The sequence below is a fragment of the Bacillus sp. FSL K6-0073 genome (assembly GCF_038006085.1).
Lineage (GTDB): Bacteria > Bacillota > Bacilli > Bacillales > Bacillaceae_G > Bacillus_A > Bacillus_A cereus.
In genome coordinates this window covers 1,779,544-1,837,214 of sequence record NZ_JBBOUN010000001.1, presented here as the reverse complement: position 1 = coordinate 1,837,214, position 57,671 = coordinate 1,779,544, and the positions used below count along the sequence as shown (strand labels likewise).

Genomic DNA, 57,671 nt, shown 5'->3' with positions numbered 1-57,671 from the left:
TACTTACATAAAGTAACTATATAATTTTTAGGAGGTTTCTACTATTATGATGCCATCATTATTTTTAGCACATGGTTCGCCTATGCTCGCTATTCAAGATACAGACTATACACGATTTTTAAAAACACTTGGAGAAACCTATAAACCGAAAGCAATTGTTATTTTCACTGCTCACTGGGAAAGTGAAGTATTAACGATTTCCTCATCAGATAACGAGTATGAAACAATTTATGATTTTGGAGGTTTTCCCCCTGAGTTATACGAAATCAAATATCGTGCGAAAGGCTCTTCTAGCATTGCATCTATGTTAGAAACAAAATTTAAGAACAAAGGTATTTCAGTCCATCATAATATGACGAGAGGTTTAGATCATGGTTCATGGACACTCCTGCACCGCATGTATCCAGAAGCAAATATTCCTGTCGTGCAAATATCAGTAAATCCATTCCTTTCTGCAAAAGAACAATTTAAAATTGGAGAAGCACTTAAAGGACTCGGACAAGAAGATATTTTAGTAATCGGGAGTGGTGTTACCGTCCATAACTTACGAGCACTGAAATGGAATCAAACTACACCTGAAAAATGGGCAATTGAATTTGATGATTGGATTATTAAACATATGCAGAATAACGATAAAGATGCATTGTTTAATTGGGAAAAAAATGCTCCTCATGCACAATTAGCAGTACCAAGAGCAGAACATTTTGTTCCTTTATTTATCGCTATGGGAAGTGGTGAAAATAGCGGTGAAGTCATTCACCGTAGTTATGAGCTTGGCACATTAAGCTATCTATGTCTTAAATTTTAAAGAAAAGGATGAAGCAATGATTGCTTCATCCTTTTTTTATTCACTTAGTTAACTAACTTCCAAATGTCGTTTCTCTGATACCTCTTCGTTCTTATTATGAAAATAAACCCAGATACACGCAATAAATAATAGTGATGATGTAGAGAGGAAAACATATTGGAAACCTGCATGCGCTGCAATTTGTCCCCCGAGTACTGGACCAATCATATTTCCTAAAAACTGAAATGATTGATTATATCCAAATATTCTTCCCGTAACATGGGTTGGTGTATGTTGTTTTAGTAGAGTTTGTACGGAAGGTAATAATCCTGCTTGTGCGATACCTAATAAAAATCGAAGAATTAATAGTTGCCAAGCTGAGGTTACAAATGCTTGCGGGATAAAAATAATTCCTGCAGCAAATAACGGCTAATCCTGTCGCTGACATAACTGCTCCCGCAATTGTTTCAATATGTGCAGTATGAGGGCCTACTAAATTTTTCACGTACAATGTAACAATTGGTTGAACTGACATATTAGCAAGTTGAATAATAAATGTTGTAACAAACAAACTAATAATTAAATGCTTCGCTGGGACCATCGTCCATACTTTTTTCGGCTGTGTTTTTTTTGCTTGAGCAGAGTGATTTTCTTCATGCAAGAAGAAAAAAACGATGAGAAAGGAAAGGAATAAAAAAGCTCCTGTAACAAGAAAGACATGACGCATTCCAATTAATTCAGATAAATAACCTCCAAGTAACGGGCCAAGTAACGAACCGCTTACACCACCAGTTGAAATTGTGGAAATTGCCCAACCTGAATGTTCTTTCGGAGTTTCTGCTGCAATAAATGTCATTGCGGTTGAAAGGAAACCAGATACTGCTCCCATTAAAAATCTTAGTGCGACTAATTGATATACATCCGTTACAAACCCCATAAGCGTCATAATAATCGCCATACCGAGGCTAGCACGAATTAGCATCAATTTCCGTCCATGTATATCACCAAGCTTTCCCCATATTGGTGATACGATCGCACCCATTAAAAATGTTACACCAAATGCAAGTCCCGACCACTGTGCAATGCTTGAAGTGCCCGTTACTCCCAATTCCTCAATATAAAAAGATAAGAAAGGAATTACTAAACTCATACCGGCTGCAGTGGTAAAACAACCTAGCCAACAAATCATTAAATTTCGTTTCCAGCTGGCCATTTTCACACCTTCTTTCTTTAGATACCCATTCTACACCCTTTCTTGTAAAAAGTTTAGTAATTTGCTTTATATGCAAGATTTACTACAAAACCCGCTATTTTCTAGTAAAAACCACTACATCTCTACATCATTTTCATAATAAAACCAACTCCTTTAGATGAAGTTGGTTACTTATTATCTATCGATATTAAACGAGCATTACAATTTCTCTCGTAAAACTCAATGGGACCTGCTTGTCCAATAATCGCATATTCATATCCATCTTGCTTCATATTATATAAACAATGATGCAATAATTCTTTTCCTACACCTTTCACACGATTTTGTTTCGCTATGCCCATTGGACCAAACAATCCTTTCTTTCCTCTCACTACATCGTAACAGGCGAAACCAATTATCACTTCCTCCTGCTGTGCAATATAGATAGGTAACTTTTCATTATATGTCCGAAATCCATAATCAACCGACTGTAACCACCGTTCACCAAATTCATCCGCCACAAATCGTGATAACTTATCAAAATCAGAAGGACTAGCTCTTCTTACATGACAAAATAATGTATTATAAATAGATTTAAAACTATTTAAATCAACCGCTAAGTCTCTCGGTGCAGCTGTAATACGTAATATATCTTCTTGCATTTGTGTATGTATAAATTCACCAATATCTGTATCTACACGAAATAATGCATACATAATATGTCCTTCATTGATTACTACTTGCTGAAAGCGTTCCATACGTTTCTTCGCTATTTGTAAAATTTCTATCGCATTATAAGATAGTTTATATTGCTCTATTTTTTTATACTCTTGATTATGTAAATCGAATCGTTTTCGTAACGAAAGTTTTTCTAAAAAATCTGGACCGACTTTATGAAACAAATACATAAATAACTCAGCGCAAACTCCTGTACCTTCTTTACACATACCTATAAACAGATGGACCGGGTGAATTATGCTACACTCACTCTCTTCTGCTGCAATCTCCAATATTTTATGCACACGTTTTGTAAATTGAAATTCCTCCATATGTGTTTCCATCCTCTACTAATTTACTAACAAACCGTAACCATAAATAATTGAAACAATTACACCCACTACCAATATACCTGGAAGTAAATTTGCCACCTTGATTTTAATAATACTAAGCAAGTTCAATCCAATAGCAGATATCATAATGCCGCCCGCAGCCGTCATCTCCACTATAAATTGGTTCATTAATTCTTCCGGGACAAAACTATTAATTTGTGTTGCAAAAACTGCAATACCACCTTCATATAAAACAACTGGAATCGCCGAAAATACTACGCCAATTCCTAGAGTTGTCGTTAATATAATAGAAATAAATCCATCGATAATTGCCTTGGTAAATAAAATATTATGATTTCCGCGAATCCCACTGTCAAGTGCACCAAGTATCCCCATCGCACCAATTGCAAAAATTAAAGTAGCTGTTACAAAACCTTCTGATATGCTTCCTTTCCCCTTCGCTCCAACTTTATTTTCTAGCCAATCCCCTAAATGTTTTAACTTTTCTTCTAATTGTAACCATTCTCCAATTACCGTACCAATCACTAAACTCAGTATGACAACAAGAAAGTTTTCACTTTTTAATGCCATTTGAAGCCCAAGCACAGTAACCGCTAAACCGATTGCGTGCATTATCGTCCCTTTCATACTTTCTGGAATCCTACTAAATAATTTACCAAGTAAAGTACCAAATATAATACAAATCCCATTTACAACTGCTCCTAATATAACCATTTCTCATTCTTCATCCTTCGAATTCTTTATTTCTATATTTTGGTTTATACATTGATTTACAGGTTATCTATATGTTAACTTAATATTGAGAATATTAACAAATGTTTTCCACTACATAACCCGCTGTTTTTTTGTAACTTTAATTACCTTTAATAGATTCAGTGTTAATTTAATTGCGGGATAATATTAAAAGGGAAGGTATATATGAAAACTTTACTAAAACGATTTTTGTTAATAGCCTTTTTCATTACACCGATTGTTTTATTAATCAATTACTCTTTTATTTCAAAAGCAAAAGACAAACCCGATTTGCAAAACAAATCTAGTAAAACCGCTTCAAAAAGCGAAAAGAAAATAGAAGACCAAGAAATCACACTCACCTTCTCTGGTGATACAATGTTTGATTGGCAATTACGTCCTATAATCGAAAAGAATGGGGCTGATTACCCATTCCAACATGTAAAAGAAGAAATAAAAAAAGCTGATATTTCTTTTGTGAATTTAGAATCGGCATTTACAACGAAAGAAAAGAAAGCACCTGGGCAATTGTTTTGGATTAAAAGTGATCCATCTACACTACAAGCTATTAAAAACACTGGATATGACATCGTAAATATTGGGAATAACCACACACTTGATTATGGGCAAGATGGATTATTGGATACGATTTCTCACGTAGAAAAATTAAAGTTCCCTTACATTGGAGCCGGAAAAAATGCAAAAGATGCATATACTGCACGAGAAATGACCGTAAAAGGGAAAAAGTTTAAATTTCTTTCCTTCGTTCGATTTATGCCTGATTCTAATTGGGTAGCTGGTGAGAATAAACCTGGCGTTGCGAATGGCTATGATTTAAATCTTGTAACAAAAACAATTAAAGAACAAAAACAAGATGCAGACTATTTAATCGTCTATATGCATTGGGGCGTTGAAAAATCAAACCGTCCGGTAGAATACCAAAAGCAATATGTACCTAAAATGGTTGAAGCAGGAGCTAACGCGATTGTCGGAAGCCATCCACATTGGTTACAAGGGTTTGAGTATTATAATAAAGTTCCTATCGCTTACTCATTAGGTAACTTTTTATTCCCAAGTTATGTGAATGGAAAAAGCGCCGAAACTGGCGTATTAACTTTAACTTTTAAAGGAAAGGATGTCCAAATGTCATTCAATCCTTATATCATTCGCAACAACCAAGTTTCCCCTGTAAATGAGGAAGAAAAGAAAAAAGCTCTTCAATATTTACAAACAATTTCAACTGATGTAGAAATTGATGATACAGGGAAAATAAAAAATAAACGAAACTAGACAGCTCAAGATCTATTTCTCTGTAATCTACTTTACAGAATAGGTGATAAACATGCTGAAAAACTTATTAGAAAATGTAAGTTTGTTAGAAAATATTTATAAAATGTCTATAGCCGTTCTACTTTTATGTTCAGTTTTTTCTGTTAGATTTCTAAAAAAATAAAACGTGAACGAAAACTTACTACCTTTGAATTTACTATGTATGTAATTATTCGCATTGCGATATTTTTTTGGTTAACTAGCTTTATTCTTCTTGAATTTAATGATTATCTAGTTTAACTATAAAAAAGATAGAACAAGCACTATATTTCCTCGCTTGTATCTATCTTTTTTATTTAGATGCTTACTCTTCCCTTCTATTAAATAAGCAAATCAAACAAAACAGGGTTTTTATTAAGCTCCATAAATTGAATATTATTTTCTTTAAAGCGAGTAATTAATTGCTCATAATCTTCTTTATGTTTTAACTCTACTCCGACTAATGCTGGACCATTTTCCTTATTATGTTTCTTAATATACTCAAAACGAGTAATATCATCTTCTGGCCCCAATCCTTTATCAAGAAATTCTCTTAACGCGCCTGAACGCTGCGGGAATTCAATGATGAAATAATGCTTTAACCCTTCATAAATGAGAGATCGTTCTTTCATTTCTTGCATTCTATCAATGTCATTATTTCCACCACTTAGCGTACATACAACTGTTTTATCTTTAATTTCATCTCTGTATAAATCAAGTGCTGCAATAGAGAGTGCACCAGCCGGTTCAGCTACAATCGCATTTTTCTTATACAGTTCTAAAATCGTCGTACAAACTTTCCCCTCTGGTACTAAAACGATGTCATCAATTACATCTTTACAAGTTTCAAAAGTTAACTTTCCTACCTTTTTAACAGCTGCCCCATCAACAAAACTATCTATTTTCTCTAATGCGACATTATCATTTTGAAGAAAAGCCTCTTTCATAGATGCAGCTCCCATCGGTTCTACACCAATAACCTTTGTAGTAGGACTAACACCTTTTACATATGTACCAACACCTGATGCTAATCCACCACCGCCGATTGCCGCAAAGATATAATCAACCGGTTTCTCCATATCATGCATAATTTCAACTGCCACTGTCCCTTGACCAGCAACTACATACGGATCATCAAACGGATGAACAAATGTCATTCTATTTTCTTCACAATAACACTGTGCTTCTTGGAAAGAGCTATCGAATGTATCACCAACTAATACAATCTCTGCGAAATCACCACCGAAAAATTGTACTTGTGATACTTTTTGTTTCGGTGTTGTTGTGGGCATAAATATTTTCGACGGAATCTTCAATAAATTACATGTATAAGCAACTCCTTGCGCATGATTACCAGCACTTGCACAAACAACACCGTTTTGTAACTTTTCTTTCGGTAAACTTTGAATCAAATTGTATGCACCACGAATTTTGAAAGAGCGAATTAATTGTAAATCTTCTCGTTTTACATAAACGTCACAATCATATTTCTCAGATAAAACTGTATCACGTTGTAACGGTGTTTTAATAACGATATCTTTCATGCAATTATGAGCCATTAAGATATCTTCAATTTTCACTCTCTCCTTTACCTTTTGCACCATTATATATCATCCTTATCTCTTTTAAATTGGCTCAATCAAAATGTGGGATTTTCAGAACAGCCCCTGTATTCGCCGATGTTACCATTTGTGCATAACGTCCAAGCCAGCCAGTTTTCACTTTCGGTTCTGGTCGTTTCCATTCTTTTTTACGCTTATCTAATTCTTCATTACTCACTCTTACTTCTAGCAAGCGTTCTTCAACATCAATACATACAATATCCCCTTGTTCAAGAAGTGCGATTGTTCCACCAGCTGCTGCTTCTGGTGAAATATGTCCTACTGAAATTCCACGTGAAGCTCCAGAGAAACGTCCATCCGTTAATAATGCAACCTCAGCACCTAATCCCATTCCAGCAATTGCTGATGTTGGTGCTAACATTTCTGGCATACCAGGGCCACCTCTTGGTCCTTCATAACGAATGACAACTACATCTCCTTTTTTCACTTTCCCAAGCATAATGCCAGCAAGTGCCTCATCTTGTGAATTAAAAATAACGCAAGGTCCTTCAAAACGCTTTACCTCTGTTGCACCGCTTTTAATAACCGCTCCATCTTTCGCAAGGTTGCCTTTTAATATACGCAATCCTCCTTCCTCACTATGAGGGTTTTCAAGAGAGTGAATAACTTCCTTATCTTTAATCTCTGCCTCAGCAATATTTTCTCTTAATGTTTGCCCCGTAGCAGTTATTCGATCAAGATGAAGTACTCCTTCTTTCCGGCTCATCTCTTTCAAAATTGCACTAATCCCGCCCGCACGATCAATATCTTCCATATGCCAATTGGAAGCAGGGCTTACTTTACATAAATGTGGTACACGTCTTGAAACGGCATCAATACGGTTCATATCGTAATCTAATCCAGCCTCTTGCGCGAGCGCCAATGTATGCAACACTGTATTTGTTGAACCGCCCATCGCCATATCAAGCGCAAACGCATCATCAATTGCTTCTTCCGTTACAATGTCTCTTGGTTTAATATCTCTTTCAATTAAAATTTTCAATTTCTCTGCTGCTTGTTTAATTAACTCTTCACGTCTTGGATCAATTGCTAAAATACTCCCGTTACCAGGAAGAGCTAAACCTAACACTTCACATAAACAATTCATAGAGTTCGCGGTAAACATACCCGAACAAGAGCCACAAGATGGACAGCCATGATCTTCAATATCTTTTAATTCTTCTTCTGAAATTTTCCCAGATTGATAAGCTCCTACTCCTTCAAAAACGGAACTCAGATCAACAACTTCTCCTTTAGATGTTTTTCCTGCTGCCATCGGGCCGCCTGAAACAAACACAGTCGGAATATTAATACGTAGTGCAGCCATCATCATACCTGGTGTAATTTTGTCACAGTTTGGGATACAAATCATGCCGTCAAACCAGTGTGCATTTACAACCGTTTCTACTGAATCTGCAATTATTTCACGACTCGGAAGAGAATAACGCATACCGATATGTCCCATCGCAATACCATCGTCAACTCCAATTGTATTGAATTCGAATGGTACCATACCTGCCGCACGAACTGCCTCTTTTACAAGTTTCCCAAACTTGTTCAAGTGTTTATGCCCTGGAATAATTTCAATAAAAGAATTACAAATCGCTATGAAAGGTTTATCAAAATCTTCATCTTTCAAACCAGTTGCTTTTAATAAACTACGGTGCGGCGCTTTATCAAAACCTTTTTTAATCATGTCACTTCTCATCTTGTCAAATCCCCTCTTACATATTTTTCATTTATACTCTCTTACTCTATTTCTTTACTAATTCTTTCGGTGCATGAATCCAACTCATCATTTCACGAAGCTCTGCTCCCACTTTTTCTAATTGATGATTTTGTTCTGCTTTTTTCATTGCGTTATACGTCGGACGCCCTGCTTGATTTTCTAAAATCCATTTCTTCGCAAATTCACCTTGCTGAATTTCTGTCAGAACACGCTTCATTTCCTTCTTCGTTTCATCTGTAACAATTCTCGATCCTGTTACATAATCTCCAAATTCTGCCGTATCTGAAATAGAATGGCGCATATTCGTTAATCCACCTTCGTACATTAAGTCAACAATTAGCTTTAATTCATGCAAACATTCAAAGTATGCAATTTCAGGACGATATCCACCTTCCGTTAACGTTTCGAACCCGGCCTTCACAAGTGCAGTTACCCCGCCGCAAAGTACAGCTTGCTCACCGAATAAATCCGTTTCGGTTTCTTCTTGGAATGTCGTTTCAATTACACCCGCCCGTGTACAACCTACACCTTTTGCATACGCTAATGCTACATGTAGCGCTGTTCCCGTCGCATCTTGATGCACTGCGACTAATGCCGGAACACCATTTCCTTCTTGATATACACGGCGAACGAGATGACCTGGACTTTTTGGCGCAACCATTGCTACATCTACGTAACTTGGCGGATTAATTTGGCCGAAGTGAATGTTAAATCCATGTGAGAAAAGTAACATTTGCCCTTCACGGAGATCCTCTTCTACTTCTGTTTTATATACATGTGCTTGCTGTTCATCTGGCAATAACATTTGTACAACTTGTGCGGTTCGAACCGCTTCTGAAACAGACATTACTTCAAATCCATCTGCTTTTGCTACTTCATACGATTTACCAGGTCTAACACCAACTACAACTTCCACACCTGAATCACGTAAATTTTGTGCCTGCGCATGCCCTTGAGATCCATAACCAATTACCGCAACTGTTTTCCCTTGTAATAACTCTACATTTGCATCTTTCTCATAATACGTTTTCATACTCCATACACCCCTTATAATTTATTTACTTGCAGTACATCAATTAATTTTTTCAACTGACTAACAAGTAATGTCGCTTCATTTTCAGTACAAACTGCTGTGAGTTTCATTTCAGAAACGCCACTCGTATCTCTTTCGTTTAAATGTAAAGAAGAAATATAATAGCCACGCCGAGCAAAAATTCCACTTATACGTAATAAGACACTTGGCTCGTTATGAATAACGAGTGAAAAAGTATGACTCATTCTTCCCACCTCTTCATAATCATTTCGTTATTCCCTTTGTTTGGCGGAACCATCGGAAATACGTTTTCACCTTCTTCTACACAAAAATCAACTACGACAGGACCTTCGTGAGCAAATGCTTCTAACACCACTTGTTTCGCCTCTGTTGAATTTGTCGCCCTTAATCCCTTCACTCCATAAGCTTCTGCCACTTTCACAAAATCTGGTGAGCCAATTTTTGACTCTGATAAACGATTTTCATAAAACATTTCTTGCCATTGCCTTACCATCCCTAAAAATTTGTTATTTATAATAAATACTTTTACAGGGATATTATTTTCAGCAATTGTTTGTAGTTCTTGAATGTTCATTTGAAAAGAAGCATCACCTGCAATACAAATGACAAGTTCTTCTTCTTTTGCAAGCTGAGCACCAATTGCCGCTGGGAACCCAAACCCCATTGTTCCTAATCCTCCAGAGGTAAGGAACGTCCGAGGTTTTCTTGCTTTATAGAAGTGAGCAGCCCACATTTGATGCTGTCCTACTTCTGTTGTGACAATCGCTTCACCATTCGTTAATTCACTTACTAAGTTAATCACATGCTGTGGTTTTAACTCAGATTTTTTTTGCTTATAAGAAAGTGGATATTCTTCTTTCCATGCCTTTACTTTCTGAAGCCATTCATCTGTTTGTGTATAAATAGACATATGTAACAACATGTGTAACGCTTTTTTTACATCACCAACAATCGGATGCTCTACAGTTACATTTTTATGAAACTCAGAAGGATCAATATCAATATGTACTTTTTTCGAGTGCGGAGAAAAAAGTTCTAATTTTCCTGTTACACGATCATCGAAGCGAACACCTAATGCAAGTAGTAAATCACATTCTGTTACCGCCATATTAGCAGCGTATGTCCCATGCATACCAAGCATCCCTAGAAACAATGGATCTCCCGGTGGATATGCACCAAGTCCCATTAAAGTTGAAACGACTGGAATACGGTTCTCCCTTGCGAATTCGAAGAGTTCATCGGATCCACCTGAATGAATGACACCTCCTCCAATATAAAGAAGTGGACGCTTTGATTTTGAAATTGCTTTAGCCACCTCTCTAAGTTTCATGCTGTCTGGTACAAGTTCTGGTTTGTACCCCGGAATATCAACTTCTTCATTAAAAAAACTGGTGACTTTTGCATTTTGAACATCTTTTGGAATATCGATTAATACTGGTCCCGGTCTTCCGCTTTTGGCGATGTAAAAAGCTTCTTGCACAATTCGTGATACATGATTTACATCACGAACTTGGTAATTATGCTTCGTAACAGGTACTGTAATTCCGACAACATCCGCTTCTTGAAATCCATCTTTACCAATTAAAGGCGTTGCAACTTGGCCGGTAATGACAACTAAAGGAATCGAATCCATATAAGCGTCTGCTAAGCCCGTAACTAAATTTGTCGCCCCTGGGCCAGAGGTAGCAAAGACTACCCCGACCTTCCCAGAAGCTCTCGCATATCCTTCAGCCGCATGAATGGCAGCTTGTTCATGACGAGTTAAAACATGTTTCAAACCACTTTCGTATAACGCATCGTATACTGGTAAAATCGCTCCGCCTGGATAGCCGAAAACGGTCGTTACACCCAATTTCTTCAAACCTTGAATCACGTGCCCAGCGCCTGTCATTTCTTCACACTGTAACTTCTCATACGCTGTATACTGCTGCTTCATTTCAATTAACTCCTCTCCTTATTTATGCTAAGCTTTCCGTCAGCCCGGGAACACGTACTCCTCTTTCTCTCGTTAATTTTTTAAATTCTTCGGTCAATTGTTTCGTTACACTTCCTGGTTTCCCATCTCCAATTTCTCTCGAATCAACTTTTACAACTGGAATTAACTCCGCTGCTGTTCCTGTTAAAAATACTTCATCCGCTACATATACGTCATGGCGAGTGAATGGTCTTTCCTCACACGGAATACTCAGTCGTTCACATAGCTCGATAACACTATTTCTCGTAATACCTTCTAATGCCCCTAAATAGGATGGCGGGGTTAATACTTTTCCATCTTTCACAACGAAAACATTATCGCCAGAACCTTCACAAACATATCCTTGTTGATTTAACATAAGAGCCTCTAACACTCCTGCTTGTGCCGCCTCAATTTTTACAAGTACGTTATTTAAATAATTCATTGACTTAATACGTGGATCTAACGCGTCTGGCGTATTACGTCTTGATGCAACAGATACAACGCTTAGCCCATTATCATAAAATTCTTGTGGGAATAACTTTAATTGTTCTGCAATGATAATTACGCTCGGCTTCACACAACTTCTCGGATCAAGTCCTAAGTCACCTTTTCCTCTTGAGACAATTAAGCGAATATAAGCATCAGCGTATTCATTTTTTTGGAGTGTATGTAAAACTGCTTCTTCCATTTCTTCTACCGTCATTGGAATTGTTAGTAAAATAGATTTCGCTGATTCATACAATCGTTTCACATGTTCTTTTAAACAAAATACATTTCCTCCGTAACTACGAATCCCTTCAAATACACCGTCTCCGTATAAAAAACCGTGATCATACACTGAAACAACTGCCTTTTCTTTTTCTACAAATTCCCCATTCATGTAAATGTACTGGTTTCCCATCTCACATCGCTCCTCTTTTTTCTCTATTTTTGCAATCTATTTCTACATCGATTGCTGAGATGAGTATTTTTAACAGAATATTCAGTATATAACCCTTAAAAATATACTCGTCTCAACAATCGATTACTTACATACTTGTAGCAATCCATTGCTGAGACGAGGGAATCGTGGTACCACTCAGCTTCCTTATACTTCTCACGAAACATAAGCTCTGCAAGTCCAATTAGACTTTTGTTTTTCTATCGGGAACAACCCCGCTACTTTTTACTAGTTTTCAAAAGTAGTGCTCCAAGGTGATTTTCAATGATTGAATTGTTACCACCCTCACAGCCTCGGGGCAGCTCTCTGAAACAATCTTTATCATTTACTCTCCTCTTCTACGCATTCTCTTCTTCTATTTTTAAAAATAAAAACTCTCGCCTCAGCAATCAACTACTACAATTTAGTAGCTTTGATTGCTGAGGCGAGAGTTTCGCGTTACCACTCAGCTTCCTTATACTTCTCACGAAATATAAGCTTTGTAGGTCCAATCAGACCTCCGTCCTTTTACCGGAGACGATGCCGCCGCCCTCTACTCAGTTTCCCTTTCGCAAGCGATGCTCCGAGGTGATCTTCAATGATTCGATTGTTACTACCCTCACAGCCTTGGAGTAGCTCTCTGAAACGATCATAATCATCTACTTTCCTCTTCTTTGCATATACAACATATAAAGTTAGAAAATTCTTAATTAACTTTTATTTGTTACACGTATTATAGGACGTTGTTCTTTTCGTTGTCAACATGTTTTTTCAAAAAAAAATCAAAATTCATTCTATTTATTTTTTCTCAAATCAAAATTGGAATGCATTACTTACATACACTCATATATTACTTAAGTATGTTTGCATTACTACATAAAGAAAAACTTATAAAGTTTATGAGGAGATGAGGAAACTATGTTAAAAGGGAAAGTAGCGTTAGTTACAGGAGCAAGCCGAGGAATTGGACGAGCGATCGCTAAACGTTTAGCAAATGACGGTGCATTGGTTGCTGTTCATTACGGTAATCGAAAAGATGACGCTGAAGAAACTGTTCAGGAAATTCGATCAGATGGTGGCCAAGCTTTTTCTATCGGCGCAAATTTAGAATCCTTACACGGTGTAGAAAACCTTTATAAAGCTTTAGATACTGAATTACAAAAGCGCACTGGTGAAACACAATTTGATATTTTAATAAACAATGCTGGCATTGGTCCTGGTGCTTTTATTGAAGAAACGACTGAACAATTTTTTGATAGAATGTTTTCAGTAAATGCAAAAGCACCATTCTTTATCATTCAACAAGCACTGCCACGTTTACGTGACAATAGCCGAATTATTAATATTTCATCCGCTGCCACCCGCATTTCTTTACCTGATTTTGTTGCATATAGTATGACGAAAGGCGCTATTAATACAATGACTTTTACGCTAGCAAAACAGCTTGGAGCACGAGGAATAACGGTGAATGCAATACTTCCAGGATTTATTAAAACAGATATGAATGCAGAACTCCTGAGCGACCCGATGATGAAGCAGTACGCTACTACTATTTCCGCTTTCAATCGCTTAGGTGAAGTAGAAGACATTGCCGATACTGCTGCATTCCTTGCTTCTCCAGACAGCCGCTGGGTAACTGGACAATTAATTGATGTGAGCGGAGGATCTTGTTTATAAAAAACATATATTTTCAAATCTTTTTTATTGCGCAATAAAACAATTTATATAATACTATATAAAACATATACATTTAGGAGGATTACAGCAATGTCCGAAAAAACATACGAACTCGCAACCTTCGCAGGCGGTTGCTTTTGGTGCATGGTAAAACCATTTGATGAACTTCCTGGTATTCATAAAGTACTTTCTGGCTATGCAGGAGGTCATGTAGAAAACCCAACATATGAACAAGTAAAAGCTGGAACATCTGGACATTTAGAAGTTGTTCAAATTACATTCGATCCTTCTATTTTTCCTTATCAGAAATTACTAGACTTATATTGGCCACAAATCGATCCAACTGATGATGGCGGACAATTTTTTGACCGTGGTCCATCTTATCGTACCGCTATTTTTTATCATAACGAAACACAAAAAGAGCTTGCTGAAAAATCAAAACAAGCTCTTACAGAAAGCGGTATGTTTAAAGATCCAATCGTGACTGAAATTCGTCCTGCTGCACCTTTTTACGCAGCAGAGGAATACCACCAACATTTCTATAAAAAGAATCCAGAGAAATATGCTACTGAGCAAAAGGAATCTGGTCGTGAAGACTTTATTAAAAAAAATTGGCAAAAAAAATAATAAAAACGCATCGTGCTTTTTTTATACGATGCGTTTTTATTTTTGATAAAAGTACCATACAATGATGAGAACAACCGCTGTTAATGCCCAAAGCGCTACTTCATTTTTCACTCTACTCTTTTTCTTAGTCATTTCATCTCCTCCTAATAGCAATACAACGTATTCAAGATTTCCTCTGTTTCATTGTCCACCTTATATACATAAATACATCCTTACCAATCCTTATAACAAGACCACCAATGATTCCGATTGCAATTGAAATTACTAACATTTGTCCAAAGCTAAAAGAATTTGTGTACGTTATGTAAAGAACGATACATATAAGTAAAACATCCGGTAAAGAAAGCAAAAACTTTTTAAGCATTTCTTTATCTCCTCTATACTTTATTTATATCTTCTACTGTAATTTTGAAATATAGTTTGTTCAAAAATTCCATTTAGACCCTCATTTTATGAAAAATAATAAGAATCCCTTTTCAAAAGAGATTCTTATTCAGTAGATTTAAGTTTAATTATTTTCTACATATCCTATTCCATAATTACTCCTAAAATAGAATAATATTACTAATAATTGATTGTAAATTGACTATTTGCCAGGCAACCGAATGTCGCGCCAGCTACCTACATCGCATTGGCCAAATTCATTATTACCTACCGCGACCACCGTGCCGTCTGATTTTAGTCCGACTGTATGTGCACAACCAGCCGCTATCGCTACAATATCGCGCCAATCGCTTACGTTACATTGACCATACTCATTCCAGCCCACCGCCACCACGGTACCGTCTGATTTTAGTCCGATTGTATGATTGGTACCAGCCGCTATTGCTACAATATCTATCCAGCCACTTACACCACACTGGTTATGTTTATCATTCCCCACTGCTGTCACCGTACCGTCTCGTTTAAGACCAACAGTATGAAGATACCCAGCCTTGACCGCTACAATACCTCGCCAGCTACTTACATTGCATTGACCATATCGATTATTCCCCACAGTCGTCAATGTTCCGTCCAATTTGAGACCGACTGTATGCCAGTCACCCGCTGTGACTGCCACAATACCTTGCCAACTGCTTACATTGCATTCTCCTTCTTTATTTCGGCCCACCGCTACTACCGTGCTATCCGATTTAAGGCCAATAGTACGACGCCACCCTGCCGCAACCGCTACAATATTATGCCAATCGTTTACATCACATTGTTCATGCTTATTCCAACCCACTGCTACCGTAGTACTGTCACATGTAAGACCGATTGTATGAGCATTACCCGTGTTCGTTGCCATATGAACATTGCCCACTGCGACTGCTTCAATATCTCGCCAGCCACTTACATTACATTCCCCTTCTTTATTCCGGCCCACCGCTACTACCGTGCCATCCGATTTAAGGCCAACAGTATGACAACGCCCCGCCGCTATCATATCTTTGGGCCATCGCTTCACTTTTTCTTTCGATAAAAGGTAATCCATGTTTTACCTCCTTGCATATAAGCAACTGTATCATAATAGATATTTTTATCAAATTTCATTATAAATCTACATTTACAAAGAAAGCTTATTTTACTTCTTCAAAAAATAAAAACCTCCAGTTTAAATACTAGAGGTTTTCTCTTTATTTCTTCAAGCGGTCAATAAAATCGTTCAATTTATCTAGCGATTTCATATTCTGATTGCAAGCTACACCATCTTTGCAAATGTAGTTTCCCTTTTTAACGAAAGTTCCTGGTACATCGCCTTTAATTTCAACTAAAAACATTCCTACTTCTTCATGCCCATGACATAATGAACAAATGCTTTTTTTATTTAAACTTTGGAACGTTCCTTGCAGACCAACAAATTTATTTTTATCATTTTTCGCTATAATAAATTTCCTGCTTGATCCCTTATCAATCCAGCTTAAATAAGATATTTCTTTCATATCCATTTCTTCCATATCAGGAAGTTTTAACTTTTTCGCCTTAGGAAATAACTTTTTTAATGTTTGTGCTGTAACTTCTTGAAACGGAATTACATACGGATTTATTTTCATTAAAAATGATTCTGCATCTTCTCTATTTTGAACTGTTAATACCGTATCAATTAACTCTTTCTGTTCATCCGTTAAATTCTCAAATACATGTATTATCTTTTCAATCGCAAGCGATTTTAACGCTTGAATTACACCTCTATCATTTGCCGTTGCATGCCCGTTTGCTAAAATATAAGCTTGTGATTTTATAAAATTATATTGATCACTTCTAATAAACGCTTCCATCTTTATCACTCCATACAAATTGTTGATCTAGTTTTATTGTATACAATGATTACGTTTTTTGATATGTAAAAGATAACTTAGAAACAAACATTACATATATCACTTATTCTCTACCGCTGCATTTCCTGACAAAAGAAGCCATCATCTGTTTTCCATTCCGCATATAATACGTCTTCAAATTTAGTAATTCCTTTTTGCTTTATTTGTTTATAAAGCCACCCTTCATCAAATCCCGCTTCCCTCAAATTATCCTTAACTACTTTTCCATCACTAATTAATGAAATTGGTAAGTATACAGGCTTATGTTTTAAACTTAAATCATTTACAGTAGGAGATTCGTATTTACTTTTTTTCAAAACGCTTATGTTTCCGTTAGGTTCCAATATCATATATTCAACTTCTCGGATTGAAAATATATCTTTTTGTTGCCTAAGCATTTGTTGTAATTGGTTTATATCCAAATGATTTACGCTTAATTGTTCACGATCAATCTTTCCATTACGAATAATAATTGAAGGATATCCTTCAAAAAACCTTCTTGTCCCTCTTACTTTTTGTGTTATCACTTCAATAGTATAAATTAAAATTACCCAAACAAATACTGAATATAAAATAGACCATACTTTAATTTTAGGATCATATATTGAATTTCCAACGAGCTCACCTAGGACGATTGCAGAAATAAAATCAAAGGGCGTTAGCTGAGATATTTGTGTTTTCCCTAATATTTTTGTAGCAATTAATAGAACAAAAAAACCAATTAAAAGCTCTATCGTTATTTGTCCAATATGATTCATATATGTTCACCTTTCTACTCTTCAAATGTTCTGTATAGCATTTAATAAAAAACGGCACATTTTTTCTATTATCATGCCCGTTCACACTTCATATATCCAATACATATAAAACAAAAAGAGTCTGATTCAAAGTAATATATGAATCAGACTCTTTTCCTCTTATTTAGAATACACAATCTTTTTAATCGTTTCCCCAGAAAGAAAATATTCTTCTGCAAGTTGATGAATAGCAATCCCACTTTTAAACGCTTTTTTAATTGCTTTATTTCTTTCATCTAGTTGTTTTCTTCCGCCAGATCGTGTACCCCATTTATAATGTTTCGTTTCTTGTTTCGGAATATAAATTGTTTCACCTTGTATATACTTTTGAATTTCAGTAATTAAACTCTCTGGTAAAACAGCATTAGCTTTTACGTATTTCATTTCTGCTCGCCCCTTATTTTTTATGATTCATTTCAATAAGGTGCAAAGCCAAATATAAAAAATGATACGAGCTCATATAGGCGATTGTATATTACTTGTCTACCTCACGCAAAGTATCGCCATTTCCATACTTGGCTTTGCATGAGACGTTGCAGTGTCTGGCAATTGAATTATAATCGCCATATAAACACCTCCTAATATACCTTTTGCATTTTATTATATGATAAATTCCTTCTCCTTGCATCCACACCCTTCTTAAAGCACGAAATTACTTAGTTTGATATAATACTTTTTAATTGAATCAAAAATCATTGTGAGGTTACGTTATGAAGAAAAAAATTATCATTACGATCGTTACACTATTCTTTATTATCACGGCATTATTCGGAACATACAAATTGATGAACGCAAGAAGCTTTCAATTATTTGGAGATTTAACACAACGCGTAGAAACAAATGAAAAAGTGATCGCTTTAACTTTTGATGATGGCCCTACTAACAATGTAAAACAAATATTACCGCTATTAGATAAATACAACGCTAAAGCTACTTTCTTTTTAATTGGAAATGAATTAGAGAAAAATCTATCGTTAGGAGAAGCTATCGCGCAATCTGGGCACCAACTTGGAAACCATACATATTCTCATAATAGAATGGTTTTCAAAACACCTTCTTTTATTAAAGATGAAATAGAAAAAACGAATTCATTAATCCGCCAAACAGGATTTACAGACGCAATTGATTTTAGGCCCCCTAACGGAAAAAAATTAATTGGACTACCCTATTATTTAAATAAAAATAATATCGAAACGATTATATGGGATCTTGAGCCCGATACTTTTTATAAATCTGCGGCTGATAAAATTAAATATGTTAATAAAAATGTAAAACCAGGTTCTATCATTTTATTGCATTCTATGTATGATGAGTCTAATGAAAATTTACAAACGATTGAAGGCATTTTAGATTCTTTATCTAAGAAGGGATATCAGTTCGTAACGGTAAACGAACTGCAAAAAAGAGCAAAATAAAAAGGTAGCGTATCTTTGTATGATACGCTACCTTTCTATTTATATAATGCCAAGTACATTTAAGAATACGATAATAATCGCAATTGGTGCGATAAAGCGAAGTAAGAATAACCATAACACAAATAGTTTGTATCCTTTATTTTTACTTACACCTAGCTCTTTCATTAATACATCTTTCTTCATTTTTAAAGGAACAAAGATAGAAACTAATAATACACCAAGTGGCATTAATACGTTACTTACTGCATAGTCCGCTAAATCAAAGACTGTCTTCCCGAAAATCTTCAGATCACTTAATATACCGAATGATAATGCTGATGGTACCCCAACAACGAAGATTAATAACCCTACGATTAAGGCCATTTTTTCACGTTTCCCTTTACCTTTTGATGTTAACGATGCAACACTAATTTCTAACATCGAAATTGCTGATGTAATAGTAGCAAAGAAGAATAGTAATAAGAAAACGATGAAGAATAATTTTCCGAATGCCATTTTACTGAAAATAGCTGGCAGTACGATAAATAATAGCCCAGGTCCTTGAGATGGTTCCATTCCAAATGCGAACACTACTGGGAAAATTGCAAGTCCTGCAAGTAATGTAATAACAAGAGTTAAGGCTACGATAGAAAATGCTGAACGTGGTAAGCTTTCTTCTTTCGGTAAGTATGAGCTATACGTTACCATAACGGCTACTCCGACAGATAATGAGAAGAACGATTGCCCCATTGCGTATAATATAACTTCTGATGTTACATGTGAGAAGTCAGGTTGTAAGAAGAAACGAACTCCTTCTCCAGCACCATCTAACGTAAGTGCACGAACGATTAAAACAAAGAATAAAACGAATAATGCTGGCATGAAATATTTATTTACTTTTTCAACACCATTTTGTACACCTTTACTTACGATGAAAATAGTAATTAGGATGAATAATAGCTGTGACCCAACTGCTAAATATGGATTGGAAATGATTTCACCAAACGTAGCTTCGTATGCCCCATTTCCTTCCCATAGTCTACCTGTAATTGCATTCCATAAGTATAATAAAATCCAGCCTCCTACAACACTGTAGAAAGAAAGTAGTATGAAACAAGTTACAATTCCTAATTTACCTAACCAAGGCCATAACGTTTTAGGAGCAATCTCTCTATATGCATCAACAGCCTCTTTTTGTGTACTTCTTCCAATAACAAATTCAGCTAATAATAACGGTAAACCAATTAATAATGTGAAACCGATGAAAATTAGGAAGAACGCTCCGCCTCCTCCAATGCCGGCCATATATGGGAATTTCCAAATCGCCCCAAGACCAATTGCCGAACCTGCTGCAGCTAATACGAAACCTAATTTCGATGTCCATTGCTGTGAATTCATTTGTTAATCTCCTCTCTGTCTCTTTTTCTTTGTTACAATTCGGTATTTATATTGTTCTATCAATACTCTTTTCTAATACGTTCACTTCCTCCCTAATAATAAAAAAACGCCCCTACGTAAATACGTAGGGACGACAAAAATATCGCGGTACCACCCTAGTTGTGAAGAATACTAAGAAACCACCTAAATAAAAACGCCCCTACGCAAAAACGTAGGGACGATAAAATATCGCGGTACCACCCTAGTTATGAAGCCACACCAAAGTTAGGCCCTAAATAAAAAACGTCCCTACGTAAATACGTAGGGACGATAAATATCGCGGTACCACCCTAGTTGTGAAAAATCTTCACCACTTTATTTGATAACGGTATAAACTACCGTCTTTCATTTCCTCATAATGTGAGATTTATGAAAGATGCTCCAGGACGAACTTCACGAATAATCTATATACTGATTCACACCAACCATCAGCTCTCTGAAATAGGGAGATATTCACTACTATACCCTTTCATTGCCCAAATATTATTTTCCGAATTGATTACTATCATTTTTATCACACATTAAAAATAGTGTCAACTTATATTTTGAATTTTTATGTATTACAATCTATTTAAAAATTCAAAATGTAAGTTTTAGTTTAGAAAACAGGTGGATTAGTACATAACGAATTCTAATAGGCAATAGAAAAAGAATTACGTATTATTGATACTTATTCAATAATACAAATCATCTAGAAACATAACCTGTCTCTCTGTATTCATTTTTTAAGAGTTTGATGGATACCAAGAAAATTTCACATCACTATCCAGTGGTCTATTTTTCGTTTCTTCTTTAATTACACGAAACCATTCATTTAGAATTTGGGTTTTGGGCAATTGAGCAGCAAGGTTATCTTCCCAAATTATATGTGAGAACCAGGCTTTCGTTTCCCATTCAAACTGCAATTGTGCGAACGAAATTATAGGGTGATCAGCTTCACGAAATTGCTCATTTACTGCATTTGAAACTTCTGGAGCTTGCGGTAACAACTCGTTCTGAATTGTATTTCTTATCGTCTCATTTTCGAGCTGATCCCAGAAATACAATTGCCCATTTATTTGATAAAAAATATCAAATGAGGCCTCACCTTTCTTCAAGTTCAATAATACGAAGGCACGTTCCACATCATTGTCAGCCGCCTTTACAGCATTAACAATTATATTTTGTGCCATTGATACCCAGTAACTAGTCGCTTCCTCTACCGGTGATTCAACATACAATTCTTCACTTAATTCATGAAGAGTAGCTTCTTGCTCATTTACTTTTTCAACTTTTTTAAAAAACCTATTAAAAAAACCCATAACTTCCCCCTTATTACTATTTTCTATTTCACAAAATAAAAAATAGATTTTTCTTGCTCATCCACATTTACTCCTGGCGCGTATGTATGAACTTGTTGCAACACTTCTTCTATTAGCAACTCTAACTCCTGCACACTTTTTTCTGGATTCCCTATTAATGTGTCCGCCATACGTTCATATAATTTTTCAGGTTTAATAGTCATTCGTTCCACATTATTAGGCATCCATTTAAACGCTGGATGATGTACGTACATTTTATTCAAACCAAATAAAACACCGAATACGTTCCTTTGTACTTCGCAAATAACGTCATAAAGCATAAGCCAATCTTTCCGTTTTAAAAGCGCCTTTCGATTGTGCCAACGATTACTTAACCATAGATTTTCTGAAATCATCCGTTTTACTAGTTCATCTGGATATGCCGCTACTTTTTCTTTTAATTCATTCACTTTCCCTTCTCCATACAAACTAACACCATCATGAATGGATGATACAATACATTGTTTTTCATAATTTATATCATATTGATCCACCACATCCGAAATTACTTTCTCTACTGTCTCTGTTAAAAAGTTACTAATCTCTAATTTAATTCCCTCTTTCGTTAAATACGTTTCCGACCATTCTTCTTCCTCATACGGATGATACGATAATATTTTCCCATCAATATGATAAATAGGGGCCCTACGATCCTCATCTTCCGGCGGTGTTGACCATAAAATATGTAATTCTATATCTGAATGTTCATCTTCAAGCTTTCTAGCTACTGAACCCGCTAAAATAATAGCTTCTACTTTCGGATTTTTCCTATAAATCTCTGACATCTCTATCGCTCTCTCTTTTAATCCCATTTCATTTCCCCCTAAAATTGCAGTAATCCCCTATATTTCATTTATCTATTTCGATATTACAGCTTGCATTACCTTTTCAAATTCCTACTTAATCATATTTCTATCCAATAGCGCTGAATAACTTCACCAGTACGAGAAGAAACTACTTCATTTTCTAACACACCTCCAACCTTTTGAATCGTTTTAGCAGAACCGATATTGGATTTATCGCAAGTTATTAATACTTTCTGCAATCCTAACTTTTGCGCTTCAGCTAATGCAAGTTGTAGTTGTTTCGTAGCGTAACCGTGGCGACGTTTATTTGGATGGACACTATATCCAATATGACCGCTTTCCCGTAATAATTCTGGATTTAATCTATGTCTAATATTCACAAAACCTATAAGTTCTCCTTTTTCAAAACTTAAAAACTGACTAGATGGCACTCGATTAGCTAGTAAATTTTCTCCTAGTTCTTGTTTACTCACTTTTTCAAACCATTCATCAAGAGAATCAAAGTTTTGTAAAGAACTACTTCCATGTGGTTGCTCCCCATCGCTATCAAGCTAATAAAAAGAAATGCCCCCTAAAATGAAAAAATACGCTATTCTTTCTGTAGAATCATAGGAAAGGATGGCGTTTTTTATGTCTGTTTCTGTGTCTAACGAATTACAACTATTTGCTCAAGAGATTCAAAGTGCCCTATCTCCAAATGCCTTACGAGATATTGCTAGAGATGTTGGCTTTGTACAACGAACCAGTAAGTACCAAGCAAAAGATTTAGTAGCTTTATGTGTATGGGTGAGCCAAAATGTAGCTATGACTTCTTTAACTCAGTTATCTAGCTGTTTAGAAGCATCAACAGAAGTACTCATCAGTCCTGAGGGACTGAATCAACGGTTTAATAAGGCGGCCGTCCAACTTTTACAACACCTACTAGCCGAACTACTAAGCAAAAAATTGGCCGCATCTATGCCGATTTCTTCTCCATACACTTCTGTTTTCAAGCGTATTCGTATTTTAGATTCAACTGCATTTCAACTCCCGGATATATTTTCATCGGTTTATCCTGGTGCGGGAGGATGCAGCCATACAGCGGGAGTAAAGATACAGCTTGAGTATGATTTATTAAGTGGACAATTCCTTCATATTCATACAGGTCCAGGTAAACAACATGATCGAACCTACGGTTCCCTGTGTGCCCCAACTGTAACAGCGAATGATTTATGTATCCGAGATTTAGGTTATTTTCATTTGAAAGATCTTCAACATATACAAGATAAAAAGGCCTATTATATCTCACGTATTAAATCGAATACACGTATTTATCAAAAAAATCCAAACCCTGATTATTTTCAAGATGGCAGAATTAAGAAGGGTACAGAGTATATCCAAATAGATATGGAGGTTTTAATGAACTCTCTTCAGCCAGGACAAACATATGAAATATCCAACGCTTATGTAGGAATGACTGATAAAGTACCAACTCGTGTGATTGTTCATCGACTAACAAAAGAACAACAACAAAAACGATTACACGATCAAACGGTAAGAGAAAAAAAGAAAGGAATGAAGTATTCTGCTCGTAGTAAACGACTTAGCGGTATCAATGTATATATGACAAATACCCCTATAGATATTGTCCCAATGGGACAAGTACATGATTGGTATTCTTTACGTTGGCAAATCGAGATTTTATTTAAAACATGGAAATCATTCTTTCATATTCATCATTGTAAAAAGATAAAACGAGAACGATTGGAATGCCATTTGTATGGGCAACTGATTGCCATTCTACTTTGTTCTTCTACCATGTTTCAAATGCGGCAATTACTTCTTATGAAAAAGAAACGAGAACTGAGTGAATATAAGGCCATATATATGATTAAAGACTATTTCCTTCTTCTATTCCAAACTATACAAAAAAACACCCAAGAGCTATCAAAGGTATTACTTCGCCTGTTCAATCTCCTACAGCAAAACGGGCGAAAATTCCATAGGTATGAGAAGAAAACAGTTTTTGATATATTAGGTGTCGTTTATAATTGTACTATGTCGGACAATCAAGCCGCTTAATTCAAAAAAGTGAAACCCGTTAGGGTTTATTTCGTATGCAAATCTTTCAATCACCTACACTTGCCCTTTAGAAAAAGGAACAATCTCGCCTAAAATTGACTTTGTATAAGCTTAGCTTGATAGCGATGTGGTTGCTCCCCTGAGTGTAAAAACGCTTGTCTATACGCCGTAATATGCTCACTATATTCATGTATTGGTTTTAATAGTTTCATTGTTCTTCTCCCCCTCTTCATTCCATAAAACAAACACCTTAATAGCAGCTATTCACTATTAAGGTGTTTCTATCCTTTTTATTCAAATAACCCCATGCTCAAATAACGTTCACCTGTATCAGGCGCAATACATAAAACTTTTTTACCAACGCCTAGACGTTTCGCTATCATAATTGCAGCGTAAACAGATGCTCCAGAAGATGGCCCAACTAATAATCCTTCTTGTCTAGCTAAATTTCTCATTGTCGTTAAAGCCTCTTCGTCTGCAATTTGAATAATTTCGTTATACACTTCTGTATTTAAGTTTTTCGGAATAAATCCTGGGCTTGTTCCTACTAGTTTATGAGGACCTGGTACACCACCTGATAAAACGGGAGATCCTTTCGGTTCCACTACTGCAATATATAAGTTTGGTAATTTCTCTTTTAACGTTTCACCAGTCCCTGTAATCGTTCCGCCTGTTCCTGCCGTTGCAACAAAAGCATCAAGCTCTCCATCCATTTGTTCGTAAATTTCAAGTGCAGTCGTATAACGGTGAATATTCGGATTAGCTGGATTTTCAAATTGTTGCGGGATAAAACTATTCGGTATTTGTTTTTGCAGTTCTAACGCCTTCGCAATTGCTCCTGGCATTCTTTGTTCTGCTGGTGTTAAAACTACTTCTGCCCCGTATGCTTTCAATAAATTAATACGCTCTTTTGACATATTGTCTGGCATAATTAAAATCGCTTTATACCCTTTAGCTGCTGCGTTCATCGCTAAACCAATTCCTGTATTCCCGCTTGTCGGTTCAATAATTGTATCCCCTGGTTTAATGAGACCATTTTCTTCTGCAACGTGAAGTAAATTATAAGCAGCACGGTCTTTCACACTACGTGATGGATTAAACATTTCTAGTTTCACATACACGTCCGCTGCGTCTTCCGGAATAAATTTAGATAATCGGACGACAGGTGTATCTCCTATTAATTCTGTTACGTTTTCACATAATTTCATAGTGCATCCCCTATTCTATCGTTTTCTTATCACTTGGTAATAACCATGAAGTAAGTCCAATTAACGGTAAACAACTACACAATATCATAATGAACTGAAGGCTATATATATCAGCTAACTTTCCTAGTACTACAGCACCTAAAGCACCAAGGCCGAACGCAAGACCTACAATTAGACCTGATACCATCCCTACTTTTCCCGGAACAAGCTCTTGCGCGTATACAACAATTACACTAAAACTACTTGAACTAATAAAACCGATACATAAAAATAAAGGTACGACCCACACAAGTGAGACATGTGGTAATAACAGCGCAAGTGGCGCTGAACCTAACATTGAAAATACGATGATGTTTTTCTTACCAAATCGATCTGCTAACGGTCCTCCGAAGAAAGTGCCTAACACACCAGCAATCATAAATGCGAATACGAAATACTGAGCATTTTTTATAGATAAACCATAATGTTCAATTAAGTAAAATTGATAGAAATTCCCGATACCGGCACCGTACCAAGAGCGCACAAAAGTAAGAAAAACAAGAAGTATAATAACGAATTTAATGTGTGTACTTACAATTGCATTTTCCGCCTCAAGCGCAGCTCTCTTCTTCCTTCTTACAGCGCCGGTTGCTAATTCATTTTTGTACCAATTCGATACGAAAATTAATAATGCAATTCCTACTGCTGCAAATGCTGTAAAACCTAATGAACCAATTTGACCGAGTGGAACGAAAATTAGCGCTGTAAAAATAGGAGCTAAAGAATTCCCCGTGTTTCCCCCAACTTGATAAATCGCTTGCGCTAACCCTCGTTTTGCACCTGCCGCCATATACGCAACACGAGCGCCTTCTGGATGAAAGACTGCGGAACCTAAGCCAATAAATAAAACAGAAATAATAACAATAATAAAGTTTGGTGCAAACGCGAGTCCAATCATTCCAAGCATACTTGAAAACATACCGAGTGGTAATAAAAATGGTGACGGCTTCTTATCTGAATACATACCAAACACCGGTTGCATAATCGATGACGTCATATTTAACGCAAACGCAATCCACCCTACTTGCATATAGGATAAATTCATCGTTTTTTCCAAAATAGGAAACAACGCCGGCACAACTGCTTGCATCGAATCATTTAAAAAATGTCCGAAACTAATCGCAAATAATATTCGATATATTGTCGGTGTTTCTACTGTGTTTTTTTGTGAAACTGCCTGCATATGTGAATCGCTCCTTTCTGTACAAAATATATATTTATTACAGTAGGTGTAATAAATTCTGACTTTTGAAACATTTCTATTCTATACTGCTTTCATTTCTTTTTCCAGAAATATAACTTAACTCCCATCATTGACTTGCATCCTTGTAACTTTCAGCAGTAAAACATTATAGAAAAAGGCAACCCAATCACAAACTGGGTTGCCTCTTACATTAAATTGCAAAACGCTTATACTTCTCGTAATCGCTCGTCTTACATTCCACTTCTAGTTTCGTACCTTCATTTTCATAACTCGTTGATAAAACGTGCGCATGATTATTGAAATAAGAAACTACCTGTCCTTGATCATACGGAATTAACATTTCACATTTCGTATATTCTTTATAAATATGGGAACGAATCATTTCTACAAGCTCTTCAATTCCAACATGTTTCTTCGCAGATAAATACACGCGGTCTTCTTGTACTTTCGGAATTTCAACATCCACCATATCTGATTTGTTATAAGCATAGATCGTTGGAATATTTTCTACTCCAATTTTCTTTAACGTTTCATTTGTAATATCAATTAATTGTTCATAATTTGGATTTGCGTAATCTACGACGTGAATAAGTAAATCTGCTTCCGCTACTTCTTCTAACGTTGAACCGAACGCCTTCACAAGATGATGTGGTAATTTACTTACAAATCCAACTGTATCTGTTAATAAAAATGATTTATTATCTGGCAAATCAATATTTCGTACAGATGTTTCTAACGTCGCAAATAACATATCTTTTTCAAATACTTGTTTTTCTTCTGTACCATTATAAATTTCAAGCATTGCATTCATCGTCGTTGACTTTCCTGCATTCGTATAACCTACTAATGCTACAACAGGTATTTCATTTTTCTTACGTTGCTTTCGCTGCGTTTGACGCTGGGCAACGAGCGCTTCTAAATCTTTATTCAAAACTGAAATTTGTTCTTCAATTTTACGACGGTCTAACTCTAACTTCTTCTCACCGACACCTTTATTTTTCGTACCAACGCCGCCACTCTGTCTCCCTAACGATTCACGAAGACCGATTAAACGAGGCATCATGTACTGAAGGTGTGCTACTTCTACTTGTAGCTGTGCTTCTTTCGTTTTCGCACGTTGCGCAAAAATATCTAAAATTAAAATGGTACGATCAATTACCTTACAATCTAAATCCTCTTCTAAATTTCGAATTTGTGAAGGAGATAATTCATCATTAAAGATGATCATATTCGCATCTATTTCTTGTACATACGCTGCTACTTCTTCAATCTTTCCTTTTCCGATATAATGCGATGGATTTACTCGTTGTAAATTTTGCGTTACTTGCCCAATTACCTCTACATCACAGGCTTCCGCAAGATTTGTTAACTCTTCCATCGAATATGCAAAATCATCTTCATTACCTACATTTACTCCAACTAAAACTGCTCTTTGTAATACTTCTTCCATATATTTATTCCTCCATTTCGATTACGTAAAATAAAAAACACAGGTCGCTGCCTGTGTTTTCGTAAACGGATAAGGGTTCACCAAAGAAATAGAAGAAAGCTATGCTTTCATCCTATTTTATAGTCAAAAAGTCCCAAGATCATATACGTATCCACAATAAGCGTTCACCTATACAATCCCATTCTATTTATAAAGGCAAAACAAAAAGAGGGCGTATTCGTCCCTCCCTCTTTGTCACATATAAGCTTAATAAAGGGTTCCTTTAAAATAGGCAGACCAATCCCGTTCACTCTGTACACAGACAGAGCCTTTGAGCGCTATTCAATTATTGGCACAAAGTATTGAGACGTAATCTGATTAAGATCAAAGGAAGCCCCTCCGTTCATTTTAAGTTACATAAAGTGTAGCATAAGTAATTCGCTTTCACAAGGTTTAACAACCTATATCACACTAAAGAAAATCGTCATTTTTTGCGAGTTTTTCTCACAATAAAAATAACAAAAGCAATTATCAATTTTAGAAACTTCTCGTATATTATTTTTACAGCACTCGCCAAATTCCTTCATAGTAAGTTAAGTATTATCGTTTTAATACAACAAAAATCTATATTGACATTTTTATAGTCTGATATTAGTATCAGGTTATAAAAATAAAAATTAGGAGATGTTCCTATGCATTCTAAATCTCGTATTACTGCAATTGGTACTTATGTTCCAGATCAAATATTGTCTAATAACGATTTAGAAAAGATGGTCCATACGAATGATGAATGGATTGTACAAAGAACAGGAATGAAGGAAAGAAGAATCGCTAGCGAAGAAGAATATTCCTCAAACTTAGCCATTAAAGCAATTAAAAATTTATGTACAACATATAAGAAAAACTTAGAAGATGTCGACTGTATCATTGTCGCTACTACTACTGCTGATTACGTTTTCCCTAGTGTTGCTTGCCAAATACAACAATACTTCAACATACCTCATACACTAGCTTTTGATTTAAATGCAACTTGTGCTGGTTTTACATATGGACTACACGTCGGTAATAGCTTAATCACTTCTGGATCACATGAAAAAATACTTGTCGTAGCGACAGAGACATTATCTAAAGTTACTGATTATACCGATAGAACGACCTGTATTTTATTCGGTGATGGTGCTGGAGCTATTTTATTAGAAAGAGATGAAGACACCCCAAGCTTTATCGCTTCTCACATGGGAACAAACGGTGATGGCGGCATTCATCTATATAGAACAAACTTATCTACTACTATGAATGGCACACCACTGCAAACAAATGAAAAAATCGTTCAAAATGGAAGAGAAGTATATAAATGGGCAACACGTACAGTGCCAAAAGGCATAAAAGATTTAATACATACCGCAAATATGCAAGTAGATGATATAGACTGGTTCATACCCCACAGCGCTAACTTACGAATGATTGAATCTATTTGCGAAAAATCTCAAATTCCAATACAAAAAACATTAACGAGCGTGGAATATATGGGGAATACCTCTTCAGTCACCATTCCACTCGCTCTAGATTTAGCTATAAAAGAAGGGAAGTTAAATAATGGAGACACACTTTTACTATACGGATTCGGTGGTGGTCTTACACATTTAGGACTTATTGTAGAGTGGAATTTAATTTAAGTGTATAAAAAGAGGCTCTAGTCAGTAACTAGAACCTCTTTTTCATTTAATTTCTTGCCCCTTTTCGAGACCATATCACAACAGGAATAAGTAATAACGCTAACACGCCTCCAGCCAATGACAATGCCGCATAACTTGAATTCGCTACTACCATACCTGACATCGCTCCACCAGAAGCTCCAGCTAGCGCAATAAAAACATCTATTTTTCCTTGTGTTTTAGCACGTGTAGACGGTGTTGTGGAATCAACGATTTGTGCTGTACCACTAATCAATCCGAGGTTCCATCCTAGCCCAAGTAAAGACAGAGCAACGATTAATAGTAATAAAGAATCACTTGGCGCTATCGCAGCTATGACACCCGCTGCAAGTAAAATCACTCCACCAGCTATGCTCATTGTAGTTCGGCCAATTTTATCAATTAACATTCCTGTAACGAGAGATGGAAGATACATTGCACCTACATGAAAACCTATCACAAGTCCTACTGCACTTAAACCGTGACCGTGGTGTCCCATATGAACTGGCGTCATCGTCATAATCGCAACCATCACGATTTGCGTAAGTATCATTACGATTGCTCCAACTGTAATACCTCGTTTATTTTCTTTCACTTCTTCTGTTATTGGTTGCCCTTTATATGTATGTTCCTGTTTATATCTTTCTATTATGTTAGCAATAATTAACGGATCTGGACGAAGCATAACAAAAAGAACTAGACCCGCCAGTATAAATGCTGCTGCCGATAGTATGAACGGACCTGCAAGTTTAGGAACTCCAATTGAATGCGCAAAACTACCCATTACTCCTACTAAATTTGGTCCTGCAACTGCACCGAAAGTCGTCATTACCATCGTAATACTAACAGCCGTTGCTCTCTGCTTCTTATCTGCTAAATCTGTACCTGCATAACGAGCTTGTAGATTCGTGGCTGTACCGGCACCATATATGAGTAAAGAAATAAGTAAAAGAATAATGCTATTCGTTAAAGCTGCCATTACAACACCAATTGCTCCAAATCCACCTACTATAAACCCTGTTGCAAGACCTATCCGGCGTCCATATCGTTGCGAAAGCTTCCCTACTATGAAAGCTGCTAATGCTGATCCCAATGTAAACATAGCAGTTGGTAATCCTGCAAATGCATCTGTTCCAAGCATTTGCTGCGCAAGAAGTGCTCCCACTGTAATACCAGCAGCTAGTCCTGCACCGCCAAACATTTGTGAAATGCTGACGATTATTAACGTTCGTTTGTATAGTTGTTGTTGCTCTTCGTCTGTGTACACATGATTATCTATTAAAGCCCCTGCCTTATCTAGCAATTCCCCATCCTCCTTTTAAAATTAATCCCTCTTGTTAATGTACTATGTATAACGTTACATATTCAATGGCATTTTCCATTCATCCCTTTCATTCTAAAAAACTTTCTAATCATACTCGACTTATCCCATGCTATATTAAAAATACTACTATTCACAATATGCAAGGAGAAAACAATGAAAAAACAGGCTAATAGCAGCCTGTTTGCCTTTACACTTCTTCTACTATCCTTCCCCTTCTCTTTTTACTCAAAGCTCTTCCTTCCCAAAACAACAAACTTACGAAAGCACAAATTAAAATAATTGGCACACTTGCTTTATATAAATCTGTAAAACTCATTGCCATCTGATTCTTGGCATAATGATTCACATCATTCGAGAATGTGAGTACCTCTTTCTTTATACTTTCCTCTTGTTTTTCAACTTCTTTTGTTACTTGCCTCATAACTTCTTCTCTTTTTACATCCCTATATTCTACTGGAACTTTTCTTAATATTTCATCCGTCTTGTCGCGAATCAATTCTTCCTTTTTCTCTTTACTTAATCCCATTGTCATTGTATTTTGTTTCTTATTTATATTCGACTCTAAACTTTGATTCTCTATTTTTTCTTTAGTCATTTGTAAAATTTCAGTTTGCTCAGTACTATTCACATGAATATTCCGCACCTTTTCTTCTGCATAACGATATACTTTTTCTTTATTTACATTTAAATTATGAGTTAAGTTAGAGACAAATATTGCGACCGCCAATACAATTCCAACCTGTCGTAACATTGATACAACACTTTGAGAAGCAGTTAATAATTCTCCTTCAAACGAAGACGCACTTAAAACTGTAATTGGCCCCACTACTAAGCCATATCCGACACCTAATATCATACATGGAATAATAATTTCTATATTTGTTGAATGAACATCAATCATTTGCAACCAATAGTAGGAAAGCCCCATAACAAGAAATCCTGACAAAATAATAGTTACTTTTCCGAGTTTTTTAATTAAAGTTGCTGCAACTGGTGAGACAAAAAATATCATTGCTGAAATAGGTGTCACTAAAAAAGCCGCTTCAATTTCCGTTCGACCTTGTAGTTTCGTCAAGAACGTTGGAAGCAATACAGTAACTCCAATTAAAAATAAATTACTTAATATAACAACGATCGACGCTCCGACAAACATTCGATCTTGAAATAACTTTAAATTCACCATTGGGTTATGAATCTTTCGTTCTACTAAAATAAATAGAATAAGAGAAATAGTGCTAATTGCATAACAAGACAAAGCAATATTACTTTGCCATCCCCATGTATTACCTTTTACTAATATGAGAGTAAATGAAAAAATTGCTGTGCTACTTAATAGTAGTCCTATCCAATCTATTTTTGAGATAATACGTTCTTCATTTTTTATTTGTAGCATGATGCAACATAACACGATTCCTATTATACAAACCGGAACATTAACGAAGAACACCCATCTCCATCCTAAATTTTGCGTAATAATTCCACCTATTACTGGCCCCATAGCAGCTGACAATCCTTGTGTTACTCCTAAAATTGCAAGTGCAACATGCCTTTTAGCTAACGGCATAGCTGATACACCAATTACCATACTTGTTGGAAATAAAATTGCTGCCCCAATACTTTGTATAAAACGAGAAAAAATAAGAAAATCACCTGTATTAGCAAAAGCGCAAAGTACCGATCCACCACCAAAAATCACCAGACCAAGAATATACATCTTTGCTTTTCCAAAGATATCAGCTATCCGCCCTAACGGAATGGCAAGTACTGCAATCGTCATTGTATAAACATTTAATACCCAAGACATCTTTTCTAATGAAGTATTTACACTCGATTGTATTGCCGGTAAAGCTATATTCATAATTGTCGTATCAATCATACAAAGAAAGATACCTAGACACATTAAAAAGACAATCTTAATACCCTTTGATTGCTCCATCTTTATATACCCCTTTATTTATTGTGAATGCGTTTTTCATTCTTCTGTTTTATTGTTTTCTTTCGCCTCTAACTCTTCTAATTTTTTCTTCAAAGTCTCCACTTGTGCACTATACGATGCAATACCTACATCTAGTGAAATTTCTTCGACGAAAGTAATACCTACTCTCCACTTTTCATATTTCAATCGAAGATCTGCAATGTACGCTTCTTTTCTTTCAATTTCATCTTTAATCCATTTTTTTATTGTTACATCATCACTATAGTTGCCAAAATACATTCTCATTAAAAAATCCGAACGTAAAACATCCTTCTCTACAGGCGTCTGCATGTATTGATAAAATTCTTCACGCCCCTCATCTGTAATAAAGTACATTTTCTTATTCGGTTTTCCCTCTTGCATGACAACCTCTTTTTTTATTTTCCCTTCATTCTCCAATTGCCGTAACGTTGGATAAATCATTCCAAAACTTCCATCAAAAAAATGAGTAAATACGTCTTCAAACACAATTTTAATATCGTAACCAGACAATTCCTTTTCCATTAATAAACCTAAAACAACATCTCTTCCCTTCAAAGTAAAACCCCCACATAGTATATAATCAATAATCATATTAACAATATTAATATGATTATTGATTATATACCTTATTCTGTTAATTGTAAAATATTTCTAAATAAAAAAGCCCCATAATTTGGTTTCACCAATTCACAGGGCCATTTTCTTATTTACTCTTTCACACCTACATCTTGCAAACCTTCAATATCCTCTTTCATTTCATAATAATAAGAAGGAAATTCTATACCATGTTCTAAGAAATAATCCTCAATGAATGAAATAATGATTTTTAACGTTTTCACACGAGCATACAATTTATCGTTACTTTCAATAATATGCCACTTTGCATTTGGCTTACTTGTTTTTTCAAACATGTCTTCCATTACTTCAACATACTCATCCCATTTTTCACGATTACGCCAATCTTCGTCTGTAATTTTCCATCTTTTCAAAGGATTTTTCTCTCTATCTTTAAATCTCTTTAACTGTTCCTCTTTACTTATATGGTAGAAGAACTTCCCTATTATGTAATGGTCATCTGTTAGTAGTTTTTCAAAATCATTAATCTCATCATATGCTCTCATCCACTCTTCCTTTGTAGCAAATCCTTCAACACGCTCAACTAACACACGACCGTACCATGAGCGATCAAAAATGGTGATTTGCCCGTACTGTGGAATTTTGCGCCAGAAACGTTGCAAATAATGGTAACGTTTTTCATGAGGTGCAGGCGCTCCAATTGGATTTACTTGGAACCCACGCGGGTCAAGGTGTTCCGTCACCCGCTTAATTGCCCCACCTTTACCAGCCGCATCCCATCCTTCCATAACAAGCATAACCGCGATTTTTTCTTCTTTCAAAATTTGCTGTAATGCTAATAAGCGCCTTTGATATTTTTCTAATTTCTTATTGTACTTAGATTTTGATTCAATTTTTTTCGTTAAGTCTACTTTAGCAAGATGTCCATTTTCCATAAAACAAATCCCCCTTGTTGTATGACAATGTTATTTTAACATATTTTTGGTAATTTTTTCATATCCTAAAAAACTGTGTAGAAACACCTCTACACAGCTTCCTTCTCTAATTTCACATATACAAGCACATTTAACTACATTAAAATAAATAATTTATACTGAACTCTTAGTATATTCTTTTTATTAAAACGTAAAAATAGCCCTTTTAAAAAGGGCAGCAATCTAAGTATAGAAAAAAATTTATTCTTTTTTACTACATACGTAATTATGCCGGCTATAAGAGTAGTGAATAAGATATTGATCCACTACTCACAATAGCCTCTTTACATTATATGGTATATTTACTCGTAAAAAGAAGATAATAACAAGTAAATCCATTAAAGAATGGGAGCACTCAAAAAATGAAACGAAAAATATTAACTCTCTTTACACTTTTATGCTTAGCACTACCAATACAAGCTAGTGCTTACACATTTCAGTCACTACCGATTGCATCAAAGTCTAAACAATGGTATGTCGAAATCGATAAATCTCATAACTCAAACAAGCAAGCAATCCAGCCAAAGCAAGGTGTATTTGATACGTATAGTTTACTCGTAAAAAACATCGGTCATGATGTATCAAACGTATCTGTGGAAATACTTGATAACAACCCTACCTCTAAAGCTACCTTTAAACCTACTACACCTAATGGAAACATTTCTAAAAGTCATACAAGCTTTGACTACATGGTATTCCCATTAGACTTTAATAGTCATAATTTTAAAGTTGTAATCACTTGGGAAGAAAAGAATTTCTCTTACAATGGCCATCCGGTAAATGAAGGTAAAAAAATGAAACAAACATTTGTATTTAATGAAGACTAAGTCCTAATTTCTTTAGGGCTTAGTCTTCTTTTTTGAAACCTGCTTGTATCGCTTCCGTCACTTCTTTTGTGATTTCTAATTTTGTTGTGCCAAATATGTACGGACAGTTTTTCATTACAAAGGTGTTTTATTAATACTAGTTGATTATATGCTAAGTTATTTTCTATATAGGTCTAGCCCTCTTTTCCCATATAATTAATTAAATCGATGAATACTCGGTACAGACAATGCTATTCCAATTGTTAAAATTACTAAACTAGCTAGTGTTATAATAGTTATTTCGCCACCTATGACAGTAGCTAACCAGCCTACAACTACATACCCTAATGGCAATAAAGCAAAAGAACCCAACATATCAAGGCTTGCCACTCTTCCGAATGCTTCTTCTGGTACAAGCTCCTGTAAACTCGTTTCCCAAATGAGTCCAAATATCATCATGCCAAATCCTTCAATTGCCATTAAGAATATTAAAGCGGGTGCCCAAGAAATGAATGGCATAATTAATAAAGCAATGCCACTCATTAAAACACCTCCATAAGCCAGTAATCCTCTCTTATGCCACCGCTCTTTCCCACCAAATATTAATGCGGCAATTACAGCCCCACCACCAGAAAAGGCCATGCCAAGTCCATACACGTAAGCTTCAAAATGATGATGAACATTAAATAACCATGGAATTAATACGACGATAATGCCGGCATAACAAATATTTATAAAAGAAAAAACTAAAATTGTAATCCACAGCCACGGATGACTTTTTAAAACTAAAACACCTTCCATAAACTCTTGTTTGTAAGTAAGCTTACTCTTTTCAATGGGCTTTACTTTTTTAAACTTAATTTCTTTTAAAAATAATAAACATAAAAATGATAATAAGTACGTTGCTGCATCTAGTCCGAAACCTATCCCTGCAGATGCAACCGATACGATTAACCCACCAAGTGCTGGCCCAATTAATCGTATACCTTGATTACTCATTTGAGTGAGTGCGTTAGCTGCATTACGAATTTCAGGGACGAATACTTTTGCCCTTACAGCAGAATATGCTGGTTGGAATATCCCTTCCATAAGTCCATATATGGCAACGAGAATATATAAAATCGTAATTGTTAATAAATCCATAAATATAAGCGATGCAAGTAATAGCATTACTATACAGCGGATTATATCCGTAAATAACATTAATTTAACCCGATCAATTCGGTCTACAACTAAACCTGCAAATGGTAAAGCAAGAATATTAGGTAGCATGTACATTACCATCGTCATCCCCATTACAACTGTTGAACCAGTTAATGAATACACAACAACTGGAAGTATGACCATAGTTATCGAACTACCTAAGGCCGAGAGTAATTGTCCAATCCATAAAAACTTAAAGTGCGTTGATACTTTAACTGGTAATAATAATTTTCCAATATAACCTAAACTTTTCTCCTTTTGTATTTCCCCTTGCATGTCTCTCCCCTCTTTTCAAATGACTATAGAATACATAATATATGACTGAAAATTTATGATATTATATTTCTAATTATATAAGAAACCATTATGTTATGGTAAAATTATCAAAAAAATATAAAGGAGAATGCATCATTATGCCTCCAAATTCACATAATATCGAACACCAAATCTATACAATGTGTATGATCCAGCGCAACAATGAAGTTTTACTCGTAAAACGACCCAATCATCGAGGTTTCCCTGGCTACATAGCTCCTGGCGGCAAAGTAGATTTTCCCGAAAGTATCGTTCAAGCCGCTATAAGGGAAGTAAAAGAAGAAACCGGATTACTTGTTTCGGATTTAAATTTTAAGGGATTAGATGAATATGTAAATCCGAAAGGGAATGTTCGGTACATGGTATTTAACTACTGGACAGACTCATTTGAAGGTGAACTTCTTTTAAACCCACCTGAGGGCAAATTATTATGGATACCAATCGATACAGCACTAAAGCTTCCTATGCAAGATTGGTTTAAAGAAAGATTCCCATTATTTTTTGAAAAAGGCACCTTTGAAATTCAACGTGTTTGGGATAATGAGCTAGATAAACAAGTTGCTATAACAATTACACATACGTAAAAAAGCTTGGAATCTCTCCAAGCTTTTCTTACTTCTCCTCTACTTTCTTAATCTTATAATCAATTTCTAAAAACTTAACTCCAAATATCCACATTCTATGATTAGCTTCTAGTATGTGATCCGTGCGCTCTTTTATAATAAAAGTCTCTGCTAACGGTAAACGGATTGTCAAGAACCGAGTATGTAAATAAATCCCCTCATCTCCCTGACCATTTTCTCTTAACTTACTAGTAATAATTAAATCATGACTATCATTATATAGTTTCAAAATACCAGTCATATTCGAATAAGGTAAAGGTAAGGCGATATTCATATATGTCTCATTCTTATTTGTATGCTTTGAATAAAGAGCTACAAAAATAGATTCACCTGCTTCATTTTTTCTTAGCCAAGCCCTTACATTCTCTCTTCCATCTTTCTCATCTATGACACTAATGATAGAGCCATGCATCGTTTCCCAATTGCCGCCCATTCCTAAATGTATTTGTTCTACACGCTTACTCATTTTCTCATAGCAAAGTGCGAACGGACGGAACCAACGAGCCCATTTAATATTCGATTGCAATTCATACTCTGCTGTATTTTCATAAAAATGAATAATACTTAAAGGAACCTTCGTCACATCAAATGCCTCACTATGAAAGTCATTTACTTTATCAACTAAACCGTTGTATTCCTTACTGTCTACTAAATTGCTGCTATATAAATAAGCCTCACCAATTGCCACATTTCCTCTTAACTTACTCATTGGTTTCCCATAGTATTTATAATTCGGAACACTCTTTTCAATCACCCAGCCGATAAATGCCGGTAACGCTACTCCAATTCCATTGACAACACCATGAATCCAAACCATTTGAGCAATTGTAATCGTCAAGACATGCTTCAAATTTCCGTATGAATATATGAGTGAGAACATAATTGTAACCATGAGTGTACTAGACGAAACGATTAGAAGAATCTTTGCACTGATAGCATTAAATTTTGCTCTCCAAACGTAAAATCCATACCCATAAATTGCACATAAATATAGGAACACTGCAAAAAATTCAAATATTCTTGAGTATGTAATTCCTATTGCAACTGTCATAGGTGAAATCATGATGATAAACATAATAGCATCATACACTTTACTTCTCTTTTCTCTTTTTCTCCCTATTAAACCAGCTGATAATGGCAATAGAAACGCCGAATAATGAAAATGTGCAGCTGTGAGTAAAACAATGTCAGAGCTAAAATGCATAATTGAAAGTTTTGCTACTGAAGCAGAAAACCAAAAACCACCTAAAAACAAATAAATAAACGCACTATCTATGGCGATTTCTTCTAACGGCTTCCATCCTCTTTCTAGCAATCTACTTACACCAAATAATGCAACAATTCCTGTATATACAAACCAAACTAGCGCAAATAAATAGTGATTTGTGACGAAAGCTAGCATTGCGCAAATTGCTGCGATTGGATATAAAAATGATACGGATTTATAAAATAATAATTGCGATCCATCTCTTGTTCTTTTATCAATAATACAAAATGACATTGGTATAAATAATAAAACAGATAATAATATAATTGCTTCAACAGGATTTATATTCGATCACTCACATATTAGAAAAACAACATAGCAAGCAAGCCCAAATATTATATTTTTCATATCGTTTATTCCCTTTCCCCAAATGTTCCCTTATATGAAAAAAGTGAACCAATTAACGGGTTTCGTACTTGTACATGAATTCGAAAACACTGAAGTGTTTCATCATAACTTTCAACAATTTTTGCCTCACCATACAAAAATTTTGGTAACGGCATTTTTCTTCCAAACATATAAAACCATTGTTTCTTTGAAGAAATATGCATTGCCCCTAACTCATCGATATGAAAATGCAGTGTAGAAACGAGTAAATGTGGTTCACCAAAATAATCTACAATTTCATTTTCGTTTTCATCCAATTGCATAACTGCATTAAAATATCTTTTCTTATTATGAAAATAAAAAGTACGGTTCCACCTTACTAATTCTTGTCCATATTCATCTCGCTCAGCTATGTTTTGTATCGTAAATGGAATTTCCTCTCCTCGTTCCGAGAAAAACATTCGAAACTTCGATGCAATTTTCAATATAAATTTCACGAAAAAAGAGCCACCGTAAATTTCATCCATCTTTCCTTCCCCTGTAAAACTATTCTCTTCTGTAATCGCATAACGCTTCTGCAATTCAGGATGAAGATTTTTATAGGTATCCCCTAATAATCGTTCATACATATTAGCCATATACTTATCCCTTTCTCGCCCTCTTGCAATTTTTCGCGCTTGGTAAATCGAAACTATTTATATAACCGACAATTGATAACCCCATTAAAAGAACATTTAATGTAATCGGATTAAACGGTCCTGTAAAGCTTGCGATATTCGTAAATCCTGCCGCTAACGTTAAAACTAGTAATACAATAATATGCAGTATAAATAATTTTCGTTTTGTTAGTGGCAACAGCCATACGACACCGAAAATTATTTCTAACCCCCCAATTATTTTAAGTATACATACACTACTTTCATTTGAACCGATTAATAAAGAAAGCATCTTTACTTCTTCTGAATGAGTAAACAGTAGTTTTGGCACTATCCCTTGATATATCCATACAAAAGCAAATAAAGAACATACGAGCCAATACGTCATTGTTCTTCTAATTAGTAACCTAGGATGAAGCCCCTTTTCTAACCATAATTTTAAGGCATCAAAACTCCAAGCAGTCGCCCAACCTAATAACGGACGAAAAATATAGGAATCTATCACATTTCCTATACGACCAAATCTTGTATCATAATCATATTGTGTCTCAAAATGGATGTATTCTTTATTGGGCGTATACTTCCAATAACCACGTCCTATTTGAATAAGAGATAATGTATTATCCGTCCAAAATTTTAAAGAAGAAATTCTTTCACCAGTTTCTTTTCTTATTTCACCTATTGATTCCCCTTCTCCAACTATTTCAAGCCCAAATCCAATCTTTGTTTTATACAAAAACTTCTGTGGTTCTCCTTCTTTTTTCTCTAAATACGAAATTTCAGTAAAGCGAGCATCCCACTCTGTATGTATATCTGGTTCTTGCGTATATTCCCATAATTTTTCCATCGTCGTGTTCATTTTTGTCGCAACATAAATAGACTGTTTCCTTTTCATTCTCCCCACCTCCTATGCACTATAAGTTTAATGTACATGCAATGAATTTATTTTGCTACATTTTTCACAAACTTCCTCAAAAAAGAAAGAATTTTTAAAATATATATAAAACACTTGATTCCCCGAAAAATTTAAATTATTATAAAACAAATGTTACCAACAACTTCATAAATCAAACACTCTCGCCTAAAACGTGAGATAGAGGTTGCGATACTTATGAGTATTCTAATGGAGACACAGAGATGTCTATGAACTTAGATGAAAGGAAGTATTGCCGAAATTGATAAATTTCTCTGCATTTATCAATTGGGGCTGTTTTCGAATAGAAACAGAACTGTCATATGTACAGACGTGTACGTATGAAGAGCTATCTACAAAAAAGAGATATCATTTTTTTATGATATTCCTTTTTTGGCGGTTTTTTTATTAGCTCCGTTTTCTGTTTCCCTTTTCCTGTAACAGCACCATCCTCACTTATTTGAGATGGTGTTTTTTGTTTGTCTTTCTGGTAACTACAGGAGTATTGGGATTTATATATTTCCTAATCTATTCTTAAAAATAGACGAAAGAAGGAATTTGTAATGGAAACAATTGTTCAAAAATTTGGTGGCACTTCTGTCGGAAGCGTCGAACGCATTCAACATGTAGCAAATTTAATTATTGAAGAATATGAACGAGGTCATAGCATTGTCTCTGTCGTTTCAGCAATGGGAAAAAGCACAGATGAACTTGTCGCACTCGCTAACGCTATCACAGAAAATCCAAGTAAACGTGAAATGGATATGCTTCTATCTACAGGAGAACAAGTAACTATTTCATTATTAACAATGGCACTGCAAGCAAAAGGCTATCATGCAATTTCATTAACAGGGTGGCAAGCAGGTATTACGACAGAATCTGTACATAGTAGTGCACGGATTACTGACATTCATACAGATCGTATTCAATCTTATCTTGCTGAAGGCACGATTGTTATCGTAGCTGGTTTCCAAGGTATAAGTGTAGAAAATGAAATTACCACGCTTGGCCGTGGTGGTTCTGATACAACTGCTGTCGCACTAGCCGCTGCACTTAAAGCAAAAAAATGTGATATTTATACGGATGTGACAGGTGTATATACGACGGACCCACGAGTTGTAAAAGATGCTTACAAATTAGACGAAATTTCTTATGACGAAATGTTAGAGCTTGCTAATCTCGGTGCCGGCGTATTACACCCGCGCGCTGTTGAGTTTGCTAAAAATCATAACGTAGTTTTAGAAGTTCGCTCAAGTATGGAACAAGAAAACGGAACAATTGTAAAAGGAGAATGTAACATGGAACAACAATCAATCGTTAAAGGTATTGCATTTGAAGATAATATTACACGCGTTACAATGAAAGGATTAGAACAAGGTGCACTCTCAACAGTTTTCTCTACATTAGCAGCAGCACACATTAATGTAGATATCATCATTCAAAGTATTACAAATGAAGGAACTGTACACCTCTCCTTCTCCATTCATTCGAATGATTTAAGAGAAACTTTAGAAGTTTTGGAACAAAATCAAGAAACTCTTCACTATGAATCTGTAGAACATGAAAATCACTTAGCAAAAGTATCAATCGTAGGATCTGGCATGGTATCTAACCCAGGTGTCGCTGCAAATATGTTCACTACTTTAAAAGAAGAAGATATTCATATTAAAATGGTAAGTACATCAGAAATTAAAGTGTCTGTCGTTATTGACCGCCTTCATTTAGTAACAGGCGTTGAGGCGCTGCATCAATCATTTATGGCGAAAATTGAGCCTTTCGTGCAAATGAGCTAATCTGATATATTTAGTAATACTAAAAAAATCTGATTAATGTATTACATTCCTATTAAATAAAAAGCTGTTCGTTAACACGATGCTATATGACATATTAAAAAACACCTTGTCACATTTTCCTATACTGTGACAAGGTGTTTTTGACTGAAAGGAATTTGTAACTACTTAGTAGTATAATTACGGGGATAATTAAATAATAGACTTTTATACATAAGGAGATAAGACTATGGCAAAAAACAAATTACTACGAATGGACAATGTCAGCATCGTTGTAGAATCCCTTGATAACGCAATCTCTTTCTTTGAGGAGATTGGCTTGAATCTCGAAGGTCGAGCCAATGTCGAAGGTGAATGGGCTGGTCGCGTAACTGGACTCGGTTCTCAGTGCGTAGAGATCGCTATGATGGCCACTCCAGATGGCCACAGCCGAATTGAACTTTCGCGATTTCTCACCCCTCCTACTATAGCAGATCACCGAACAGCTCCTGTAAACGCCCTCGGTTATCTACGCGTCATGTTCACCGTTGAAGACATTGACGAAATGGTATCGAGACTCACTAAGCATGGTGCAGAGCTCGTTGGCGAAGTAGTTCAGTACGAGAACTCGTATCGTCTCTGCTACATTCGTGGAGTCGAAGGAATTTTAATCGGTTTAGCGGAAGAACTCGGTAATAAATAAGTAATGTTTTATAAAAAAAGAGGGAATAGCTCTATATTTAAGCTATTCCCTCACTTCTATTAAAACAGATGAATGTTTTCTTTTTTACAAGCTGCACGTAAATCGTCAGGCCATACAGAAGATTGAACTTCACCGATATGAGCTTTACGTAAGAAGTACATGCACATTCTTGATTGTCCAATGCCACCGCCGATTGTTAATGGTAGTACGTCTTCTAGTATACCTTTATGGAAATCATACTCACGTTTGAAGTCTTCACCAGTTTTCGTTAACTGCTCATCAAGTGATTTACTATCAACACGAATTCCCATTGATGATAATTCAAATGAAGATTGTAGTACTGGGTGCCAGAATAAAATGTCACCGTTTAATTTCCAATCGTCATAATCAGCTGCGCGTCCGTCGTGCTTTTCACCTGAACGAAGTGCATCACCAATTCCGATAATGAAGACTGCACCATGTTCTTTCGCAATTGCATGTTCACGATCTTTCGGTGTTAATTCTGGATATTTATCTTCTAATTCTTGAGAAGTAACGAAAACAATTTCTTCCGGTAAATACTTTCCAAGGAACGGATATTTTTCAAATAAGTGATCTTCTAAATCTTTGAATATTCCATAAATTGTTTGTACTGTTTTTTGTAAGTAATCGACAGTACGCCATTCTTTTTGAACGATTTTTTCCCAATCCCATTGGTCAACGTAAATGGAATGCGTTGCATCAAGTTCTTCATCACGACGAATCGCGTTCATGTTTGTATATAAACCTTCACCAGCTTCATATCCATATTCATGTAATGCAAATCGTTTCCATTTCGCTAGTGAATGAACAATTTCTAATTCTTCTCCTGAATGTAACATATCAAATTCAATTGGACGTTCTACACCGTTTAGGTGATCGTTTAATCCTGATTTTTTCGTTACGAATAATGGTGCAGATACGCGGAATAGTTCAAGGCGTTTTGCTAATTGGTCCTCGAAAAATGTTTTAACTTCCTTAATTGCAATTTGAGTCTCTCTTACTGTCATTAATGATTGATACATGGTGGTTTCCTCCTAAAATGTTTGGATGTTGTGAAAAGAAGCCAACAAAAAAAGCCCTTCTTTCCCAAAAAACTGGGACGAAAGGCTTTGGTTCCGCGGTACCACCCAAATTAGCAACAGAGGTTGCTCACTTATACAATACGGAGATGAAATATCTCGATACTGTTCTTCTTGTAACGGCGAAGTTCCCGGCTAAGTCTACTTTCCTATAAAGGATTTCGGTTAGCAACTCCAGGAGGTTCTTCATAATAGGCTTCGTATCAGGCTCACACCACCCCTGACTCGCTTAAACTACGTCCTACTACTACTCGTCCTTTCATAGTCGTTTTGTTGTCACATCTCTGAAACATTTTATTAATGATTATTCTATACAAAAAATAAAGAAAGTCAACAAAAAGTTTTAAAATATTTTTCAATTCTTTATTTTACGGCTTTATTGATTGTTGTTAATTTAACATCTTTACTTTTTCTGCCTCGTCAATCCAAAAAATGTTTCACTGACCGAAACTAACGTATACACAATAATTAATGTGATCGTTCGGAATATAGAATCCGCAGTATTTCTTATTATTTTCATTTTCTTTATAATTCCTTTCAGTTTACTTCCAATTTCATGATATACTATAGCATTCAAGCAGTTTATTTTTACTTAAAGCAATCATAGTCATTTATAAAGAGTATTTTCTAAATCATTGACTATTATCAAATAAGATTTTTATATAACGGAGTGATCATATGAGTAAAACGAAAGCAAAACCGAAAAAAGGTGTAGGACAAGGTACAGGAAGTAAAGGATGGAACCGTTGGCAATCAAGTGCAAAGAAAAAGGCAGCTGCCAAACCATACAAAAGTAAAGGTACAAAGAAGTAATTTAAATAACATTTGATTTCTTTACTTTGTACAAAACAAAATATAATTATTACAACAAAAAAGCTATGCCCTCATAAATTTGAAGGCATAGCTTTTTTATATTAAATCATTAAAATATCTCGAATTTCTTCCTCTGTGATTGAGGACAATTTCCCTTCTCCCGGCTCAATCACTTCAGCAATTAAATTTTTCTTACTTTCTTGCAGTTCATGCATTTTCTCCTCAATTGTTCCGTGGGCTACTAGCTTTATAACTTGCACTGTATTTTTTTGTCCCATTCGATACGCTCTATCGGCCGCTTGTTGTTCAACAGCTGGATTCCACCATAAATCGTATAATATTACTGTATCTGCACCAGTTAAATTAAGTCCGGTACCACCAGCTTTTAAAGAAATGAGAAATAGATCTCCTTCTCCTTCGTTAAACCGATCGCACAGCTCTACACGTTCCTGCGCTGGTGTACTCCCGTCTAAATAAAAGTATGGAATTGCTTGTCGATTTAACTCACGACCAATAATGGAAAGCATCTTCGTAAATTGAGAAAAAATTAATATTCTCTTCCCTGTACTTCTACATTCCTCTAAAATCTCTAACAGTTGTTCAAATTTAGCTGAACTTCCTTTGTAATCATCAACAAATAAAGCAGGATGACAACAAATTTGTCGCAATCTCGTTAAACCAGCTAAAATTCTAATTTTATTTTTACGTAACGTATCTTTGTCTAAATGCTTTAACGTTTCTTCCCTTAGCTTCGCTAAATAAGCAGCATAGAGACTCTTTTGATCGGGTAATAACTCCGATGATTGTAAGTGCTCTATTTTCTCTGGCAACTCATTTAATACGTCCCCTTTTAATCGTCTTAATACGAATGGTTTCACTCGCTTCGCTATATCTTCACGCCTTAAATCACCGAACTCTTTTCTTCCTGGTAATAATTCTGGGAAGACGACATGGAAGATAGACCATAGCTCTTCTAATGAATTTTCTACAGGTGTACCCGTTAGCCCAAAACGGTATTCAGCTTGAATTGTTTTCACAGCTCTTGCCGTTTGCGTTGTAGGGTTTTTAAACGCCTGCGCTTCATCAAGGAATAGTGTATGAAATGGTCTTGCATACAATCTTATATCTCTTCTCAGTAATGGATATGACGTAATTACGACATCAAATTCCGTTATATCTTCCAAAATTTTCCGGCGCTCTGCTTGGTTTCCATCTGCAATAACTGCTCTAATATGCGGGGCGAATTTTTTCAATTCACTAAACCAATTATAAACAAGAGATGATGGTGAAACGACTAATATAGGTAGTTTCTTTTCTCGAATCTCAGGCAAAACAGAATCTATAAAAGCAATGCTTTGCAACGTTTTTCCAAGTCCCATATCATCTGCTAAAATACCGCCAAAACGGTAATGAGCAAGTGTTTTCATCCATTCGAACCCATATACTTGATACTTTCTCATTTCTGCATTTAAAGTATTTGGCACAGCAAACTTTAATTTTTTCGGGTTTTGAATGTTTTCTACTAACTCTTGAACAGAATCATCTAAACTTAAAACATTGCCTTCATGAAGTCCGTTCATCCATTTTACACTCCGAATAAGTGGAACATTTACCTCTTCTCCATGTAAAAATTCTTTCCGAATACCTGATTCTTTTATAAACTGATTAATTTCATTAAACTCTTTACTCTCTAGCGATAAAAACGAACCATTCGCCAATCGATAATATTTACGTTTCTCTTCAAGGGCCGCTAATACACCTTTAATTTCTGCTTCTGGTATTCCTTTTATATCAAAACGAAATGACAACCAATCAATTCTTTCTTTTCTTCTCACTCTAATAAGAGGAACTGCATCCCCTTTACTAATTCGCAATTTGATTGCTGTCGTCGCATAAATATCAACTAAACCTTTTAATGTTGGCACGACGTGATATAAAAAATTATACTCAGCTTCTTCATTATGCATAAAGTAACCGCCTTCTGTTTTTGCAAAAGCACTTTCACTCATAATGTCTAAAATCTCTTTTTCCTTTTTCTCATCACGATTAAAAACAGACGGCTGTCCATCCTCTTCTAGCGGATTAATCATGACGTTCCCATAGTGAAATTCAAGACCTGCTAATAAGCGATTTTTCACGCGGTCTAAATACAATTTCGCTTTTAGCGAAGGTGTTTCAACACGATCCGATATTACTTCATCAATGTGTACAGTTCCGAGCTTCATTAATCCTGGTACAACTTTCGCGACGAAATGTTCCATCTTACTTTCCGGAATATAAAACTGATTACTATTTGAGCGACTCATCATCTTTTGTAATTCAATAAGTCGCATACAATCTTCAATGTGTAAGTGATATAATTTCCCATCGTAAAGTGCATTGTTATACATATCCATAACTTGTACACAATTTAAACCATCTATATGAAGTGTAAATCCGCCATTATTTCCTTTCGTAAATTCAAAGTGTAACGGCAACAACCCTTTTGAAACTTGTAATCCCTGAAACAGTTGTTCATTTTGTTTCAGCTGTACATATTCAACTTTAGAAAGCGAAAAGAGCATATCTTTCCATGAAGCTGGTGGTATAAATATCATACTTTCATCTTGTTTCGCATGTACTTCTAGCGTATCTTCATACATTTTTTCGTTATGATACATTTTAATGAGCTGCTGAATAATTGCATCCGTTTCTTGTTTAAAACTATGTATATCTGGTGTATATGTAAATTCATTTGAACAATGAAAAGACTCTCTTTTCTCCACCTTAGAAAGAAATTCTCTAATATGATTTATGACATACACTTTGGCAAGTTTCAATTGAATTCCAAGAAGAGCCCCACCACTTCTCGTAGCAACTGGTGTACATATAAACTCAATATCTAATATTTCACGTGTATCAAAACGGTGTTGTTTACTTTTTGGCCTCAGTGGCTTATCTGCAAACAGCTGAAACATACCACTTGTCAATTGATCATTTCTGTTACTAGTGGAGCTCATTCCACCTGTTTGTTGATTATAGTTTATTTGTATTAATACTGCTGCAACATGTTGACAGTACGTTTGAAAAGACGCTAATGAAGGACAACTACATTTTGCAACAACATCACCCTTTTTGGCTTTTGCTACTGTAACATGGAAATCCTCGTTCCCTTTTACTGTCGCCTCACAAATTTCTTTATTTTCATCGTACTGATCTATTATCACTTTATTTGATTTATAATAGGCTTCACCTCTTTTATATGAGGTCTCTCCGCACACTTCTTTAATAATCGATTTATTCAATGTGAAACTCATTGCTTTGACACTTCCTTAATATAAAACCATTTTCTCTTACTTAACATTTTACATGCTCCACGAGAAAATATAAAATGTTGATTTAACAAAAGAAGATGCTTATTTATAAGCATCTTCTTCACTCTATCTCCATCAACCTCTTCGCCTCAAAATACAACACTTGAATAAACTTTTTCGTATTAATTCGCGTATGACCAGAAGATGCGAGTTCATCTTTCGTCATTTCTGTCATCCGTTTTCTAACTACGGTAAAATCGAAAAATTTTGGAGCATAGCTTTCAAATTTTGGATTTGAAAAGTCTGTTAATCCTAAAGAAGCCAAATGATTTAACGACTGATAAATAGCTCGACGTACTCTTTGTTCAGAAGCTTTTTTCTCTTTATCAATATCCGCCTCTAAAGCTAAATCCCCTAATTTTCTTATCGTAATATGATGGAAAATTTCTTTTAACGCAGGAAAGCCAAACTCAAATGTCTGTGCCTTTTCTTGACCATATAAATATTCCAGCATACTAAGTAAATCTTTACTTCCATTCTCTCCCGCAATACCGAGTTCTGATAGTAAAAAGCGCCCTAAATCCCCTATCTTTTTTCCTTCTTGCACTGGTTCAGTACGCAATTGCGGTTTTTCCCACTGAAACACGTTATTCAATGATTTTTGAATATCGTGTATAGAACGCTCCAATCTAATACGCTCCATCACTTTGCGTACAACAGATACAACTTCGATTTTATTTAATGGTTTTGTAATATAATATTCTACACCAAGTGTATATGCCTCACCTATAAGCTGCTTCGATTCCACTTGAGAAATCATAATGATTTTCCCCGTGAAAGTTGACGCAATGTGACGAACTGTTTCAATTCCGTCCCTCATCGGCATCAACAAATCAATAAATAAAATATCTACTTTTTTAAAATTTAGTTGATCCGCCTCAATAAAAGCTCCGTCATCCGCCTCACCAATTACTTCTCCAAGATCTCCATCTTCAATAATTTGCGAAAGCATCGAACGGAAAACTTCATCATCGTCTACGATATAATAAAACAAATCTATTCCCCTTCCCGCTTTAAACTACCCTCTGGTAAACAAACGATAAACTTACATCCTCTTTTATTTTCTCGGCCTTCTAATCTCACTTCTCCGCCTAGCTCTGTTACCATTTCATTTATGTAAGAAAGCCCAATACCAGTTGACGGTGTTCCCGTTTGATCATACTTGGAAGTAAACCCTGGCTTAAATACTAATTTCTTATACTTTTGTGCAATACCAGGTCCATCGTCAATTACTTCAAAAAATATATGTTGATCTCTTTTATATAGCTTAATAATAACGACACCTTTATCTTCAATTGCTTCAACTGCATTTGCAGCGAGGTTATTAAAAATTGATAGAACTGTATACACGTGGTATGCAGCATGCTCACCTTCTATATGTTTAGAAAAACGTATATCCTTTTCTAGCATTTCAGCATACTTCTCGTTTATTCTAACAATCATTTCTGCTAACTCATGTCCTTCTACATATTCAGCCACATTTTTATCTAATAACAGTTTAGATAATCCTGCAAATATCCTTTGATTATCCTTTTTTATTTCATGCACTTCCCCCGCTATTTTCAATGCTGTTTTACTACTTGAATCAGCGCTTACTTGTAAATTTCGATATAGTTGATATGCTTCTTGTGTAATTAACTCCGCATTTTGTAACGTCTTTTTCAAATGAACAGATTCCACATATAAATTAGAAAGATGCATTAACATATTTTCATTTTCTTTTCGAACTTGCGATTCTTTTAATTTCGTTTCATATAAATTCATCATATTTAAAAAACCAAGTGCAAAGAAACTACGAAAAATAGCAATAATGATGAGTTTATTTACTTCAGAAATCGTTATTGTTGTACCTAGTACTAACATATGATAAAACGCAAGTTCTGACATACTTGCAACAATTTCAATTGAAATTCCAAGGCATCCAATAATGATTGGTTTCTGATGGAACTTATTTACCCTGCAAAGCGAAAAAAAACTGCCATAAATAAAATAATAGAAGAACACAGGATAACGCAAATAAAATGATTCTGTCATATGAAATGAACCTTGCATGATCCAGTCAAGACATACTCGGAATAAGACTACAGATATACCAACAAGAATACCTGCAACTCCTGCTGGTACTCTTCTTAAAAATAATAATAAAAAGAAGAATAGCGGTGTACCGAAGCTAACTCGAAACGTATCATTAAAGGGATGAAAGTTCAGCTCCCCAGCAATCGGAACAACGACCATTAATATAATTAAAAGGGACATATCTTTCTTCCATAATTGATTCCAATTCAAAGGTGACACTTCCTATACTTTTTTTCAGTAGTAAAAGCGAAAGCCCGCTTATTGTTATAAACGGGCTTTTTTTCTATATTCTAACCTTTTCTACCGCTTTTATTTGGCGATACTCTGGCTTCCACATTGCTTCTTTCACTGCCATCTTGATATCGTTATCACTTAAGTTCACTCTTGCAACACCTTCTGCAACTGCAACTTTAGCTACTTCAATTGCAACCATTTCTGAGATATTACGTAATTCTTCGACCTCTGGTAAAATAGGTGCTCCTGGCTGACTTGTATCTACCATACTTGCAACTGCTTCAGCAGCTGCTGCGAACATTCCATCCGTCATGACACTTGCTCGTACTACAATTGTTCCAAGACCAAGACCTGGGAAAATAAGTGCATTATTTGATTGTCCAATCACATACGTTACACCGTTATATGTAACTGGTTCAAATGGACTTCCTGTTGCAACTAACGCTCTTCCTTCTGTCCACTCGATTAAATCTGCTGGTTTTGCTTCAGCAAGTGGCGTCGGATTCGACATTGGTAAAATAATTGGTCTTTCTACGTGAGAAGCCATTTCTTTAATAATCTCTTCTTTAAATGCACCTGCAACAGTAGATGTACCAATTAAAATTGTCGGTTTTACATGTTTCACAACTTCAGCAAGTCCGATCACATCATTTTGCTTCCACCCACTTACTTCTGCTTCTTTTCTTGCGTACGGAATTTGGAAATCAAGAAGATCTTCCATATTATCTGTAACTAACCCGTTACGATCAATACACCAGAAACGCTTATATGATTCTTCTTCAGATACGCCTACGCGGACCATCGCATCTCTAACTTGATCTGCGATACCGATTCCAGCCGTACCAGCACCAAATACAACAACGCGGTGTTCACTTAGCGGTACACCAGAAGCTTTCACTGCCGATAATACTGCCGCAAGTGAAACTGCACCTGTACCTTGAATATCATCATTAAACGTACAAACATCATGACGATATTTATCTAAAATTTTTCGTGCATTACGAGAGCTAAAGTCTTCCCAATGTAAAAGTGCTTTCGGGAATTGTTTGTTTACCGCTTGTACAAACGTATCAATAAATTCATCGTAAGCTTCACCTGTTATACGAGGGTGACGATTTCCAATATAAAATGGATTGTTTAATAGCTCCTCACGGTTTGTACCTACATCTAAAATTACCGGTAATACACGACTAGGATCGATTCCAACTGCAGCAGTGTAAACAGCTAATTTTCCGATTGCGATGTTAATACCACCAACGCCCCAGTCACCAATTCCTAATATGCCTTCTCCATCTGTTACAACGACTAAATCAATGTTCTCAGCTGTTGCACCGATATTCGTGAATGCTTCTTCGATACCTGATGGATCGTTAATTGATAAATAAACACCACGTGGTTTACGATATTCATGACTATATCTTTGAATTGCTACACCGACAGTTGGTGTATATACAATCGGTAACATTTCACGTAAATGATCTGTTAATATACGATAAAATAATACTTCATTTCGATCATGTAACGCAGTTAAGTATACATTCTTTAATAAATCATCCGGTTGAGAACTAAATTGTTCGTATGCTCGGCGTGCCTGTTCTTCTAACGTTAAAACCGCTGGCGGTAATAACCCTTTTAAACCTAACTCTTCTCTTTCATTTTGTGTGAAAGCTACCCCTTTATTTAAAAGTGGTGTTGATAATACTTCTGCTCCTCTTAATGTTGTTTCTAATGCACCATTAGAAGCTACTGTAAACTTGCTCATAACATCCCTACCTCTATTCATATATAGCATTTCTATATTGTAAACAAAAAAGAGGGGATTGTCCCCCTCTTCTTTTAATTTTTCTTTAAAAGAGTTGCTCCTGCAATCCCTGGGTGTGTCATTTCGAATGGATCTAGAATTAACTCTAAGTCTTCTTGTGACAATACACCATTTTTCACACAAAGTTCTCGAACGGATTGGCCTGTTGCAATTGCTTCTTTCGCAACGCGAGCTGCTGCTTCATAACCGATATGAGGGTTCACGGCTGTAATAATTCCTACACTTTTCTCAACATACTCTTTTAAGCGATCTTCATTCGCTTCAATTCCTTTTAAGCAATTATCTGTAAAGGCACGGAAACCGTTATTCATAATGCTAATCGATTGAAGTAAGTTGAAAACAAGTACTGGTTCCATAACGTTTAATTCTAACTGTCCTGCTTCTGAAGCAAGGCAAATTGTATGGTCATTACCAATGACTTGGAACGCAATTTGATTAATTACCTCTGGCATAACAGGGTTTACTTTCCCTGGCATAATAGATGAACCTGGTTGACGAGCAGGCAGCATAATTTCCGCTAAGCCAACCCGTGGACCTGATGCCATTAAGCGAAGGTCATTCGCGATTTTAGACATATTCATCATACATACTTTAAGTGCTGCAGATACTTCAGTATAAGCATCTGTATTTTGCGTCGCATCTACTAAATCTTCTGCACCGACAAGTGGCAGTTCACTAATTGCAACTAAATGTTTTACAACTGCTTCAATATATTCTGGATCTGCATTTAAGCCTGTACCAACTGCAGTTGCTCCCATGTTCACTTCATATAAGTGTTGACGTGATTGCTGAATGCGTTTCATATCACGTTCAAGTACACGAGAGTACGCTTTAAATTCTTGTCCAAGGCGAATTGGCACAGCGTCTTGTAAATGTGTACGTCCCATTTTAATCACATGATCGAACTGTTCTGCTTTTAATTCAAATACATCATGCATATAACCCATCGTTTGTAATAAGACTTCTAATGCATTTAACGTTGCGATATGAATCGCCGTTGGGAATGCATCATTTGTTGATTGGGCCATATTTACATGACTATTTGGACTAATATAATGATAGTCTCCCTTTTCCATTCCTAATAATTCAAGAGCACGATTGGCAATGACTTCATTTGCATTCATGTTCATTGAAGTACCCGCTCCGCCTTGGATTGGATCTACGATGAAATGATCATGCCATTTTCCATCAAGAATTTCTTGAGCAGCTTCTGCGATCGCACCGCCCTTGTTTAATTCCAATCTTCCTACATCTGTATTCGCAAGCGCTGCAGCTTTTTTTACAACTGCGAACGCTTTAATTAAACCTTCATGGATTTTGTATCCTGTAATTGGGAAGTTTTCAACTGCACGCATTGTTTGTACGCCGTAGTATGCATAGTTTGGTACTTCTTTTTCACCTAAAAAATCTTTTTCAATTCGAACACCATTTTTAACTTCAGTTAATGTTGCCATGATTATTCACTCCTTAACGATTTCTTATGCTGCTTTTGTTTCTTTGACTGTTTCTACATATTGTTTTGCTTTCTCATTATCGAATTCGCCTTCCCACTTCGACATAACAATGGCCGCTAATGCATTTCCTAATACATTGACAGATGAGCGAATCATATCTAAAATGCGGTCAATTCCCGCAATTAATGCGATACCTTCTAGTGGTAACCCCATTGAACCTAACGTTGCTAATACAACAACGAACGATGCACCTGGAACTCCCGCCATACCTTTGGATGTTAACATGAGAACGAATAATAACGTTATTTGCTCCGTTAGTGACATGTGCACACCGTACATTTGTGCAACAAATAATGCCGCTAACGCTTGATAAATAGCCGATCCAGTCAAGTTAAATGTATAACCTGTCGGAATTACGAAAGAGGCAACTGCCTTTGGACAACCGAACTCTTCCATTTTTCTCATTATATTAGGTAAAACAGCTTCTGAACTTGCTGTCGTAAATGAAAGAATCAATTCTTCTTTTAAAATTTTTATTAATGTAAAAATGTTTACTCCAACCATTCGTGCATTAATACCTAATACAATCACAACGAATAGTATAACAGTTACGTATACAGCTAGCACTAGTTTTCCTAGCGGAAGTAATGTTGCTACACCAAATTTTGCAACCGTAACGGCAATTAATGCGAATACACCAAATGGTGCAAATTTCATAACTTGATTTGTAACCCAAAACATAGCTTCGAGTACGCCTTCAAAAAAGTTAAAGACAGGCTTTCCTTTTTCCCCAATTGCCGCAACTCCTAAGCCGAATAATACTGAGAAGAATATAATCGGTAATAGGTCACCTTGTGCAATCGATTCAAATACGTTTTTCGGTACAATGTGAACAATTGTCTCAGCAAAACCTTTCTTCTCTGTTGCATCTGCAGTTTGTTTATAAGAAGAAATATCACTTTGCTGTAAATTACTCATATCAACACCAGTACCTGGTTGGAATATATTCGCTGCAAGTAATCCCATTAAAATAGCAATCGTCGTAATAATTTCGAAATAAAGAATTGTCTTACCACCCAGTTTCCCAAGCTTCTTCATATCTCCTACACCAGCTACTGCAACAATTAATGCTGAAATAACAATTGGTACTACAATCATCTTAATTAAGTGAATAAATATATCCCCAATTGGTGTGATATAAGAAATCGCCGTTTTATTGCCATAAAAGACTGCCCCTACTACAATCCCTAAAACAAGCGCGACAAAAATTTGTGTTGCCAATCCGAATTTTTTCATTTATGTTCATCCCCTTCATGCGAACGCTTTCAATTTGAATTTATAAAAGCTACTCACACATCTTATAAGCGAACCTACAAAATCATACAAAAACCTACAAGTTCGTCACAAAAAATTCAAATATTTTTCTTCTTTTTTTCATTGACACCATTTTGTTAAAAAACGATAAAATAAACTTGATAAGTAATCAGATTGTTTCGTATAATCAAAAAGATATATACTTAAAACAAATCAAAATGAAAAGGAGTGGATGTTATGAAAAACTATACAAAGCAATTCGTCCTATCTTCTTCTTTTCTTTTTCATTTTCTAAAAAAGGAACAAAGGCATTCGCCTTTGTTCCTTTTTTATTGCGATCTATATAGGGGGAATTGTTATGAGGCCATATAAACGTGTCTTAATTAAATTAAGCGGCGGTGCACTTGCCGATCAAACTGGAAATAGCTTTAACTCCAAACGATTAGAACATATCGCAAACGAAATTTTATCCATTGTTGATTTAGGTATCGAAGTATCCATCGTCATCGGTGGCGGTAACATTTTTAGGGGGCATCTAGCTGAAGAGTGGGGAATCGATCGCGTAGAAGCTGATAATATCGGTACACTAGGTACAATCATTAACAGCTTAATGCTTCGCGGTGTTTTAACAAGTAAAACAAATAGAGAAGTACGCGTTATGACTTCCATTCCATTTAATGCAGTAGCTGAACCATACATTCGCTTGCGTGCAGTCCACCATTTAGATAACGGCTATATCGTTATCTTTGGAGGCGGAAACGGGCAACCGTTCGTGACGACAGATTATCCAAGCGTACAAAGAGCTATTGAAATGAATAGCGATGCCATATTAGTCGCAAAACAGGGTGTCGATGGCGTTTTTACAAGTGATCCGAAGCATAACAAATCAGCAAAAATGTACAGCAAACTAAACTATAATGATGTCGTTAGACAAAATATACAAGTCATGGATCAAGCGGCATTACTGCTTGCCCGGGACTACAATTTACCAACGCATGTCTTTAACTTTGATGAGCCTGGAGTCATGAAAAAAATATGTTTAGGTGAACATGTGGGGACGTTGATTAATGATGATGTTACGATGCTGGTGCATGAAAAATAATGATTTCCCACCAAAAAGGGTGCCTTTTGTAGGCACCCTTTCCTAATCCATCATCACAAATAGAACTCAACCAATCCCGCCACTTTCTCCTTACAACGCTCCCAAAAAGATAACTTCTCAAAAAACTCTTTCGTCATTTCTTTCGAATCATGAAAATCCTCTGTTAACGCCTTATTAACTTGTCCTACAATAGGACCGCCATAAATATAAAAATTCATTTCATCATTTATATTGAAGCTACGCGAAGTAAAGTTTGTTGTACCAATAACAGTTAATTCATTATCAATAAGCATTAATTTGCCATGGAACATTCCTTTTTTATACCCATATACAGTAATCCCATTATTAACAGCTTGACGTATGTATGGATACGCCGCTTCTTTTATAAGAGGTAGATCTGGTTTATATGACCAAAGTATTTTTACTGTAACACCACGCTTTTGTGCTGCGATTAAAGCATTCATGGATTCTTTATTTTTTGCTATAAAATACGGCGTTGCAATTACAATGGAGTGCTGAGCTTGTTTTATGAGCTCTATATATTTTTCAGCAACGTAATGCCCATTGTAACTAGTCATAGTATGTAATGTATTCCCTTTACTAGCTTTATTCGTACTCCTCTTTATCTCTT

47 protein-coding genes, 5 pseudogenes, 1 riboswitch and 3 other annotated features (1 of these 56 running past the window's edge) are annotated in these 57,671 nt (G+C 35.7%); of the genes and pseudogenes, 14 read left to right on the top strand and 38 right to left on the bottom strand.

Going from position 1 to position 57,671, the window contains the following annotated elements; genetic code table 11:
• Positions 1-46 precede the first annotated feature (46 nt).
• On the top strand, positions 47-808 hold the full coding sequence (locus MHB52_RS09680) for a DODA-type extradiol aromatic ring-opening family dioxygenase (RefSeq protein WP_016117578.1): 762 nt from the start codon (positions 47-49) through the stop codon (positions 806-808).
• A gap of 48 nt (positions 809-856) precedes the next feature.
• Here MHB52_RS09680 and MHB52_RS09675 read toward each other — a convergent pair.
• From MHB52_RS09675 to MHB52_RS09665, 3 genes and pseudogenes are all read right to left on the bottom strand, one after another.
• Positions 857-2,000: pseudogene (locus MHB52_RS09675) on the bottom strand (MFS transporter).
• 167 nt (positions 2,001-2,167) lie between these two features.
• Complete coding sequence (locus tag MHB52_RS09670; protein ID WP_000390845.1) at positions 2,168-3,028, bottom strand: GNAT family N-acetyltransferase; 861 nt, start codon at positions 3,026-3,028, stop codon at positions 2,168-2,170.
• Between the two features lie 18 nt (positions 3,029-3,046).
• Positions 3,047-3,763, bottom strand: a complete 717-nt coding sequence (locus tag MHB52_RS09665; RefSeq protein WP_061663936.1) for a DUF554 domain-containing protein — start codon at positions 3,761-3,763, stop codon at positions 3,047-3,049.
• A 204-nt stretch (positions 3,764-3,967) separates the two neighbouring features.
• Here MHB52_RS09665 and MHB52_RS09660 point away from each other — a divergent pair, with 204 nt between their 5' ends.
• Both MHB52_RS09660 and MHB52_RS09655 read left to right on the top strand, forming a co-directional pair.
• Positions 3,968-5,071, top strand: coding sequence for a CapA family protein (locus MHB52_RS09660; protein WP_000854538.1), 1,104 nt, complete (start codon positions 3,968-3,970; stop codon positions 5,069-5,071).
• A 52-nt stretch (positions 5,072-5,123) separates the two neighbouring features.
• Positions 5,124-5,350: pseudogene (locus tag MHB52_RS09655) on the top strand (hypothetical protein).
• A gap of 80 nt (positions 5,351-5,430) precedes the next feature.
• Here MHB52_RS09655 and ilvA read toward each other — a convergent pair.
• From ilvA to ilvE, 6 genes are read right to left on the bottom strand one after another with little or no spacing between them, the layout of a single operon-like run.
• Positions 5,431-6,693 (bottom strand): threonine ammonia-lyase IlvA, encoded by a 1,263-nt coding sequence (gene ilvA / locus MHB52_RS09650; protein WP_000250321.1) that lies wholly within the window; start codon positions 6,691-6,693, stop codon positions 5,431-5,433.
• A gap of 31 nt (positions 6,694-6,724) precedes the next feature.
• A complete protein-coding gene (ilvD, locus tag MHB52_RS09645; RefSeq protein ID WP_061663935.1) occupies positions 6,725-8,398 on the bottom strand; it encodes a dihydroxy-acid dehydratase in 1,674 nt (557 codons plus the stop codon).
• Between the two features lie 46 nt (positions 8,399-8,444).
• Positions 8,445-9,452 (bottom strand): ketol-acid reductoisomerase, encoded by a 1,008-nt coding sequence (gene ilvC / locus MHB52_RS09640; RefSeq protein WP_061663934.1) that lies wholly within the window; start codon positions 9,450-9,452, stop codon positions 8,445-8,447.
• Positions 9,453-9,466: 14 nt separating this feature from the next.
• A complete protein-coding gene (locus tag MHB52_RS09635) occupies positions 9,467-9,697 on the bottom strand; it encodes an ACT domain-containing protein (protein WP_000019916.1) in 231 nt (76 codons plus the stop codon).
• Positions 9,694-11,409, bottom strand: a complete 1,716-nt coding sequence (ilvB, locus tag MHB52_RS09630; RefSeq protein ID WP_044795700.1) for an acetolactate synthase large subunit — start codon at positions 11,407-11,409, stop codon at positions 9,694-9,696. The genes MHB52_RS09635 and ilvB overlap by 4 nt, the downstream gene beginning before the upstream one ends.
• A gap of 22 nt (positions 11,410-11,431) precedes the next feature.
• Positions 11,432-12,331, bottom strand: coding sequence for a branched-chain-amino-acid transaminase (gene ilvE, locus MHB52_RS09625; RefSeq protein WP_000528156.1), 900 nt, complete (start codon positions 12,329-12,331; stop codon positions 11,432-11,434).
• 149 nt (positions 12,332-12,480) lie between these two features.
• Positions 12,481-12,720 (bottom strand) — a binding site (T-box leader).
• Positions 12,721-13,267: 547 nt separating this feature from the next.
• Here ilvE and MHB52_RS09620 point away from each other — a divergent pair.
• Positions 13,268-14,026, top strand: a complete 759-nt coding sequence (locus tag MHB52_RS09620; protein WP_000911815.1) for an SDR family oxidoreductase — start codon at positions 13,268-13,270, stop codon at positions 14,024-14,026.
• A gap of 90 nt (positions 14,027-14,116) precedes the next feature.
• Positions 14,117-14,653 carry a peptide-methionine (S)-S-oxide reductase MsrA gene (gene msrA, locus MHB52_RS09615; protein ID WP_061663933.1) on the top strand — a complete coding sequence of 179 codons (537 nt, stop codon included), beginning with the start codon at positions 14,117-14,119 and terminating at the stop codon, positions 14,651-14,653.
• A 163-nt stretch (positions 14,654-14,816) separates the two neighbouring features.
• Here msrA and MHB52_RS09610 read toward each other — a convergent pair whose 3' ends face one another.
• The 5 genes from MHB52_RS09610 to MHB52_RS09590 form a co-directional block, all read right to left on the bottom strand.
• Positions 14,817-15,017, bottom strand: a complete 201-nt coding sequence (locus MHB52_RS09610; protein WP_000913386.1) for a hypothetical protein — start codon at positions 15,015-15,017, stop codon at positions 14,817-14,819.
• Between the two features lie 222 nt (positions 15,018-15,239).
• Positions 15,240-16,127, bottom strand: coding sequence for an RCC1 domain-containing protein (locus tag MHB52_RS09605; protein ID WP_061663932.1), 888 nt, complete (start codon positions 16,125-16,127; stop codon positions 15,240-15,242).
• Between the two features lie 142 nt (positions 16,128-16,269).
• On the bottom strand, positions 16,270-16,911 hold the full coding sequence (locus MHB52_RS09600; protein ID WP_000387073.1) for a FusB/FusC family EF-G-binding protein: 642 nt from the start codon (positions 16,909-16,911) through the stop codon (positions 16,270-16,272).
• Between the two features lie 110 nt (positions 16,912-17,021).
• Positions 17,022-17,708 carry a DUF421 domain-containing protein gene (locus tag MHB52_RS09595; protein WP_001015535.1) on the bottom strand — a complete coding sequence of 229 codons (687 nt, stop codon included), beginning with the start codon at positions 17,706-17,708 and terminating at the stop codon, positions 17,022-17,024.
• 159 nt (positions 17,709-17,867) lie between these two features.
• Complete coding sequence (locus tag MHB52_RS09590; RefSeq protein ID WP_000878327.1) at positions 17,868-18,131, bottom strand: CD3324 family protein; 264 nt, start codon at positions 18,129-18,131, stop codon at positions 17,868-17,870.
• A gap of 326 nt (positions 18,132-18,457) precedes the next feature.
• Between MHB52_RS09590 and MHB52_RS09585 the strand changes: the two genes are divergently transcribed.
• Entirely contained in the window at positions 18,458-19,162 is a 705-nt protein-coding gene (locus MHB52_RS09585) for a polysaccharide deacetylase family protein (protein ID WP_000726856.1), read from the top strand.
• 39 nt (positions 19,163-19,201) lie between these two features.
• Here MHB52_RS09585 and MHB52_RS09580 read toward each other — a convergent pair whose 3' ends face one another.
• The 4 genes and pseudogenes from MHB52_RS09580 to MHB52_RS09565 all read right to left on the bottom strand — a co-directional run.
• Positions 19,202-20,539 (bottom strand): sodium-dependent transporter, encoded by a 1,338-nt coding sequence (locus MHB52_RS09580; RefSeq protein ID WP_001088185.1) that lies wholly within the window; start codon positions 20,537-20,539, stop codon positions 19,202-19,204.
• A 299-nt stretch (positions 20,540-20,838) separates the two neighbouring features.
• Positions 20,839-21,060 (bottom strand) — a binding site (T-box leader).
• A 243-nt stretch (positions 21,061-21,303) separates the two neighbouring features.
• Positions 21,304-21,879 (bottom strand): hypothetical protein, encoded by a 576-nt coding sequence (locus tag MHB52_RS09575; protein WP_000505548.1) that lies wholly within the window; start codon positions 21,877-21,879, stop codon positions 21,304-21,306.
• A gap of 23 nt (positions 21,880-21,902) precedes the next feature.
• Positions 21,903-22,730: a DUF4037 domain-containing protein gene (locus tag MHB52_RS09570; RefSeq protein WP_061663931.1), complete on the bottom strand. Its 828-nt coding sequence runs from the start codon at positions 22,728-22,730 to the stop codon at positions 21,903-21,905.
• A 92-nt stretch (positions 22,731-22,822) separates the two neighbouring features.
• Positions 22,823-23,263: pseudogene (locus MHB52_RS09565) on the bottom strand (GNAT family N-acetyltransferase); the annotation flags it as partial.
• A gap of 91 nt (positions 23,264-23,354) precedes the next feature.
• Here MHB52_RS09565 and MHB52_RS09560 point away from each other — a divergent pair.
• Positions 23,355-24,785, top strand: a complete 1,431-nt coding sequence (locus MHB52_RS09560) for an IS4 family transposase (protein ID WP_061663672.1) — start codon at positions 23,355-23,357, stop codon at positions 24,783-24,785.
• Positions 24,786-24,910: 125 nt separating this feature from the next.
• On the opposite strand, the pseudogene MHB52_RS09555 reads toward MHB52_RS09560, so the two are convergent.
• The 4 genes and pseudogenes from MHB52_RS09555 to hflX form a co-directional block, all read right to left on the bottom strand.
• Positions 24,911-24,997 (bottom strand): annotated as a pseudogene (locus MHB52_RS09555) (GNAT family N-acetyltransferase); the annotation flags it as partial.
• Between the two features lie 78 nt (positions 24,998-25,075).
• Complete coding sequence (cysK, locus tag MHB52_RS09550) at positions 25,076-25,993, bottom strand: cysteine synthase A (RefSeq protein ID WP_000762273.1); 918 nt, start codon at positions 25,991-25,993, stop codon at positions 25,076-25,078.
• A 10-nt stretch (positions 25,994-26,003) separates the two neighbouring features.
• Positions 26,004-27,215 (bottom strand): MFS transporter, encoded by a 1,212-nt coding sequence (locus MHB52_RS09545; RefSeq protein ID WP_001149411.1) that lies wholly within the window; start codon positions 27,213-27,215, stop codon positions 26,004-26,006.
• Between the two features lie 211 nt (positions 27,216-27,426).
• Positions 27,427-28,686: a GTPase HflX gene (gene hflX / locus MHB52_RS09540; protein ID WP_061664453.1), complete on the bottom strand. Its 1,260-nt coding sequence runs from the start codon at positions 28,684-28,686 to the stop codon at positions 27,427-27,429.
• 671 nt (positions 28,687-29,357) lie between these two features.
• On the opposite strand from hflX, the gene MHB52_RS09535 reads away from it, so the two are divergent.
• Positions 29,358-30,341: a ketoacyl-ACP synthase III gene (locus MHB52_RS09535; RefSeq protein ID WP_016117569.1), complete on the top strand. Its 984-nt coding sequence runs from the start codon at positions 29,358-29,360 to the stop codon at positions 30,339-30,341.
• Between the two features lie 46 nt (positions 30,342-30,387).
• On the opposite strand, the gene MHB52_RS09530 is transcribed toward MHB52_RS09535, so the two are convergent.
• From MHB52_RS09530 to MHB52_RS09515, 4 genes are all read right to left on the bottom strand, one after another.
• On the bottom strand, positions 30,388-31,662 hold the full coding sequence (locus MHB52_RS09530) for an MFS transporter (RefSeq protein ID WP_061664454.1): 1,275 nt from the start codon (positions 31,660-31,662) through the stop codon (positions 30,388-30,390).
• A 208-nt stretch (positions 31,663-31,870) separates the two neighbouring features.
• A complete protein-coding gene (locus MHB52_RS09525; protein ID WP_061664455.1) occupies positions 31,871-33,619 on the bottom strand; it encodes an MDR family MFS transporter in 1,749 nt (582 codons plus the stop codon).
• A 36-nt stretch (positions 33,620-33,655) separates the two neighbouring features.
• Positions 33,656-34,195, bottom strand: a complete 540-nt coding sequence (locus MHB52_RS09520; protein ID WP_000678333.1) for a PadR family transcriptional regulator — start codon at positions 34,193-34,195, stop codon at positions 33,656-33,658.
• Between the two features lie 152 nt (positions 34,196-34,347).
• Positions 34,348-35,151, bottom strand: coding sequence for a polyphosphate kinase 2 family protein (locus tag MHB52_RS09515; protein ID WP_000427322.1), 804 nt, complete (start codon positions 35,149-35,151; stop codon positions 34,348-34,350).
• Positions 35,152-35,552: 401 nt separating this feature from the next.
• Between MHB52_RS09515 and MHB52_RS09510 the strand changes: the two genes are divergently transcribed.
• Positions 35,553-36,017: a hypothetical protein gene (locus tag MHB52_RS09510; RefSeq protein WP_016117566.1), complete on the top strand. Its 465-nt coding sequence runs from the start codon at positions 35,553-35,555 to the stop codon at positions 36,015-36,017.
• Positions 36,018-36,212: 195 nt separating this feature from the next.
• Here MHB52_RS09510 and MHB52_RS09505 read toward each other — a convergent pair whose 3' ends face one another.
• The gene (locus MHB52_RS09505; RefSeq protein WP_061664456.1) at positions 36,213-37,475 is read right to left on the bottom strand and encodes an MFS transporter; all 1,263 of its coding nucleotides are present in this window, start codon (positions 37,473-37,475) and stop codon (positions 36,213-36,215) included.
• A gap of 137 nt (positions 37,476-37,612) precedes the next feature.
• On the opposite strand from MHB52_RS09505, the gene MHB52_RS09500 reads away from it, so the two are divergent.
• Entirely contained in the window at positions 37,613-38,098 is a 486-nt protein-coding gene (locus tag MHB52_RS09500) for an 8-oxo-dGTP diphosphatase (protein WP_001134949.1), read from the top strand.
• Between the two features lie 28 nt (positions 38,099-38,126).
• On the opposite strand, the pseudogene MHB52_RS09495 reads toward MHB52_RS09500, so the two are convergent.
• From MHB52_RS09495 to MHB52_RS09485, 3 genes and pseudogenes are all read right to left on the bottom strand, one after another.
• Positions 38,127-39,752, bottom strand: a pseudogene (locus MHB52_RS09495) (YndJ family protein).
• A gap of 5 nt (positions 39,753-39,757) precedes the next feature.
• On the bottom strand, positions 39,758-40,369 hold the full coding sequence (locus tag MHB52_RS09490) for a DUF4166 domain-containing protein (protein ID WP_061664457.1): 612 nt from the start codon (positions 40,367-40,369) through the stop codon (positions 39,758-39,760).
• Between the two features lie 4 nt (positions 40,370-40,373).
• The gene (locus tag MHB52_RS09485; RefSeq protein ID WP_016117562.1) at positions 40,374-41,282 is read right to left on the bottom strand and encodes a DoxX-like family protein; all 909 of its coding nucleotides are present in this window, start codon (positions 41,280-41,282) and stop codon (positions 40,374-40,376) included.
• Between the two features lie 191 nt (positions 41,283-41,473).
• A riboswitch (Lysine riboswitch) is annotated at positions 41,474-41,660 on the top strand.
• 203 nt (positions 41,661-41,863) lie between these two features.
• On the opposite strand from MHB52_RS09485, the gene MHB52_RS09480 reads away from it, so the two are divergent.
• Together MHB52_RS09480 and MHB52_RS09475 are read left to right on the top strand one after the other, a co-directional pair.
• Positions 41,864-43,093 carry an aspartate kinase gene (locus MHB52_RS09480; protein ID WP_061664458.1) on the top strand — a complete coding sequence of 410 codons (1,230 nt, stop codon included), beginning with the start codon at positions 41,864-41,866 and terminating at the stop codon, positions 43,091-43,093.
• A gap of 226 nt (positions 43,094-43,319) precedes the next feature.
• Complete coding sequence (locus tag MHB52_RS09475; protein WP_001107256.1) at positions 43,320-43,772, top strand: VOC family protein; 453 nt, start codon at positions 43,320-43,322, stop codon at positions 43,770-43,772.
• 59 nt (positions 43,773-43,831) lie between these two features.
• Here the strand turns inward: MHB52_RS09475 and asnA are convergent, their stop codons facing one another.
• On the bottom strand, positions 43,832-44,815 hold the full coding sequence (gene asnA, locus MHB52_RS09470; protein ID WP_000284914.1) for an aspartate--ammonia ligase: 984 nt from the start codon (positions 44,813-44,815) through the stop codon (positions 43,832-43,834).
• A gap of 70 nt (positions 44,816-44,885) precedes the next feature.
• Positions 44,886-45,144 (bottom strand) — a binding site (T-box leader).
• A 406-nt stretch (positions 45,145-45,550) separates the two neighbouring features.
• Here asnA and MHB52_RS09465 point away from each other — a divergent pair.
• Complete coding sequence (locus tag MHB52_RS09465; protein WP_000047588.1) at positions 45,551-45,685, top strand: DUF3934 domain-containing protein; 135 nt, start codon at positions 45,551-45,553, stop codon at positions 45,683-45,685.
• Positions 45,686-45,786: 101 nt separating this feature from the next.
• On the opposite strand, the gene MHB52_RS09460 is transcribed toward MHB52_RS09465, so the two are convergent.
• From MHB52_RS09460 to MHB52_RS09435, 6 genes are all read right to left on the bottom strand, one after another.
• Positions 45,787-48,981 (bottom strand): DEAD/DEAH box helicase, encoded by a 3,195-nt coding sequence (locus MHB52_RS09460; protein WP_061664459.1) that lies wholly within the window; start codon positions 48,979-48,981, stop codon positions 45,787-45,789.
• Between the two features lie 118 nt (positions 48,982-49,099).
• On the bottom strand, positions 49,100-50,032 hold the full coding sequence (locus MHB52_RS09455) for a response regulator (RefSeq protein WP_000500302.1): 933 nt from the start codon (positions 50,030-50,032) through the stop codon (positions 49,100-49,102).
• A 2-nt stretch (positions 50,033-50,034) separates the two neighbouring features.
• On the bottom strand, positions 50,035-51,333 hold the full coding sequence (locus MHB52_RS09450; protein ID WP_002195356.1) for a sensor histidine kinase: 1,299 nt from the start codon (positions 51,331-51,333) through the stop codon (positions 50,035-50,037).
• Between the two features lie 64 nt (positions 51,334-51,397).
• Positions 51,398-53,110 carry an oxaloacetate-decarboxylating malate dehydrogenase gene (gene malS, locus MHB52_RS09445; protein WP_061664460.1) on the bottom strand — a complete coding sequence of 571 codons (1,713 nt, stop codon included), beginning with the start codon at positions 53,108-53,110 and terminating at the stop codon, positions 51,398-51,400.
• A 74-nt stretch (positions 53,111-53,184) separates the two neighbouring features.
• Positions 53,185-54,624, bottom strand: coding sequence for an aspartate ammonia-lyase (gene aspA, locus MHB52_RS09440; protein ID WP_325859049.1), 1,440 nt, complete (start codon positions 54,622-54,624; stop codon positions 53,185-53,187).
• A gap of 24 nt (positions 54,625-54,648) precedes the next feature.
• On the bottom strand, positions 54,649-55,920 hold the full coding sequence (locus tag MHB52_RS09435; RefSeq protein ID WP_000713291.1) for a cation:dicarboxylate symporter family transporter: 1,272 nt from the start codon (positions 55,918-55,920) through the stop codon (positions 54,649-54,651).
• A gap of 376 nt (positions 55,921-56,296) precedes the next feature.
• On the opposite strand from MHB52_RS09435, the gene pyrH reads away from it, so the two are divergent.
• A complete protein-coding gene (gene pyrH / locus MHB52_RS09430; protein WP_001248061.1) occupies positions 56,297-57,040 on the top strand; it encodes a UMP kinase in 744 nt (247 codons plus the stop codon).
• Positions 57,041-57,093: 53 nt separating this feature from the next.
• Here pyrH and cls read toward each other — a convergent pair whose 3' ends face one another.
• On the bottom strand, positions 57,094-57,671 hold the final stretch of the coding sequence (gene cls / locus MHB52_RS09425; protein WP_058839114.1) for a cardiolipin synthase. It continues 634 nt past the right edge of the window; the window shows 578 of its 1,212 coding nt (coding positions 635-1,212); its start codon lies beyond the right edge, outside the window; its stop codon occupies positions 57,094-57,096.

What these genes read in the sequence shown, in the direction of transcription:
- MHB52_RS09460 (WP_061664459.1), bottom strand. Translation starts at nt 48,981, where the DNA reads ATGAGTTTCACATTGAATAAATCGATTATTAAAGAAGTGTGCGGAGAG.
- MHB52_RS09515 (WP_000427322.1), bottom strand. Translation starts at nt 35,151, where the DNA reads ATGGAAAATGGACATCTTGCTAAAGTAGACTTAACGAAAAAAATTGAA.
- ilvB (WP_044795700.1), bottom strand. Translation starts at nt 11,409, where the DNA reads ATGAAGCAGCAGTATACAGCGTATGAGAAGTTACAGTGTGAAGAAATG.
- ilvA (WP_000250321.1), bottom strand. Translation starts at nt 6,693, where the DNA reads ATGGTGCAAAAGGTAAAGGAGAGAGTGAAAATTGAAGATATCTTAATG.
- MHB52_RS09575 (WP_000505548.1), bottom strand. Translation starts at nt 21,879, where the DNA reads ATGGGTTTTTTTAATAGGTTTTTTAAAAAAGTTGAAAAAGTAAATGAG.
- MHB52_RS09590 (WP_000878327.1), bottom strand. Translation starts at nt 18,131, where the DNA reads ATGAAATACGTAAAAGCTAATGCTGTTTTACCAGAGAGTTTAATTACT.
- MHB52_RS09585 (WP_000726856.1), top strand. Translation starts at nt 18,458, where the DNA reads ATGAAGAAAAAAATTATCATTACGATCGTTACACTATTCTTTATTATC.
- MHB52_RS09620 (WP_000911815.1), top strand. Translation starts at nt 13,268, where the DNA reads ATGTTAAAAGGGAAAGTAGCGTTAGTTACAGGAGCAAGCCGAGGAATT.
- MHB52_RS09670 (WP_000390845.1), bottom strand. Translation starts at nt 3,028, where the DNA reads ATGGAGGAATTTCAATTTACAAAACGTGTGCATAAAATATTGGAGATT.
- MHB52_RS09665 (WP_061663936.1), bottom strand. Translation starts at nt 3,763, where the DNA reads ATGGTTATATTAGGAGCAGTTGTAAATGGGATTTGTATTATATTTGGT.
- MHB52_RS09510 (WP_016117566.1), top strand. Translation starts at nt 35,553, where the DNA reads ATGAAACGAAAAATATTAACTCTCTTTACACTTTTATGCTTAGCACTA.
- MHB52_RS09475 (WP_001107256.1), top strand. Translation starts at nt 43,320, where the DNA reads ATGGCAAAAAACAAATTACTACGAATGGACAATGTCAGCATCGTTGTA.
- asnA (WP_000284914.1), bottom strand. Translation starts at nt 44,815, where the DNA reads ATGTATCAATCATTAATGACAGTAAGAGAGACTCAAATTGCAATTAAG.
- MHB52_RS09545 (WP_001149411.1), bottom strand. Translation starts at nt 27,215, where the DNA reads ATGCAGGCAGTTTCACAAAAAAACACAGTAGAAACACCGACAATATAT.
- aspA (WP_325859049.1), bottom strand. Translation starts at nt 54,624, where the DNA reads ATGGCAACATTAACTGAAGTTAAAAATGGTGTTCGAATTGAAAAAGAT.
- MHB52_RS09570 (WP_061663931.1), bottom strand. Translation starts at nt 22,730, where the DNA reads ATGGGATTAAAAGAGAGAGCGATAGAGATGTCAGAGATTTATAGGAAA.
- MHB52_RS09525 (WP_061664455.1), bottom strand. Translation starts at nt 33,619, where the DNA reads ATGGAGCAATCAAAGGGTATTAAGATTGTCTTTTTAATGTGTCTAGGT.
- malS (WP_061664460.1), bottom strand. Translation starts at nt 53,110, where the DNA reads ATGAGCAAGTTTACAGTAGCTTCTAATGGTGCATTAGAAACAACATTA.
- MHB52_RS09610 (WP_000913386.1), bottom strand. Translation starts at nt 15,017, where the DNA reads ATGCTTAAAAAGTTTTTGCTTTCTTTACCGGATGTTTTACTTATATGT.
- MHB52_RS09500 (WP_001134949.1), top strand. Translation starts at nt 37,613, where the DNA reads ATGCCTCCAAATTCACATAATATCGAACACCAAATCTATACAATGTGT.
- MHB52_RS09435 (WP_000713291.1), bottom strand. Translation starts at nt 55,920, where the DNA reads ATGAAAAAATTCGGATTGGCAACACAAATTTTTGTCGCGCTTGTTTTA.
- msrA (WP_061663933.1), top strand. Translation starts at nt 14,117, where the DNA reads ATGTCCGAAAAAACATACGAACTCGCAACCTTCGCAGGCGGTTGCTTT.
- MHB52_RS09480 (WP_061664458.1), top strand. Translation starts at nt 41,864, where the DNA reads ATGGAAACAATTGTTCAAAAATTTGGTGGCACTTCTGTCGGAAGCGTC.
- MHB52_RS09560 (WP_061663672.1), top strand. Translation starts at nt 23,355, where the DNA reads ATGTCTGTTTCTGTGTCTAACGAATTACAACTATTTGCTCAAGAGATT.
- ilvE (WP_000528156.1), bottom strand. Translation starts at nt 12,331, where the DNA reads ATGGGAAACCAGTACATTTACATGAATGGGGAATTTGTAGAAAAAGAA.
- ilvD (WP_061663935.1), bottom strand. Translation starts at nt 8,398, where the DNA reads ATGAGAAGTGACATGATTAAAAAAGGTTTTGATAAAGCGCCGCACCGT.
- MHB52_RS09485 (WP_016117562.1), bottom strand. Translation starts at nt 41,282, where the DNA reads ATGAAAAGGAAACAGTCTATTTATGTTGCGACAAAAATGAACACGACG.
- MHB52_RS09635 (WP_000019916.1), bottom strand. Translation starts at nt 9,697, where the DNA reads ATGAGTCATACTTTTTCACTCGTTATTCATAACGAGCCAAGTGTCTTA.
- MHB52_RS09605 (WP_061663932.1), bottom strand. Translation starts at nt 16,127, where the DNA reads ATGGATTACCTTTTATCGAAAGAAAAAGTGAAGCGATGGCCCAAAGAT.
- MHB52_RS09580 (WP_001088185.1), bottom strand. Translation starts at nt 20,539, where the DNA reads ATGAATTCACAGCAATGGACATCGAAATTAGGTTTCGTATTAGCTGCA.
- MHB52_RS09490 (WP_061664457.1), bottom strand. Translation starts at nt 40,369, where the DNA reads ATGGCTAATATGTATGAACGATTATTAGGGGATACCTATAAAAATCTT.
- MHB52_RS09680 (WP_016117578.1), top strand. Translation starts at nt 47, where the DNA reads ATGATGCCATCATTATTTTTAGCACATGGTTCGCCTATGCTCGCTATT.
- hflX (WP_061664453.1), bottom strand. Translation starts at nt 28,686, where the DNA reads ATGGAAGAAGTATTACAAAGAGCAGTTTTAGTTGGAGTAAATGTAGGT.
- ilvC (WP_061663934.1), bottom strand. Translation starts at nt 9,452, where the DNA reads ATGAAAACGTATTATGAGAAAGATGCAAATGTAGAGTTATTACAAGGG.
- pyrH (WP_001248061.1), top strand. Translation starts at nt 56,297, where the DNA reads ATGAGGCCATATAAACGTGTCTTAATTAAATTAAGCGGCGGTGCACTT.
- MHB52_RS09535 (WP_016117569.1), top strand. Translation starts at nt 29,358, where the DNA reads ATGCATTCTAAATCTCGTATTACTGCAATTGGTACTTATGTTCCAGAT.
- MHB52_RS09505 (WP_061664456.1), bottom strand. Translation starts at nt 37,475, where the DNA reads ATGCAAGGGGAAATACAAAAGGAGAAAAGTTTAGGTTATATTGGAAAA.
- cysK (WP_000762273.1), bottom strand. Translation starts at nt 25,993, where the DNA reads ATGAAATTATGTGAAAACGTAACAGAATTAATAGGAGATACACCTGTC.
- MHB52_RS09595 (WP_001015535.1), bottom strand. Translation starts at nt 17,708, where the DNA reads ATGAATCATATTGGACAAATAACGATAGAGCTTTTAATTGGTTTTTTT.
- MHB52_RS09465 (WP_000047588.1), top strand. Translation starts at nt 45,551, where the DNA reads ATGAGTAAAACGAAAGCAAAACCGAAAAAAGGTGTAGGACAAGGTACA.
- MHB52_RS09600 (WP_000387073.1), bottom strand. Translation starts at nt 16,911, where the DNA reads ATGGAAGCGTTTATTAGAAGTGATCAATATAATTTTATAAAATCACAA.
- MHB52_RS09660 (WP_000854538.1), top strand. Translation starts at nt 3,968, where the DNA reads ATGAAAACTTTACTAAAACGATTTTTGTTAATAGCCTTTTTCATTACA.